Annotated in this window: 50 protein-coding genes and 2 tRNA genes (2 of these 52 running past the window's edge); 50 read left to right on the top strand and 2 right to left on the bottom strand. The window is 45.9% G+C overall.

All coding sequences use genetic code 11. From position 1 onward, the window contains the following. From J2T20_RS04505 to J2T20_RS04340, 34 genes are all read left to right on the top strand, one after another. On the top strand, positions 1–1,677 hold the 3' portion of the coding sequence (locus J2T20_RS04505; protein WP_307585995.1) for a peptide ABC transporter substrate-binding protein. It extends 27 nt beyond the left edge of the window; only the last 1,677 of its 1,704 coding nucleotides appear in the window; its start codon lies off the left edge, out of view; it ends in the stop codon at positions 1,675–1,677. Positions 1,678–1,903: 226 nt separating this feature from the next. Next, the gene (locus J2T20_RS04500) at positions 1,904–2,836 is read left to right on the top strand and encodes an ABC transporter permease (RefSeq protein ID WP_307585993.1); all 933 of its coding nucleotides are present in this window, start codon (positions 1,904–1,906) and stop codon (positions 2,834–2,836) included. A 3-nt stretch (positions 2,837–2,839) separates the two neighbouring features. After that, positions 2,840–3,784: an ABC transporter permease gene (locus tag J2T20_RS04495; protein WP_307585991.1), complete on the top strand. Its 945-nt coding sequence runs from the start codon at positions 2,840–2,842 to the stop codon at positions 3,782–3,784. A 15-nt stretch (positions 3,785–3,799) separates the two neighbouring features. Continuing rightward, positions 3,800–4,795 carry an ABC transporter ATP-binding protein gene (locus J2T20_RS04490; RefSeq protein ID WP_307585989.1) on the top strand — a complete coding sequence of 332 codons (996 nt, stop codon included), beginning with the start codon at positions 3,800–3,802 and terminating at the stop codon, positions 4,793–4,795. Next, a complete protein-coding gene (locus J2T20_RS04485; protein WP_307585987.1) occupies positions 4,792–5,715 on the top strand; it encodes an ABC transporter ATP-binding protein in 924 nt (307 codons plus the stop codon). The genes J2T20_RS04490 and J2T20_RS04485 overlap by 4 nt, the downstream gene beginning before the upstream one ends. Before the next feature lie 179 nt (positions 5,716–5,894). Then, positions 5,895–7,526 carry a bacillithiol biosynthesis cysteine-adding enzyme BshC gene (bshC, locus tag J2T20_RS04480; RefSeq protein ID WP_307585985.1) on the top strand — a complete coding sequence of 544 codons (1,632 nt, stop codon included), beginning with the start codon at positions 5,895–5,897 and terminating at the stop codon, positions 7,524–7,526. A gap of 306 nt (positions 7,527–7,832) precedes the next feature. Next, a complete protein-coding gene (locus tag J2T20_RS04475) occupies positions 7,833–9,104 on the top strand; it encodes an adenosylhomocysteinase (RefSeq protein ID WP_307585982.1) in 1,272 nt (423 codons plus the stop codon). A 205-nt stretch (positions 9,105–9,309) separates the two neighbouring features. Further along, on the top strand, positions 9,310–9,747 hold the full coding sequence (gene mraZ / locus J2T20_RS04470; RefSeq protein WP_307585980.1) for a division/cell wall cluster transcriptional repressor MraZ: 438 nt from the start codon (positions 9,310–9,312) through the stop codon (positions 9,745–9,747). A 38-nt stretch (positions 9,748–9,785) separates the two neighbouring features. Further along, positions 9,786–10,739 (top strand): 16S rRNA (cytosine(1402)-N(4))-methyltransferase RsmH, encoded by a 954-nt coding sequence (rsmH, locus tag J2T20_RS04465; RefSeq protein WP_307585979.1) that lies wholly within the window; start codon positions 9,786–9,788, stop codon positions 10,737–10,739. Positions 10,740–10,762: 23 nt separating this feature from the next. Then, complete coding sequence (locus J2T20_RS04460; RefSeq protein WP_307585977.1) at positions 10,763–11,152, top strand: hypothetical protein; 390 nt, start codon at positions 10,763–10,765, stop codon at positions 11,150–11,152. A 42-nt stretch (positions 11,153–11,194) separates the two neighbouring features. Continuing rightward, entirely contained in the window at positions 11,195–13,414 is a 2,220-nt protein-coding gene (locus J2T20_RS04455; RefSeq protein ID WP_307585975.1) for a penicillin-binding transpeptidase domain-containing protein, read from the top strand. 81 nt (positions 13,415–13,495) lie between these two features. Continuing rightward, entirely contained in the window at positions 13,496–15,421 is a 1,926-nt protein-coding gene (locus J2T20_RS04450) for a stage V sporulation protein D (protein ID WP_307586268.1), read from the top strand. 50 nt (positions 15,422–15,471) lie between these two features. Continuing rightward, positions 15,472–16,959, top strand: a complete 1,488-nt coding sequence (locus J2T20_RS04445) for a UDP-N-acetylmuramoyl-L-alanyl-D-glutamate--2,6-diaminopimelate ligase (RefSeq protein WP_307585973.1) — start codon at positions 15,472–15,474, stop codon at positions 16,957–16,959. Further along, positions 16,956–18,350, top strand: coding sequence for a UDP-N-acetylmuramoyl-tripeptide--D-alanyl-D-alanine ligase (locus tag J2T20_RS04440; protein WP_307585970.1), 1,395 nt, complete (start codon positions 16,956–16,958; stop codon positions 18,348–18,350). The genes J2T20_RS04445 and J2T20_RS04440 overlap by 4 nt, the downstream gene beginning before the upstream one ends. Before the next feature lie 30 nt (positions 18,351–18,380). Beyond that, positions 18,381–19,346: a phospho-N-acetylmuramoyl-pentapeptide-transferase gene (mraY, locus tag J2T20_RS04435; RefSeq protein ID WP_307585969.1), complete on the top strand. Its 966-nt coding sequence runs from the start codon at positions 18,381–18,383 to the stop codon at positions 19,344–19,346. Between the two features lie 4 nt (positions 19,347–19,350). After that, positions 19,351–20,772, top strand: coding sequence for a UDP-N-acetylmuramoyl-L-alanine--D-glutamate ligase (gene murD / locus J2T20_RS04430; RefSeq protein ID WP_307585968.1), 1,422 nt, complete (start codon positions 19,351–19,353; stop codon positions 20,770–20,772). A gap of 49 nt (positions 20,773–20,821) precedes the next feature. Further along, positions 20,822–21,919 carry a stage V sporulation protein E gene (spoVE, locus tag J2T20_RS04425; protein ID WP_307585967.1) on the top strand — a complete coding sequence of 366 codons (1,098 nt, stop codon included), beginning with the start codon at positions 20,822–20,824 and terminating at the stop codon, positions 21,917–21,919. Positions 21,920–21,923: 4 nt separating this feature from the next. Continuing rightward, positions 21,924–23,036: an undecaprenyldiphospho-muramoylpentapeptide beta-N-acetylglucosaminyltransferase gene (murG, locus tag J2T20_RS04420; RefSeq protein ID WP_307585966.1), complete on the top strand. Its 1,113-nt coding sequence runs from the start codon at positions 21,924–21,926 to the stop codon at positions 23,034–23,036. A gap of 221 nt (positions 23,037–23,257) precedes the next feature. Then, complete coding sequence (murA, locus tag J2T20_RS04415; RefSeq protein WP_307585964.1) at positions 23,258–24,538, top strand: UDP-N-acetylglucosamine 1-carboxyvinyltransferase; 1,281 nt, start codon at positions 23,258–23,260, stop codon at positions 24,536–24,538. A 125-nt stretch (positions 24,539–24,663) separates the two neighbouring features. Next, positions 24,664–25,419, top strand: a complete 756-nt coding sequence (locus J2T20_RS04410) for a cell division protein FtsQ/DivIB (protein WP_307585962.1) — start codon at positions 24,664–24,666, stop codon at positions 25,417–25,419. A 268-nt stretch (positions 25,420–25,687) separates the two neighbouring features. Then, complete coding sequence (gene ftsA / locus J2T20_RS04405) at positions 25,688–26,956, top strand: cell division protein FtsA (RefSeq protein WP_307585960.1); 1,269 nt, start codon at positions 25,688–25,690, stop codon at positions 26,954–26,956. Positions 26,957–27,017: 61 nt separating this feature from the next. Next, complete coding sequence (gene ftsZ, locus J2T20_RS04400; RefSeq protein WP_307585958.1) at positions 27,018–28,136, top strand: cell division protein FtsZ; 1,119 nt, start codon at positions 27,018–27,020, stop codon at positions 28,134–28,136. 247 nt (positions 28,137–28,383) lie between these two features. Continuing rightward, positions 28,384–29,328, top strand: a complete 945-nt coding sequence (spoIIGA, locus tag J2T20_RS04395) for a sigma-E processing peptidase SpoIIGA (protein ID WP_307586266.1) — start codon at positions 28,384–28,386, stop codon at positions 29,326–29,328. A gap of 315 nt (positions 29,329–29,643) precedes the next feature. Beyond that, entirely contained in the window at positions 29,644–30,366 is a 723-nt protein-coding gene (sigE, locus tag J2T20_RS04390; RefSeq protein ID WP_307585956.1) for an RNA polymerase sporulation sigma factor SigE, read from the top strand. A 78-nt stretch (positions 30,367–30,444) separates the two neighbouring features. After that, a complete protein-coding gene (gene sigG, locus J2T20_RS04385) occupies positions 30,445–31,227 on the top strand; it encodes an RNA polymerase sporulation sigma factor SigG (RefSeq protein WP_307585955.1) in 783 nt (260 codons plus the stop codon). 188 nt (positions 31,228–31,415) lie between these two features. Beyond that, positions 31,416–31,727, top strand: a complete 312-nt coding sequence (locus J2T20_RS04380) for a YlmC/YmxH family sporulation protein (protein ID WP_036659188.1) — start codon at positions 31,416–31,418, stop codon at positions 31,725–31,727. Positions 31,728–31,852: 125 nt separating this feature from the next. Next, positions 31,853–32,704: a peptidoglycan editing factor PgeF gene (gene pgeF / locus J2T20_RS04375; protein WP_307585953.1), complete on the top strand. Its 852-nt coding sequence runs from the start codon at positions 31,853–31,855 to the stop codon at positions 32,702–32,704. Positions 32,705–32,713: 9 nt separating this feature from the next. After that, positions 32,714–33,406 (top strand): YggS family pyridoxal phosphate-dependent enzyme, encoded by a 693-nt coding sequence (locus J2T20_RS04370; RefSeq protein WP_307586263.1) that lies wholly within the window; start codon positions 32,714–32,716, stop codon positions 33,404–33,406. Further along, the gene (locus tag J2T20_RS04365; RefSeq protein ID WP_307585951.1) at positions 33,406–33,855 is read left to right on the top strand and encodes a cell division protein SepF; all 450 of its coding nucleotides are present in this window, start codon (positions 33,406–33,408) and stop codon (positions 33,853–33,855) included. The genes J2T20_RS04370 and J2T20_RS04365 overlap by 1 nt, the downstream gene beginning before the upstream one ends. A gap of 7 nt (positions 33,856–33,862) precedes the next feature. Continuing rightward, positions 33,863–34,132, top strand: a complete 270-nt coding sequence (locus J2T20_RS04360) for a YggT family protein (protein WP_307585949.1) — start codon at positions 33,863–33,865, stop codon at positions 34,130–34,132. Positions 34,133–34,136: 4 nt separating this feature from the next. Beyond that, complete coding sequence (locus J2T20_RS04355; RefSeq protein ID WP_307585947.1) at positions 34,137–34,919, top strand: YlmH family RNA-binding protein; 783 nt, start codon at positions 34,137–34,139, stop codon at positions 34,917–34,919. Between the two features lie 158 nt (positions 34,920–35,077). Beyond that, positions 35,078–35,575 (top strand): DivIVA domain-containing protein, encoded by a 498-nt coding sequence (locus J2T20_RS04350; RefSeq protein ID WP_307585946.1) that lies wholly within the window; start codon positions 35,078–35,080, stop codon positions 35,573–35,575. A gap of 689 nt (positions 35,576–36,264) precedes the next feature. Then, entirely contained in the window at positions 36,265–39,357 is a 3,093-nt protein-coding gene (ileS, locus tag J2T20_RS04345) for an isoleucine--tRNA ligase (protein ID WP_307586261.1), read from the top strand. Positions 39,358–39,704: 347 nt separating this feature from the next. Next, complete coding sequence (locus J2T20_RS04340; protein WP_373457757.1) at positions 39,705–40,007, top strand: DUF5665 domain-containing protein; 303 nt, start codon at positions 39,705–39,707, stop codon at positions 40,005–40,007. A gap of 21 nt (positions 40,008–40,028) precedes the next feature. Here the strand turns inward: J2T20_RS04340 and J2T20_RS04335 are convergent, their stop codons facing one another. Continuing rightward, positions 40,029–40,760, bottom strand: coding sequence for a TraR/DksA C4-type zinc finger protein (locus tag J2T20_RS04335; protein ID WP_307585944.1), 732 nt, complete (start codon positions 40,758–40,760; stop codon positions 40,029–40,031). Between the two features lie 246 nt (positions 40,761–41,006). Here J2T20_RS04335 and lspA point away from each other — a divergent pair, with 246 nt between their 5' ends. The 16 genes from lspA to J2T20_RS04255 all read left to right on the top strand — a co-directional run bounded on the left by lspA (position 41,007) and on the right by J2T20_RS04255 (position 57,243). Beyond that, a complete protein-coding gene (gene lspA / locus J2T20_RS04330; protein ID WP_307586257.1) occupies positions 41,007–41,513 on the top strand; it encodes a signal peptidase II in 507 nt (168 codons plus the stop codon). Further along, a complete protein-coding gene (locus tag J2T20_RS04325) occupies positions 41,506–42,477 on the top strand; it encodes an RluA family pseudouridine synthase (protein WP_307585942.1) in 972 nt (323 codons plus the stop codon). The genes lspA and J2T20_RS04325 overlap by 8 nt, the downstream gene beginning before the upstream one ends. Positions 42,478–42,605: 128 nt before the next feature. Then, positions 42,606–43,859: an LL-diaminopimelate aminotransferase gene (locus J2T20_RS04320; RefSeq protein ID WP_307585940.1), complete on the top strand. Its 1,254-nt coding sequence runs from the start codon at positions 42,606–42,608 to the stop codon at positions 43,857–43,859. 577 nt (positions 43,860–44,436) lie between these two features. Then, a complete protein-coding gene (locus J2T20_RS04315; RefSeq protein ID WP_307585938.1) occupies positions 44,437–44,685 on the top strand; it encodes a hypothetical protein in 249 nt (82 codons plus the stop codon). A gap of 291 nt (positions 44,686–44,976) precedes the next feature. Next, positions 44,977–45,561: a bifunctional pyr operon transcriptional regulator/uracil phosphoribosyltransferase PyrR gene (pyrR, locus tag J2T20_RS04310; protein ID WP_307586254.1), complete on the top strand. Its 585-nt coding sequence runs from the start codon at positions 44,977–44,979 to the stop codon at positions 45,559–45,561. Between the two features lie 2 nt (positions 45,562–45,563). Then, on the top strand, positions 45,564–46,472 hold the full coding sequence (locus tag J2T20_RS04305) for an aspartate carbamoyltransferase catalytic subunit (protein ID WP_307585936.1): 909 nt from the start codon (positions 45,564–45,566) through the stop codon (positions 46,470–46,472). A 38-nt stretch (positions 46,473–46,510) separates the two neighbouring features. Beyond that, positions 46,511–47,845, top strand: a complete 1,335-nt coding sequence (locus J2T20_RS04300; protein ID WP_373457752.1) for a dihydroorotase — start codon at positions 46,511–46,513, stop codon at positions 47,843–47,845. Positions 47,846–47,889: 44 nt separating this feature from the next. After that, a complete protein-coding gene (gene carA / locus J2T20_RS04295) occupies positions 47,890–49,068 on the top strand; it encodes a glutamine-hydrolyzing carbamoyl-phosphate synthase small subunit (protein ID WP_307585931.1) in 1,179 nt (392 codons plus the stop codon). Between the two features lies 1 nt (position 49,069). After that, positions 49,070–52,291, top strand: coding sequence for a carbamoyl-phosphate synthase large subunit (carB, locus tag J2T20_RS04290; protein ID WP_307585929.1), 3,222 nt, complete (start codon positions 49,070–49,072; stop codon positions 52,289–52,291). A 126-nt stretch (positions 52,292–52,417) separates the two neighbouring features. Further along, on the top strand, positions 52,418–53,167 hold the full coding sequence (gene pyrF, locus J2T20_RS04285) for an orotidine-5'-phosphate decarboxylase (protein WP_307585927.1): 750 nt from the start codon (positions 52,418–52,420) through the stop codon (positions 53,165–53,167). Continuing rightward, complete coding sequence (pyrE, locus tag J2T20_RS04280; protein ID WP_307585925.1) at positions 53,164–53,805, top strand: orotate phosphoribosyltransferase; 642 nt, start codon at positions 53,164–53,166, stop codon at positions 53,803–53,805. The genes pyrF and pyrE overlap by 4 nt, the downstream gene beginning before the upstream one ends. A 260-nt stretch (positions 53,806–54,065) precedes the next feature. After that, on the top strand, positions 54,066–55,550 hold the full coding sequence (locus tag J2T20_RS04275; protein WP_307585923.1) for an ABC transporter substrate-binding protein: 1,485 nt from the start codon (positions 54,066–54,068) through the stop codon (positions 55,548–55,550). Between the two features lie 172 nt (positions 55,551–55,722). Further along, complete coding sequence (locus J2T20_RS04270) at positions 55,723–55,887, top strand: hypothetical protein (protein WP_019909365.1); 165 nt, start codon at positions 55,723–55,725, stop codon at positions 55,885–55,887. Between the two features lie 82 nt (positions 55,888–55,969). Next, positions 55,970–56,046: transfer RNA gene (locus J2T20_RS04265), tRNA-Met, on the top strand. 45 nt (positions 56,047–56,091) lie between these two features. After that, a tRNA-Ile gene (locus J2T20_RS04260) sits at positions 56,092–56,165 on the top strand. Positions 56,166–56,361: 196 nt separating this feature from the next. Beyond that, positions 56,362–57,243: a hypothetical protein gene (locus J2T20_RS04255; protein ID WP_307585918.1), complete on the top strand. Its 882-nt coding sequence runs from the start codon at positions 56,362–56,364 to the stop codon at positions 57,241–57,243. 151 nt (positions 57,244–57,394) lie between these two features. On the opposite strand, the gene J2T20_RS04250 is transcribed toward J2T20_RS04255, so the two are convergent. Then, positions 57,395–57,671 carry the 3' portion of an ImmA/IrrE family metallo-endopeptidase gene (locus J2T20_RS04250; RefSeq protein WP_307585916.1) on the bottom strand. The gene runs 272 nt beyond the window's last position, so 277 of the gene's 549 nt are visible here — the last part of the coding sequence; its start codon lies off the right edge, out of view — the gene reads right to left on this strand; the stop codon is at positions 57,395–57,397.

Here is a 57,671-nt window from a genome sequence, read left to right as displayed (position 1 = left end):
ATAATTGCACTAGTTCTTGTTATCGGCACAGTGCTTGCAGGCTGCGGAAATAACACAAACAGCGCAAACAATGGCAACAATGGTAACACAGCAAACACTGGCAACACCGCTGGGGATGAAAAACTGGCAGCTGACCAGACGCTTAGACTTAATATGACAGCTGACGTTCCAACGTTTGACCCAGGTCAAGCTCAAGACAGCCAGGCCCACGTTGCGTTGAAACTTATGTATGAAGGTTTGGTGCGTGTAGACAAAGATGGTAAAGAAGCTCCTGGTGTAGCAGAAAAATGGGAAGTTTCTGCAGATGGTTTGGTATACACCTTCCACTTGCGTGACAGCCAATGGAGTAACGGCGATCCTGTAACTGCAAATGACTTTGTGTTTGCATGGAAAAGAGTTCTTGATCCTGCAACAGTTCCAGCGCCACCTTATGCACAACAACTTTACTACTTGAAAAATGCTGAGCAATTTAACAAAGGCGAAATTAAAGATTTCTCCGAAGTAGGCGTTAAAGCACAAGACGACCATACTTTGGTAGTTACTCTTAAAAACCCTACAGCATATTTCTTGAACCTTATGGATTTTTACACTTTCTATCCAGTTCACAAATCAGTTGAAGGCAATGATAAATGGGCAACTGATACAAAAACGATGATTACAAATGGTCCTTTTAATCTGACAAGCTGGATTACTGGACAATCTTTAGAATATACAAAGAATGATACGTATTGGGATAAAGACAATATTAAGTTGACTAAGATTACCTCTACTATCGTTAATGAAGCATCAACAGAAGTACTTAGTTATAAGAATGGTGAGATTGATCGTGCCGGTGCACCAAATGGCGATATTCCACCAGACCAAGTTCCAGTACTAAAAACAGAACTGCCTGACGATTTCACTTTGAAACCAGTAGCAAGTATCTACTACTACGAGTTCAATACATTAGTAGAACCGTTTGACAACGCAAATATTCGTAAAGCATTCGCAATGTCAATTAGCCGTCAAGATATCGTTGACAAGGTAACATTGGCTTCGCAAACTCCTGCTTTTGGTTACATTCCACCAGGCATTAAAGGTTCGACAGATGCAGGTGACTATCGTTCTGAATATAAAGATGATTATTTTACAGAAGACTATGCTGAAGCTAAGAAACTCTTGGAACTCGGCATGAAAGAAAAAGGCTACACTACATTACCACCTGTTACCCTGATCTACAACACAAGCGAAGGTCATAAGAAAATAGCTCTAGCTATTGCTGACATGTGGAAAAACAATCTTGGTGTTGAAGTGAAAACTGAGAACCAAGAGTGGGGAGTGTTCATTGAGAATCGCCAAAATGGTGACTACCAAGTAGCACGTGCTGGATGGAACCCAGATTATAACGATCCAATGACATTCATGGATATGTGGAAAAAAGGCAATGGTAACAATGATATTAAACTCGACAATCCGGAGTATGACAAATTACTAGACGAAGCTTTTAGCGAAGTAGACAATGCTAAACGTATGGCTAACTTCCGTAAAGCTGAAGAAATTCTGGTAAAAGATCAAATGGGCATCATGCCTATCTACTACTACACTAACGTTTCTCTTGTGAAGCCTTACCTTAAAGGTGTAAGCGTAGGATACGACGGTGCTGTAGACTATTCCAAAGTATATTTGTTGGAGCACTAAACTAAGATAAGATTGTATCATGATGTGCAACACACTTAGGCACATATCATATAATCTAGGGATATATATGTGGTAAACCCATATATATCCCGTTTTTTTGTGCTTGAGTATTGTTGTTGAAAATATCAATTGATGCAATTTATTTAGAATAGACAAAAGATTCGATTTCTCCTAAAATCGAATTATGTCGTTTTTTTTATTTTATAAAGGAGGTGCTCAACTGGCGATGGTACGTTATATTTCCAATAAATTTTTCTACATGCTTGTATCACTTGTAATATTGATAACTGCGACTTTTTTCCTGATGAAAGCTATTCCTGGTGATCCATTTATGTCTGAGAAAAAAGTCCCGCCTGCAGTACAGGCTCGACTGTATCAGCAATATGGTTTGGATCAGCCTGTTTGGAAGCAGTATCTGAAGTATATGGGGAACATTGCACAAGGTGATTTAGGGATTTCCATGAAGCAGTTGAATCAAGATGTAAGTGGACTGATTGGCAAGACCTTTTCTGCTTCCCTGAAACTCGGTAGTATTGCTATTGTAGTATCTGTTATTATCGGTGTTCTGTTGGGTATGCTTGCCGCATTGTATCATCGAAAGCTGATAGATAATGTAGCGATGGTAATAGCTGTCTTAGGGATTGCGGTCCCGAGTTTCTTGGTAGCAGCACTACTACAATATATCTTTGCATATAAGTTTCATATGTTTCGAGTCATGGGCTTTACGGGTCCGCTAGACTATGTCCTGCCGGTGGCAGCACTTAGCTTTAAGCCGATTGCGTTTATCGCTCGTCTGACAAGATCAAGCATGTTGGAAGTTCTACATGCAGATTATATCAAGACTGCAAAAGCAAAGGGTTTGAACTGGGCAACGATAATGTTCCGCCATGTTATCCGTAATGGTATCATGCCTGTCGTTACTTATGTTGGACCTATGACTGCAGATATCGTTACAGGATCGGTGGTTATTGAGCAGATCTTTGGTATAGGTGGTATTGGTAAGCAATTCGTACAAGCTATCGGCGTACGTGATTATACGCTGATCATGGGTATTACGATTTTCTATGGAGTTCTGCTAATGCTTGCGCGTTTTACGACAGACATTCTGTATGTCTTTATCGATCCGCGAATCAAGCTGAGCGGAAGAAAGGAGGGCTAAGTCATGTCTGCAAATCAATCCATGTCTTCAAAAGCAGCACCGCTAAAGCCGGAAGATTTCAAGAAAATTGGCACGGACAAAAAAGAGGCGGAACTTATCCAACGTGAGAGTTTGTCCGCTTGGCGTGACTCAATGTACCGTCTGCGCAAGAATAAAATGGCTATGACGGCCTTTACTGCAATGGTTATTATAATGCTTGCAGCTATTTTTGGTCCGCATTTTTCCGATTTTAACTATTATTCAAATGATTTGATGAACACGAATCAGCCCCCTTCTGCCGCCCACTGGTTCGGAACAGATGACCTTGGTCGCGATATGTGGGTACGTACTTGGATGGGTGCGAGAATCTCTCTAATAGTTGGTTTCGCCGCGGCATTAATTGACTTGATCATTGGTGTCACTTATGGCGGGGTTATGGGTTACTTCGGTGGTCGTGTAGATTCGATCATGAATAAATTCTCGGAAATTTTGTACTCCATTCCTTATTTGCTAGTAACAATCTTGCTGCTTGTTGTATTAGAGCCAAGTATAGGTACTATCATTCTAGCCTTAACCATTACTGGCTGGATTAATATGTCGTGGATTGTCCGCGGTGAGATTATGCAGCTTAAAAATCGTGAATTCGTTTTGGCTTCCCGCTCCATGGGTGCAGGCTCAGGACGTTTGTTATTCCGTCATTTGCTTCCAAATGCAATTGGACCGATTATAGTTACAATTACGCTTTCCGTTCCAAGTGCTATCTTTGCAGAGGCTTTTCTAAGCTTCTTGGGTCTGGGTGTACAAGCACCCGTAGCTTCATTGGGCTCCATGGTTAATGATGCCAGAACAGGATGGATGAACTATCCTTGGCGTATGATTTTCCCAGCTTTGGCAATCAGTATAACGATGCTGGCCTTTAATATCTTTGGAGACGGTCTCCGGGATGCACTTGATCCTAAACTGAAATAACAGGAGGTGAGAATAATGGAACCGATTTTGCAAGTAAAAGATCTACATGTATCGTTCAAAGTTAAAGGTGGAGAAGTTAAGGCTGTGCGCGGCATGAACTTCGAAGTTAATAAAGGAGAAACAGTTGCAATCGTAGGGGAGTCGGGTAGTGGTAAGAGTGTCACCGCCCAGACCATTATGCAGCTCATTCCCTCACCTCCGTCCAAGATTGACAAGGGTGAGATTATTTTTCAAGGTAAAGACCTACTGAAGTTCAATTCCAAACAGATGGAAAAAATTCGTGGAAAAGATATTGGCATGATTTTTCAGGATCCGATGACTTCTCTGAACCCGACTATTAAGGTTGGTAAACAGATTACTGAAGTATTAATCAAACATCAGAAAATGTCAGCGGGCGAAGCGAGAAAGCAAGGGATTGAAATGCTTAAGCTTGTCGGCATCAAAAATGCTGATTCCCGCTTTAACCAATATCCACATGAATTCTCCGGGGGTATGCGCCAACGTGTAATGATTGCCATTGCCTTGGCTTGCCGTCCTGCCTTACTTATTGCTGATGAACCGACTACTGCGCTTGATGTAACGATTCAGGCACAGATTATGGATGTCATGAAAGACATTCAGCAAAGACTTGGAACTTCAATTATTCTGATTACCCATGATCTTGGCGTAGTCGCAGGCATTGCTGACCGTGTCGTTGTAATGTATGCCGGTGAGATTGTCGAATCAGGTACCAAAATGGAGATCTTTAAAAATCCACAGCATCCTTATACCAAAGGCTTGCTGCGGTCTATGCCTCGTCTCGACCAAAAGAAGAACGAACCGCTTATTCCGATTATTGGTACACCGCCTGACTTGATCAAGCCACCACTAGGCTGCCCGTTCGCTGCCCGTTGTGATGAAGCGATGAGTATTTGTGAGAGAATTGATCCGGATGCTACTCATTTCAGTAATACACACATGGCACGTTGTTGGGATCATCATCCTATGGCGAAGGAGGCCGTGCACTCATGAGCAGTAATAATCTAATTGAAGTTAAGGGCCTTAGAAAATATTTCAACGTAGGAAACAACAAGGTGCTTCGTGCCGTTGATAACCTTAACTTTTCTATTCGTCCGGGTGAAACACTTGGTATGGTAGGGGAGTCAGGCTGCGGTAAATCTACTGCTGGACGTACTATCCTTCGTTTATATGAACCAACGGCAGGAAGTGTCTTGTTTAACGGTACTGATATTAATAAGCTGTCCGCCGGTAAAATGAAGGCTATGCGCCGTGACATGCAGATGATCTTCCAGGATCCATATGCTTCATTGAATCCGCGCTTCACGGTTTCGGATGTTATCGGAGAAGCACTGGATATTCATAAGCTTGCAGGCAGCCGTCAAGAACGTAAAAAACGGATTGAAGATTTGCTGGATATGGTTGGACTTAATCCTGACCATGCCACTCGTTATCCCCATGAATTCTCCGGTGGACAACGGCAGCGGATTGGTATTGCCCGTGCATTGGCGGTTAATCCGAAGTTTATCGTATGCGACGAGCCGATTTCAGCACTTGACGTGTCCATTCAAGCACAGGTTGTCAATTTGTTGAAAGAACTGCAAGGTAGATTGGGTCTTACTTATCTGTTTATTGCTCATGATCTTTCTATGGTTAAGCACATCAGTGACCGTGTAGTAGTAATGTATTTAGGCCGAATGGTTGAAATTGCGGAGAGCGAAGAATTATATGCCAATCCGGTACATCCATACACTCAATCATTACTATCAGCCATTCCAATTCCTGATCCGGACATAGAAATGAACAAGAAACGGATCATCTTGCACGATGAACTCGGTACTCCGATTTACTCGGCTAACGAGAAAAGCAATGATAGTGATTTTGAATTAGTAGAAGTGTCTAAAGGACATTGGGTTACAAAACAATACGCTTAATTGGAAAATTCATATGATGGGGATTATTTGGAAGCCGATTAAGGTGCTAAATAATCCTCTTTCTTGTTTTTTTAGACGTCATATCTTTGACGCCGCCTTCTACATTGTATACAATCATATAGGGTTTAACCGATAGGTTAATACATACAACTGGTTTGAAAGAATAGGAGGCAAATGCAATGAATGTTATTCCTGTGCCACTCCCGGGAGGGCGTACGCTTGCCCGTGACTATATACAGTCTTACGAATCAGTAGATCATCTCTATGGAGGGGACTTCCGTAATGTAGAGAGCAGACGTCACCGGATGGAATGGCTGGATTGTACGGAGAATTCCCGTGCGGACCGAATTAAGGTTGCAGAGACTTTGCTTGCCTATAATACCAAGCACAATCCTCATGCAGCGGTAGCTGCATCTATAGCATTGCTCAAGCAGCCGGGAACGTTAGTTGTGACTGGAGGACAGCAAAGCGGTCTGTTCACGGGCCCACTTCTAGTGGTTTACAAGGCGATTACTACTATACTAGCTGCAAAAGAAGCCAGGGAAAACCTTGGCCGACCGGTAGTTCCAATTTTTTGGATTGCTGGCGAAGATCATGACTGGGATGAAGTTGATCATACCTATGTACTGAATCGTACGACAGAAATTTCTAAGATTAGAATGGAAGACCCGGAAGGTCCTCGTTCATCCGTTAGTGCTATAGATGTACATCAGGAAAACTGGACACAAGTTGTAGATAAATTGGATGCCATGCTTCAGGATAGTGAATTTAAAGCGCAAATTATGGAGTTTGTTCGGGACTCTTCAGCAGGGGCTGTCAGTATGACAGATGCCTTTGCCAGTCTTATGGGCTCCTTGTTTGGCAAGTTCGGTCTAATATTACTTGACTCTGCAGACACTGAACTGCGTAAGTTGGAACAACCTTTCTTTCAAGCACTAATCATGGAGAATGACCAATTGGAACAAGCTTATCTTCATTCAGCGGCAGATATTACTTCCAGTGGTTACGAGCTGCAGGCTGACGTAACCAAAGGTGCTGCAAATTTGTTCTATATCCACGAGGGTGCGCGTCTGCTGTTGCTTAAGAAAGACGGAGTATATACCGACCGTAAGAACCAAGTTTCCTTTTCACAGGAAGAATTGCTGGCGGTTCTTGAGGCTCACCCAGAGCGGTTTAGTAATAATGTGCTAACCCGGCCGCTAATGCAGGATTATATTTTACCAGTGTTAACAACCGTACTTGGACAAGGTGAAATGTCCTATTGGGCAATAACCAAGCAAGCCTTCGAAACGCTCGGCGGACAGATGCCACTGCTGCTTCCACGGATGTCTTTTACAGTTGTAGAAGGTACTTTGCACAAACACATGGATAAATACGGACTTTCTTTTGTCGATGTACTGGGTGGATTGCGTGATAAGAAGCAGCAATGGCTGAATGCGCAAGATGAGCTGGAGATCGAAAGACGTTTTGAAGAAGCTAAGGCTGCATTTACAGCTTTGTATGATCCTTTGATAGAACAGCTGGGAACGATTCAGGCGGGACTGCTCAAGCTGGGCAGCAGCAATAAAGATAAAATAGTAGATCAAATCTCCTTTTTGCAAGCTAAAGCGCGGGATGCGATGGAAAAACAAAATGAAGCAGCGCTTCGGCAATGGGAGCGCATTGAGTTGTCCCTTCTGCCGTTGGGTAAACTTCAGGAGAGAGTATACAATGTAATGTATTACTTAAACCGCTACGGACCGGCTTGGTTAGATGAACTGGCGGACCTTCCTCCGGACTTCAGCGGTACGCATCGTATTATATATATGTAAAACAAGGAAATTGGAAGAATTTACAGTGACTACGCTATTCCTTTTCAAGTAAGAGGTTGCGTGCCAACTATGCGGACTCAGATTCCTCTATTGGGCAGATTAGGTGTTTAAATAGGCCGAATCTTGCTCAATAAGGGATTCTTTGTCCGCAAAATGACAATTTGGGCGGATTTAGAGTAAATAAGGTCTGCTGTGTCCGCATAGCTTCACGTTTCGTCTTAAATCCTCAATAGTTCTCAACAAGTTGTTAAGCGGGACGGTTTGTACGAGTTATTTTATAGTAGTGAAAAATTAGGAGGTTCCATAATGAGTTCATTATCCAAGCAAAACAGCATCGTTACCGATATGGCGTTAGCCCCTGAAGGTCATTTGAAGATTGATTGGGTTAAACAGCATATGCCTGTACTTAACCGGATCCGTGAGCAGTTCGAAGCGGAGCAGCCGTTCAAAGGTTTGAAGGTATCAATTACCCTCCATTTGGAAGCTAAAACTGCTTATCTGGCAAAGGTTGTACAAGCCGGTGGTGCGGAAGTCACTATTACAGGTTCCAACCCGCTCTCTACGCAAGATGATGTATGTGCAGCGTTGGTGGAGGACGGAATTACCGTATTCGCGAAATACAATCCTTCGCCGGAAGAGTTCAAAGCGCTCAATATCAAGGCCCTGGAAAGTAAACCGGATTTGATTATCGACGACGGCGGTGATTTTGCTACCTTACTGCATTCTGAGCGTCCGGATCTTATGGTGAATATTCGCGGGGGTGCTGAAGAGACAACTACCGGAATTATTCGACTTAAGGCTTTGGAAAAGCAAGGAATTCTGAAATTCCCTATGGTTGCTGTGAATGATGCGTATTGCAAGCACTTGTTCGACAATCGTTATGGAACAGGTCAATCTGCATGGGATGGTATTATCCGCACAACGAATCTGATGGTAGCTGGAAAAACGGTAGTTGTGGTAGGTTACGGCTGGTGTGGCAAGGGTGTGGCTATGCGGGCAAAAGGACTGGGAGCCAACGTCATTGTTACCGAAGTGGATGCGATCAAGGCTGTGGAAGCGCACATGGACGGTTTTCATGTGATGCCGATTCTGGAAGCCGCCAAGCTGGGAGATTTCTTCATCACGGTTACGGGTAATCGTTACGTTATTCGCGGTGAGCATTTCGATGTGATGAAGGACGGCGCGATTCTTTGCAACGCGGGTCATTTTGACGTAGAGGTGAACAAGCCGGAGCTATCCGAGAGATCGGTATCTCAGCGAACTGTCCGCAAAAACATTGAGGAGTACCAACTTAAAGATGGTCGTAAGCTATACCTGCTGGCGGAAGGCAGACTTGTAAACTTGGGTGCAGCAGACGGACATCCGGCTGAAATCATGGATATGACCTTTGCTCTTCAAGCTTTATCTTTAAAATATGTGAATGACAATTATAAGAGCATCGGCGTTAAAGTTGAGAATGTCCCTTATGAACTGGATGAGCAGGTAGCGCGCTATAATCTAGAGAGTATTGGACTTGCTATTGATACCTTAACTCCAGAGCAAGTAGCTTATTTGGACAGTTGGGATTTAAACGCATAATTAGGTTTAATCATCTCCAAACGTTAAAAAGCCGTCTAGCCGGATATTTTTCTCCGGGCTAGCGGCTTTTTGCCTTCTATTTGTCAAAAGGTTAATTTTTCCTTCCTTAGGAAAAAGGTTTTTGATTTTTAATGGCGAATCTATTATGCTTAAGTGGTGAAAAGTGGGGCAAAGTGGGTAATTTGTGGTTAGGAGTGGGAAGCCGATGTTTATGGGGGAGTTTCAGCATAGCATTGACGACAAAGGCCGTATTATTATACCGGCTAAATTCCGTGATTTACTTGGAACCTCCTTTGTTGCGACCCGCGGCCTGGATTCCTGTATTTTTGTTTATCCTATGGATGAATGGGGAATCATGGAGCAAAAGCTTAAAAGCCTTTCACTGATGAAATCTGACGCCCGTGCGTTCAGCCGCTTTTTTTTCTCGGGAGCGACCGAATGCGTTTGGGATAAGCAGGGCAGGGTAAACCTGCCGGGTAATTTACGACAATATGCGAAGCTGGACAAAGACTGTGTCATTCTAGGCGTATCTAACCGGGTGGAGATCTGGAACAAGGAGCTATGGGAGCAGTATTTCGGTCAGTCAGAAGAATCCTTCAACGAGATTGCCGAGAAATTGGTTGATTTCAATTTTGATTTATAACAATACACATACCGAATACTTGTCTGGAGGGCTGCGGCTTGTTTCACCACATCACGGTACTTATGGAAGAAGCGACAGAAGGGCTACACATCAAGGAAGATGGCATTTACGTCGACTGTACATTAGGCGGAGCAGGGCATAGTTCGTTAATTGCCTCCAAGCTTAGCGATAAAGGAAGACTTATCTGTCTAGACCAGGATGATTGGGCTTTGGATAATGCAAAAGAAAAATTGGCTCCGTTTGGAGAAAAAATTGTTTTAGTCAGAACGAATTTTCGTGATCTGGAAAGTGTGCTTAAGGGATTATCTTTTGTTCCGAAGCTAGATGGTGTCCCTCAAGTGGATGGAATCCTGTTCGATCTCGGGGTATCGTCACCTCAATTCGATCAGGGGGATCGCGGGTTCAGCTACAATCACGATGCGCCGCTGGATATGCGGATGGATCAGACGGCGCTTTTAACGGCTGCTGATATTGTCAATACATGGTCTGAACAGGAAATTGCCCGAGTACTTTTCCAATACGGCGAAGAAAAATTCTCGCGGCGGATCGCCAAACGGATTATGGACAAAAGATCTGTTAGTCCTATTGAAACTACTGGAGAGCTGGCTGAAATCATTAAGGAAGCTATTCCCGCAGCTACGCGAAGAACAGGTGGACATCCTGCCAAACGCAGCTTTCAGGGCTTACGCATTGCTGTGAATGATGAACTTGGAGCTTTTGAAGAAGGATTACATGCTGCTGTACGATGTCTGGCACCCGAAGGAAGAGTATCGGTTATAACGTTCCATTCTTTGGAAGACCGGATATGTAAGCAGATCCTTAGCAGCTACCTAAAAAAATGCACATGTCCGCCTGACTTTCCGTTTTGCGTATGCGGCGGTGAAGGCACAGTTAAATTAATTAACCGTAAACCGCTAATGCCTAGTGACGAGGAGCTTGAACTTAATTCACGCGCCCGGTCAGCGAAGCTGCGCATCGCAGAAAAATTGTAAATGACAATAAAGGAGAGTCGGAAATGGCTTATACCCGCGGAAATTTGGCAATTCAACCCAAGAGAAAAGAAGAGGTAGACTCACTTTACCGCCAAAAGACGAAAGTAGTTACTAGACGCATGGTACTCCCACTGCGAGAGAAGCTGCTGTATATGCTGACTCTCACCATATTTGTTCTAGTGGCGGGAACGCTGATTTGGAGGTATCTCCACATTTACGATTTGAACAAGCAGGCGCAGCAATTAGATGAAGTCATATCCAAATCGAACAAGCAGATTGCTGTTTATCAGATGGAGAAGCAGAAGCTTGAACAACTGGTCCCGGAAAAAGCGAAAAGTTGGGGCTTCGGTGAGCCGAGTGAAGATATTTATGTGCCTAAAGCGGACCCATATCCGAGTGGGGACGATAATTAGTAATGTCTTTTTTTCGAAAAAAGTAGAGGTTGTGAGGTTGCTATGGTAAAGAGAATAAAACTTCGCACGCTTTTTATAGGGGGTTGTATTACCCTTTTTTTTCTTGTTTTATTAGGGAGAGTATTTTTCATCCAGATCTTAGAGGGTGACTTTTGGCAGAAAGAGGCCGCTACACAAAGGGCGCATACTTCTACTATCAAAGCGGTACGCGGAGTGATCTCAGATCGAAACGGCAGTATATTAGCCAGTGACGTTCCAGCATATACCGTTGTAGTCTCACCGGAAGTGATTCATCAGAATGGACTTGTGGACGAGGTCGTCACCAAACTTCATGAACTCCTAGGCAAGCCGGTAGGTGAGCTGCAAAAATTAGTAGAGGCGAAAGACGACAAAGGAAAATACCTCAAGAATCGCGAGATTCGGAATGAAGGCTGGAAGATTGATCAGGATCTTGCTGACAAGGTTCTGGCTTTTAGAGATGAGCTTGAAGATAAACATGATATCCAGGAAACGGGAATCGGACTTGTTAGAGAGCAGAAGCGTTATTATCCCAAGGATACTCTTGCTGCGCATATTCTGGGTTATACTGACCGGGATGGCAATGCAATGGCGGGTCTCGAAGCTTTTTATGATGACCGGCTTAAAGGAACTAATGGCCTTCTCAACTATCAGTCTGATGGTAAAGGGTACAAGCTGCCCAATGCTGAGGAAACCTATAAACCTGTTGTTAACGGCGATAATCTAAAGCTGACGATTGATAGTACGATTCAATATTATATTGAAAAGGCTATGAAGAAGGCCGTTGAACAGTATAAACCCACCAGTATGACGGTTATTGCAGCAGATCCGAACACGATGGAAATCCTCGGAATGGCCAACATGCCGACCTTTAATCCTAATGAATACTGGGATGAGGATCAAGCCGGATTCTACAATCACGCTATCAAGTCTACCTATGAGCCTGGCTCCACTTTTAAAATAGTGACTCTCGCAGGTACAGTAGAGGAAAAGCTATTCAATCCAGATGCCAAGTTTAAATCGGGCTCCATCAAGATTAAAGGTGTGAAAGCTCCGCTGCATGATATCAAAAAGGCCGGATGGGGTGAGATTAGCTTTCTGGAAGGGGTTAAGCGTTCAAGTAACGTGGCTTTTGTAAAGCTCGGATACGAGATGCTGGGCAAGGAAAAGCTGGTTCAATATATCACTGATTTTGGATTTGGGCAGAAGACGGGTATTGATATGCCCGGCGAAAGCAAAGGGTTTATTACCCCGAAATACGAGTCGGAGTACGCAACGCTGGCCTATGGGCACGGTAAGGTGGTTGTAACTCCACTGCAACAACTGGTGGCTGTTGCAGCAATCGCTAACGGCGGTAAGCTAATGACCCCGTATGTTCTCAAAGAAATCACGAACCCGAATACAGGTGAGAAAACGGTAACGAAACCAGAGGTTGTTAGACAGGTTATCTCTGAAGAAACCGCCAAGAAAACGGGTGAATATCTGGAGCAGGTTGTAGCGGACCAGGTTATAGGAACGGGACGTCACGCTTATATTGAGGGGTATCGTGTAGCCGGTAAAACAGGAACAGCGATCAAGGTCGAAGGCAAAAGTTATGTGGACTCCAAGGTGCTGGTCTCTTTTATCGGATTCGCCCCTGTGGATAATCCAAAGATAGCTGTCATTGTTATTATCGATGAGCCGCAGGAAGAAGTTGGCGGGGGTACGGCTGCAGCTCCTGTTTTTAAAGAAATCGTATCTCAAACCTTGCAATACATGGGTGTCCCCAAATTGGCCATTCAACCAGACAACGCTACTAAGCCTGTTACGGAAACCACAGCACCGGCGTTACGCAGCACACCTGAACTGACGGGCAAAACGACGAAGGAAGCCAGGGAGCTGTTGTTGGATCAAGGTTTTGACTTTGAGGTTGTCGGTAACGGTGCTTCTGTGGTTAGCCAGTATCCCAAAGCAGGAACCATGCTGAACTCGGGTCAACGCATTTATCTCCTGAGCCAGCTGGCTGATGGGAAATCCGTTCCGGATTTACGCGGAGAATCCTTGCGTGATGCGCTGGAAGTATTAACGCTCTTAAAGGTTGGTATCGGAGTAGAGGGCGAGGGGTATGTATCCGAGCAGAATGTAGTAACTAAGGATGGCAAAACCCGAGTATCGTTGAAGCTGAAGCCGCTGAATGAGTACGGAGAGGATATACCAATTGCTGATTCGGCAACTGATGATCTGGAGGCCGAGGGAGGCACCTAGGCTTGTTCTAACCCTTGTTTGTCCCGAATAGTCATGAGGTAAGAGATCATGTCTATTGTGGTGAAAGCGGGGGATGACGGAATGAAGGTTTCGAAGGTCGTGACTAGGCGGCGGATGCTATATACTCTGCTTAGCCTAGCGGTATTGTTCGTAGCGCTGGTTGTGCGTCTTGCTTATGTTCAACTGTCTGAAGGTAACGAGCTCTCTGCCAAGGCAGAGGATTCCTGGCGTCGTAATATTCCGTTTACCGCCAAACGGGGTGAGATTCTGGACCGGGAGGGTATTGCTCTCTCCTACAACATCAGCTCGCCTACGATCATAGCAATTCCGGTTCAGGTGAAGGAAAAGAAAAAAACAGCACAGCAATTAGCTCCTTTGCTAGGAATGACAGAGGATAAGCTTACAGCCTTGCTGTCCAAACGGGAATCAACGGTAAAGCTGCAGCCCGGCGGACGCAAAATTACGATGGAGCTTGCCGGCAAAATTCGTGATTTGCAGCTGCCGGGCATCGTTGTCGCTGAGGACAATAAGCGTTACTACCCTTATGGTGATCTTGCAGCACATATCCTTGGTTTTACTGGCATCGATAATCAAGGGATTACAGGGGTTGAACAGGTATATGACAAACTGCTTCAGGGAATAGAAGGGAATATTTCCTATTTGTCTGATGCCGGAGGTCGATTAATGCCGGGCTCATCCGAGAAGTATTCTGCACCCCAGGAAGGGTTAAGCTTGCAGTTGACCATTGATAAGCAAATTCAGTCGATCATGGAACGCGAGCTTGATCAAGCTATGGTCAAATATCAGGCCCAGGGAAGCTGGGCAATTGCTATGAACCCCAAAAATGGCGAGATTCTAGCCATGGCCAGCCGACCCGGATATGAGCCGGGAAAGTATAAGGAATACGATTCAGAAACCTATAATCGAAATTTACCGATCTGGATGACTTATGAACCGGGTTCAACATTCAAAATTATCACTTTGGCTGCTGCACTGCAGGAGGGAAAGGTGGATCTGCAGAATGACCATTTCTATGATCCCGGTTTTATTGAGGTCGGAGGCGCAAGGCTGCGCTGCTGGAAAAAGGGGGGGCATGGAAGTGAAACCTTCATGCAGGTGGTTGAGAATTCTTGTAATCCCGGATTTGTAGCCTTGGGACAACGTGTAGGCAAAGAAACACTGTTCCAATATATTCGTGATTTTGGTTTTGGAACCAAGACGGGCATAGACCTGAATGGTGAATCCAATGGGATTTTGTTCAAACCGGCTCAGGTTGGTCCGGTAGAGCTTGCCACCACAGCCTTCGGCCAAGGCGTTTCAGTCACACCGATTCAGCAGATAGCAGCGGTTTCGGCTGCAATCAATGGAGGTAACCTGTATAAACCACACGTAGCTAAGGCCTGGATCAATCCGGAGACCGGGAAAACGGTATCTGTGGTGAGCCCGGAGCTAGTCAAGCAGGTTATTTCAGCGGAGACTTCTAAGAAGGTCAGAGAAGCGCTCGAAAGTGTTGTTGCCAAGGGCACTGGTAGACCGGCCTTTATAGATGGCTATCGCGTGGGCGGCAAGACTGGGACCGCACAGAAGGTGATTAACGGTCACTACTCTTCTACTGAACATATCGTTTCTTTTATCGGATTTGCTCCTGCCGATGATCCGCAAATTGTTGTATACACTGCGGTTGATAATCCAAAAGGAATTCAATTCGGCGGAGTTGTGGCAGCTCCGATTGTCCAGAATATCCTGGAAGATTCTCTGCACTATATGAAGGTGCCGGAGCGTAGTGATCAGCTTCCCAAAACTTATAAACTAGGCGAAGTGCCGATCGTTACCGTTCCTGATCTTACCGGAGCCTCGGTGCAGGATATTTACGAAGATTTGAATATGAACTTTTCACTGGCGCGTTCCGGATCCGGCAGCGTGGTCATTAATCAGGCTCCTAAGGCAGGAACGAGAGTTGAACAAGGATCCACTATAAGAATCTATATGGGCTCACCCAGTGAATAATTTATAAAATATAGGATTACCTAACCGAAAATGTAGAGTGAGGGATTGAAATGAAAGTTAACGAATTGTCTTCTTGTCTTGCAGCTTCACGTCTTTATGGAGATGGCGATATTGAGATTTCGGATATCCAGACGGATTCACGGCTTGTAAAGTCTGGTGATCTCTTCATTTGTCTGCCCGGTCACACCGTTGACGGACACGAATATGCACCTCAGGCCGCGGTAAAGGGAGCCGTTGCCATTGTCTGTGAGCGAGAGCTCGATATTGCCTTGCCGCAAATTATTGTAGATGACAGCCGGTTTGCGATGTCCGTAATGTCGAATGCATTTTTTGGATCACCTAGCAGCAGAATGAGAATGATTGGTGTTACAGGTACAAACGGCAAGACAACAACCACGTATCTGATTGAGCGGATCATGCAAGATCAGAACATGAAGACTGGACTGATCGGAACGATCCAAATGCGTTATGACGGTCAGAGCTATCCGATGTCTGGTACTACTCCTGAATCCTTGGAATTGCAGCGTTCCCTGCAGGATATGGCATCCAAAGGTGTTCAGTGCTGCATTATGGAAGTTTCATCTCATGCATTGGAGCAAGGTCGGGTAAAGGGTACCGATTTCCGTACAGCTGTGTTCACCAATTTGACTCAGGATCATTTGGATTATCATCATACAATGGAGGAGTATCGCTCTGTAAAAGGGTTATTCTTTTCTAGGCTTGGAAATGTTATCTCTCCGTGGAAGGAAGAACGTAAATATGCTGTACTGAACGCAGACGATGCTGCGAGTACCTTTTTTGCCGCTTTGACTGCTGCAGAGGTAATTACATACGGCATTGATAGCGAGGCTAACGTACGAGCTTCTCAAATATCGATTACGGCAAAAGGAACTTTTTTCCATGTAGATACGTTTAAAGGTGAGACTGACATTTCATTGCGCATGGTTGGGAAATTTAATGTCTATAATGCGTTAGCAGCTATCACGGCAGCGCTTCTTGAGGATATTCCTTTGACAGACATCAAAACCAGCCTTGAGGCTGTAGAAGGAGTGAACGGGCGAGTAGAGTCTGTGGATGCCGGCCAAGATTTCGCGGTAATTGTGGATTATGCCCATACTCCGGATGGTTTGGAGAATGTATTGCGTACGGTACAAGAGTTTGCTACGGGAAAAGTATTAACCGTATTTGGCTGCGGTGGTGATAGAGATCGTACCAAACGGCCTCTTATGGGCAAAATAGCTGCTAAATACAGCGATCATGTACTTGTGACTTCCGATAATCCGCGCACAGAGGACCCTCAGTTGATTTTGAAAGATATTGAAGCAGGTTTAACGGAGGACGGTATATCATCGGACAGATATGAATTGATTGCTGACCGCCGTGAAGCGATTAGAAAAGCTATTGAAATGTCAAGCCCCGGCGATGTAGTATTGATTGCGGGGAAAGGTCATGAGACCTACCAATTAATTGGCGGAGTCGTTCATGATTTCGATGACCGTGTCGTCGCCAAAGAAGTTATAAGGGGTCGAAACTATTGATTATAAGAACGCTGGATCATATCGCAATGATGTGCGAGGGAGAATTGCTTGCTCCTGAAGCCGTAGATATACAGATAAATGGGGTTGTTACCGACTCCCGCAAAATCACACCGGACTGCCTCTTTATTCCCCTATCAGGTGAAAACTTCGAGGGTCATCAATTCGGAGCCGCTGCACTTGCGGCAGGAGCCGCGGGTCTATTATGGCAACGCGATAAGGGGCCTGCTCCTGAGGGGGCAGTGATTGCAGTAGAAGATACTCTTCGAGCATTGCAATTGCTGTCTTCAGCCTATTTGAATCAAATTGGGCCTCAAGTGGTTGCCATTACAGGAAGTAACGGCAAGACCACGACGAAGGATATCGTTACCTCACTGCTGGAGACTCAGTTCAAGGTTCACAAGACACAAGGGAATTTCAATAATCATATCGGACTGCCCCTGACCCTCTTATCGATGAGTGAGGACACTGAAATTGCAGTTCTTGAGATGGGGATGAGCTCCCGTGGTGAAATTGCTTTACTCACAGCGTTGGGAAGACCGGATATCGCAATCATTACCAACGTTGGAGAATCACATTTGCTGCAGCTTGGTTCTCGTAAGGAGATTGCCCGTGCGAAGTTGGAAATCACCGGAGGACTAAAGGCAGGTGGACTGCTAGTGTATAATGGCGATGAACCGCTGCTTGCTGAGGTATTAACTGAGGGAAGCATATCTGCCCCCGATGAGATGAAGACCTTCCGCTTCGGTCTTCATACGGATAATGATGATTATCCGACGGGAATTATGACTCATACCGGCGGCATGACATTTACTACACATTGTTATGGTGACCGTGCATTTACCTTGCCTCTTCCCGGTAGGCATAACGTTATCAACAGCCTTTCCGCATTGGCTATAGCCCATCATTTTGGAATCAGTGAAGAGAATATTGAAGCAGGTCTTCGTAATCTTAAGCTAACGGGAATGCGTGTTGAAGTGGTAACAACCCCCTCTGGGATTACGTTATTGAACGATGCTTATAACGCCAGTCCTACATCGATGAAAGCGGCTATTGATGTGCTTCAGTCGATGAAAGGTAGCGGCTTGAAAATTGCAGTGCTCGGGGACATGCTCGAACTAGGTCCTGATGAAACGACGTTTCACGCGGAGATCGGTTCCTATCTCGATCCTGAAAAAACAGATCTTCTCTTTACTTATGGACGTTTGTCCGAGCACTTAGCGCAGGCTGCTGAGAAGAATTTTGGCAGTGAGCGGGTTTTTTCTTTTACCGATAAAACAGAACTTACTAATCTTCTTATAACCAAAAGCAATCCAAAGGATATCTTGCTGTTCAAGGCATCCAGAGGTATGCGTATGGAGGAAGTTCTCCAGAGCCTGATTGCTCATGATTAATACAACAAATTTATTGGAGGGGGTGAACCCATGGATTATCAACTTTTGCTGTTAACTATCGCTGTGTCCTTTATCCTTGCGGTCATTGCCGCTCCGCTATTCATTCCTTTGCTCCGCAGAATGAAGTTCGGACAGCAGGTACGCGATGACGGACCCCAAACCCATTTGAAGAAAGCGGGAACGCCAACGATGGGCGGTATCGTGATTATCGTGGCTTTCACATTGTCGTATTTGAAATTTTCTGTCGTAAATACGGACTTTTATGTACTGTTGGTAGCTACGTTGGGTTACGGTTTAATTGGATTTTTGGATGATTATATCAAAATAGTGTTCAAACGCTCGCTTGGCCTTACGCCTCGCCAGAAATTATTTGGTCAATTATTAGTAGGAGCTATACTATGTGCACTTCTGATTTCTGCCGGGCATAATACAGCGATCAATATCCCGGGTACTTCATTCAGCTTTGACTGGTCAGGATGGTTCTATTATCCGTTCATCGTAATTATGTTGATGGCCATAACGAATGCAGTCAATTTTACTGATGGGCTAGACGGATTATTGTCAGGTGTGAGTGCTATTGCCTTGGCTGCCTTTGCGGTAGTTGCGATGCAGGCGACTTCGATAGCAGCGGGAGTATGCGCGGCTGCCATGATCGGAGCAGTTCTGGGTTTTCTCGTATTTAACGCTTATCCTGCCAAGGTATTCATGGGTGATACCGGCTCGTTCGGTATTGGCGGTGCCATAGGTGCTATTGCTATTGTGACTAAGAGCGAGCTGCTTTTTCTGGTCATAGGCGGTGTCTTTGTGGTTGAAATGCTGTCCGTTGTTCTGCAGGTGGTCTCCTTTAAGACCCGTGGCAAGCGCATATTTAAAATGAGCCCGATTCACCACCACTTTGAGCTTAGCGGTTGGTCCGAATGGCGGGTCGTTATTTCTTTCTGGGCCGTCAGCCTGGTGCTGGCCGGTTTGGGACTATATATTAGCAAGGGGTTGTAGTGAAATGAAACATCCAGATATGTATCGCGGCCAGGAGGTCGTCGTTCTCGGACTTGCCAAGAGCGGCGTACAGGTTGCGAAGGTGCTGCATGAGCGTGGTGCGATAGTCACAGTCAATGATAAAAAGGAAAGAGACCAAAGTCCCGAAGCATCCGAATTGGAGGCTTTGGGAATTTCTGTTATATGCGGGGGTCATCCGGAGGGGCTGATTCATGGGGGGGTAGCTCTTATTGTTAAAAACCCGGGTATCCCTTATTCCGTACCCCCTGTTCAACAAGCCATCCAGCTAGGTATTGAAATAGTGACGGAGGTAGAGGTGGCTTACCGCCTCTGTGTAGCCCCAATGATCGGCATTACCGGTTCCAACGGGAAGACGACTACGACGACCTGGGTAGGTCATATGCTTGATGCTGCGGGAATGAATCCCATTGTAGCCGGGAATATAGGAACACCGCTTTGTCAGGCCGCACAGGAGGCTACCGAGGCGAACTGGATGGTAGTCGAGCTAAGCAGCTTTCAACTGAAGGGAACGGAGACTTTCCGGCCTAAGGTCGGCTGCTTGTTGAATATTGCCGAGACGCATTTAGATTATCATGGCAGTATGGAGGATTATATCGAATCTAAGGTAAAGCTGTTTGCGAATCAACTAGAGAGTGATACAGCGGTCCTAAACTGGGATGACCCTTTTTGCCGCGAGCTTGTTCCTTATTTAAAAGGGAGTCTTCTCCCCTTCTCAATGACTGAAGAGCTGGTCGAAGGTGTCTATGTCAGTCCTGCTTTTATACCGGATCATGAGGACAACTTGAAGCGTACAATTATCTATAGGGATGCTGATGGACAGAAGATCTTAATCGCGGATGTGGATTCTATTGGGCTCCCAGGACGCTTCAATATTGAAAATGCACTTGCTGCCTGCGCTATTGCTATTGCAGCCGGGGCTGATCCTAATAAGCTTGCTGATGTTTTATCCTCCTTTCGTGGCGTTGAACACCGGCTGGAGTATGTAATGATTAAAGGCGGCGCCACCTATTACAACAATTCTAAGGCGACGAATTCCAAAGCAACAACTATGGCTTTAACCTCCTTTCGTAAGCCAGTTGTATTAATTGCAGGTGGCTTGGACCGTGGTTCTGACTATATGGAGCTGCTGCCTGTCCTAAGCGGCAGAGTCAAAGCCCTGGTGGCTCTGGGAGAAACAAAGGACAAGCTGGCAAGTGTAGCCGAAATGGCAGGATTAAAGCACATTGTAACCGTCGATAATGGGGATAGCGCCGCCGCCGTGCTGCAAGCTGCCGTTCGGGAGGCTTCCGCTTTAGCGGAAGAAGGAGATGTTGTTCTCCTGTCTCCCGCATGTGCCAGTTGGGACATGTTTACATCCTATGAGGAGCGCGGGCGTATTTTTAAAGAGGCGGTGCATAACCTTTAAGTAGGGGGGCGGATAAGCCCCTACTACGGATGCAAGAGGTGTGCTCCTGATGAATAAATCTCGTCCTGCGCCGGATCTTTGGCTGCTGATTCCTATTCTATCTTTGCTGGCTATAGGTATGGTGATGGTTTACAGCGCCGGATCCGTTCTGGGCTTTCGCAATTATGGAGATTCATTTTATTTTGTTAAAAGGCAGCTTCTGTTCGCTGGGCTCGGATTGGTTGCTATGCTTATCACAACCAATACGGATTATCGTGTGTGGAAGGGCTTCGCCAAAACAGGGCTGATCCTATGTTTTATCCTGTTGATCCTGGTTCTTATTCCGGGTATTGGCGTGGTCCGTGGGGGTGCCCGCAGTTGGCTCGGGATCAGTTCCTTCGGGATTCAGCCATCTGAGTTCATGAAAATGGGGATGATTCTGTTCCTGGCCAATTGGTTGGGCCAAGAGGATTATGATATCTCCTCCTTCACACGCGGACTCCTGCCGCCGCTCGCACTGATCGGTTCGGCATTTGGTCTGATTATGCTTCAGCCTGATTTGGGTACAGGCACGGTCATGATGGGGGCAGCCTTGATGATGGTCTATACGGCGGGAGCAAAAATCAAGCATTTACTGTCATTGGGTGTTGCTGGAGTTGCCGGCTTTATCGTATTGATCGCTACCGCACCCTACCGACTACAGCGGATAACAGCCTTTCTTGATCCATGGTCTGACCCGCTAGGTGCAGGTTATCAGATTATTCAGTCGCTGTATGCTATCGGTCCAGGTGGTCTGGGCGGGCTTGGACTTGGAATGAGCCGTCAGAAGTACAGCTATGTTCCCGAGCCGCAGACTGATTTTATTTTTTCGATACTGGCCGAGGAGCTGGGTTTTATCGGGGGGCTGGCGGTGTTGGCTCTGTTTCTAATCATCGTCTGGCGCGGAATGAAAGTAGCTATGAGTCTACCAGACCGCTTTGGGAGCTACTTAGCCGTAGGCATCGTTTGTATGGTGGCAGTTCAGGTTGTTATCAACATCGGTGTGGTTATCGGCATGATGCCTGTAACGGGCATTACACTCCCTCTCATTAGCTATGGCGGCTCATCACTGACACTGATGCTAACTGCACTTGGAATTTTATTGAACTTATCCCGTTATGTGAGGTGAAAATATGCGTATCGTATTAAGCGGCGGAGGCACGGGGGGACATATTTATCCTGCGGTCGCAGTAGCAAGACAACTGGAAGCCGAGGAGAAGCATACAGAAATTTTGTACATCGGTGGAACCAGAGGTCTTGAGAGTAAGCTGGTCCCCCAAGAAAAGATTCCTTTTAAAGCTATCGACATTACTGGTTTTAGACGTAAATTGTCCTTGGACAATGTAAAGACGATTGTTCGTTTTCTAAAAGGCGTCAAATCCTCAAAAGAAATGCTGAGGGAGTTTAAACCCGATGTAGTTATTGGAACCGGGGGTTATGTATGCGGTCCGGTTGTATATGCGGCTTCCAAGCTGGGAATTCCTACCTTGATTCATGAACAGAATGCCATACCGGGATTGACTAATAAGTTTTTAAGCCGATATGCCGATACAGTAGCTGTAAGTTTTGCAGGAACGGAGTCCTCCTTCCCGGGAAGTAAACGAGTGATCTACACGGGGAATCCGCGTGCAACTACAGTCACCAAAGCCAACCCTCAACGGGGTTATGCTTCCCTAGGGATCTCTGAAGGCAGCACCGTGGTTCTGGTAGTAGGCGGAAGCCGGGGCGCCAAAGCGATTAATAATGCCATGATTGAAATGGCTCCTTTTGTGGGTAAGGGTAATGGAGTTCATTATGTATATGTTACTGGAGAGCCGTATTTTGAAGAGACCCGTAAGGTATTGCGTCAAAAATTGGGCGGATTACCCAATGGGCTGCATGTACTTCCTTATATCCATAATATGCCGGAGGTTCTGGCCTGCACTTCTTTGATCGTAAATCGAGCGGGGGCATCATTTCTCGCTGAGATTACAGCACTAGGGATACCTTCCATATTAATTCCTTCCCCTAACGTAACGAATAACCACCAGGAAGCCAATGCGAGACAGCTGGAAGGCGAGGGTGCCGCAGTTGTTATATTGGAAAAGGATCTATCGGGGAAGGCTTTACACGGCGCTATTCAAAGCATTATTGGTGATGAAAACCTGCGTCAAAGGATGTCTCAAAGCTCACTTCGGCTCGGGAAGCGGGATTCTGCCGGCGTGATTACGAATGAACTTCGAAGGCTTATCAGCAATAAAAAGTAGCTTCCCATGTAGAGGGTACTTTTATGGGTAGTTCATAATAGGCTATGGCTGTCACACACCCGAGGGTTTTGACATAGGATAATCCTATAATCGTGACAATCACCCAGAGCACTTCTGGTATTGAATGGGCTGAACAGGCGGCATTTCCTTATGGACCCCGGCCCTGCTCCTGATACCGTAAGTGTATGTGGTGGGTGAGCGGTAAACTCGGGGGTGATACATTGGACAAATTGGTGATTGAGGGTGGAAACCCCTTGTCAGGCACCATTCGCATCCATGGAGCAAAAAATGCGGCGTTGCCGATTTTAGCGGCAAGCCTGCTGGCCGAAGGAGTTCACTCACTGCACAACGTGCCGAAGCTGCTGGATATCCAGACCATGCTGGAAATCTTGGAACGACTGGGCTGCAGAGGGGTGCATGAGGAGGAGACAGTGACGATTGATACGTCGCTCGTGAGTACATCCCATGTTCCTGAGGATCTAATGCGACAGATGAGATCTTCTATCTTTTTGATGGGACCTCTGTTATCCAGATTTGGCGAGGTAACGATTTACCAGCCCGGTGGCTGTGCGATCGGAGAACGCAAAATCGATCTTCATCTACAGGGCTTGCTGGCGTTGGGTGCAGAGGTTGTAGAAAGCAACGGCCGAGTATTCTGTAGGGCTGAACGACTGACAGGCAATGATATTCATCTAGACTATCCTAGTGTAGGCGCGACAGAGAATATTATGATGGCAGCTGCCAAAGCAGATGGGACCACAACGATAACTGGTGCCGCTAGAGAACCCGAGATTCAGGACCTGCAGAATTTTTTGAACAAAATGGGAGCCCATATCATGGGGGCAGGGACGGACACTATTACCATTCAAGGGGTGGAAAAGCTATACCCTTGTATCTATGAGGTTATTCCTGACCGGATTGTGGCCGGCACTGTGATGATTGCGGCGGCAGCTACCCGAGGTTCCGTTACTTTAACAAGAACAAACGCCGGACACTTATCTTCACTGATTCATGTGCTGAGGCGTGCCGGTGTTCAAATCACAGTGTGCAATGATATAATTAATATCAGCTGTCTGGGGCGGCCAAAGGCCGTAGAGAGAGTTATAACCTCTCCATACCCTTCGTTTCCTACCGATTTACAGTCTCAGATTATGGTTTTGCTATCGCTTGCCGATGGTTTTAGTGTGATTAAGGAGACGGTATTCGAAGGACGATTCAAGCATGTGGAGGAGATGGCCCGTATGGGTGCGGATATTTCCATAGATTTGAATCGTGCGTTTATTCGCGGCGTGCAAAGACTGTATGGTGCCACCGTAGAGGCTACGGATTTGCGTGCCGGAGCAGCACTTGTCATCGCTGGACTCGCCGCCCAAGGTACAACGGTAGTGGAGCAAGCGCATCATATCGATCGGGGTTATGATGGTATCGAGAAGCTGTTTCAGAAGTTGGGCGCCCGTATTACTCGCAAAGTACCTGCACCGGGTCCCTTTGAAAAAATATAAAATTAAAGTTTATTCCGATTCTGTCCGAATAAGTATTGTGGAGCCGTTTCTTACTGGCTAATTAATGATCCTGTCTTCTTACTGAATCCAAGGAGGAGACAGGGCCTTCTTACGGAGATATGAGAATGTCAAATACGCGTCTTCCTCTTCTAAAAGAGGACAAGCCCAAGAAAAAAAAGAGCCGTAAGCTAACGGTTATATTACTGCTACTCTTCATTGCGCTGTTAGCGGTGATCTTTTTCCGCTCGTCTGTCAGCCGCATTACGGAGATTACCTTTGAAGGCAGTAAATACTCTACGTCAAAGGAGCTGCTTACCCAAAGCGGACTCAAAGTTGGAGGGCAGTTTTTTGCGGTCTCCAAGGAATCGGTAAAAAAGTCGATGATGGAATTAAAGACCATCCAGACAGCTACGGTGGTGAGGGATTTTCCAGGACTGATAAAGGTTCATATAGAAGAATTCCCCGCCGTCGCTTACGAATTGGATCGTCAGGGAAGCTTGAAGGCTATTTTGTCCAGCGGTGCCGCAGTGCCTATTAATGAGACCGGTATTACAGTGGAGAAGCCTATATTGACCAACTGGAATGCCTCGGACCCTTATAAGACGAAGCTGTGCCAGGCCCTGGGCAATATTCCCAACGAGTTAACGAGTGATATATCAGAAATTGTACCTTCACCTACACTTTCGTTTCCTGATCGAATCAAGATGTATACCCGTTCTCACTTTGAGGTCATTACAGCTATTTCATTGCTTAAAGGTAAAATTGAATATTTGAACCAGGTGATCGAGACGGAGCAGCCAGGCCTAATTAAAATGCTAGAAGCGGATTCATATGTTCCATTCTATACTGAAAATGATGATATTGAAGACATACAAGAGTAAATAGTCCCTACTAATACGGGCAAAAAAATGCTACAATCGGTTTTATGGGCAATAAATTCACACCCCTTTTTTCCATGCGATTAGTTCATTATTAAATACTAACGAGAAACAGTTAACACTAGAAGATTAAGCAACATTCTTCCAGTTAAAAAATTTGTTGAAAAAAGAGGGAAAGCATTCCGTATGTTGAATATGTACAAAGACGTTTCCCGTTTCAGGGAAAGAAATCATCTATTTATTATGATAAAAACAGGAGGTGCCATAGGACTTGAGCAACAATGACATCATTGTTAGTTTGGACATCGGTACATCCAAAGTTCGTGCAATTATTGGGGAAGTTACCAATGGAACCTTTAATATTATTGGCGTTGGATCTGCTAATTCCGAAGGAATACGTAAAGGCGCGATTGTAGATATCGATCAAACTGTACAGTCTATCAAGAGTGCTGTAGAACATGCAGAGCAGATGGTCGGTATTCAAATATCCGAGGTCTATGTGGGCATTTCCGGCAATCACATCGGTCTTCAATCCAGCCACGGTGTTGTGGCCGTTCAGAATGAGGATCGTGAAATTGGCCAAGAGGATATCGAGCGCGTCATTAAGGCTGCGGAAGTGATCGCATTGCCGCCAGAACGCGAAGTTATCGATGTTGTAGCTAAGCAATATATTGTCGATGGTCTTGAAGGTATTCAAGACCCGCGGGGCATGATTGGTGTTCGCCTGGAAGTTGAGGCTACAATCATTACCGGTGCTAAGACGCCAATACATAACCTATTACGCTGTGTTGAGAAATCAGGATTAAAGGTTAAGGATCTTGTACTGATGTCTCTTGGAGCAGGCGGGTTGGCGCTTTCCAAAGATGAAAAATCAATGGGCGCTGTCCTCGTGGATATAGGTGCAGGTTCAACAACGATTGCTGTATATCAAGAAGGTTCCCTAACTGCAACCTCTACGATTCCGATCGGAGGAGAATTTGTTACCAATGATATTGCTTACGGACTTCGGACATTAACCGATCAGGCAGAGAAGGTTAAGCTGAAGTATGGCTGTTCCTGGATCGATGATGCGGCTTCTGACGTTACCTTCAAGGTAGTTCGAATCGGCAGTAACGTCGAGAAGGAGTTCAATCAAGAGGATTTGGCGGCAATTATTGAACCTCGTGTTCAAGAAATTTTCCATCTGATTTCTCAAGAAGTGAAGCGGCTTGGTTACACGGACCTTCCCGGAGGGTATATATTAACGGGTGGTACTGTCTCCATGCCAGGAGTACTAAAGGCTGCTCAGTCGGAGCTGTCCTCATCCGTTCGTATTGCTGTTCCAGATTATATCGGTGTCCGGGACCCTGGTTTTACCGGTGGGGTCGGCATTCTGCATAACGTGGTCCGCAGTTTCCGTGGACGAGGTAACGTTGTCAGTGGCAATAGCAATAAGAAGCCGGTTAATCGGAGCAAACAAAACTCTGCACCAAGTCAGGGAGCTGTCCGGAAGCCGGGATTGGTAGATCGTATAAAGGATATTTTCAGTGATTTCATATAAGTGAAAGTCCAGATAGACTTGGACTGGCCATCCAAGCACATTGAGGGGGAGATGGAATAATATGTTAGAATTCGATTTTGAAATGGAGAGCTTGGCGCAAATTAAAGTCATCGGCGTCGGCGGCGGAGGAAGTAATGCCGTCAACCGGATGATTGAGAACGGCGTTCAGGGCGTAGAGTTCATTACGGTAAATACAGATGCCCAAGCGCTGCATATGGCCAAATCGGAGCATAAGCTGCAAATAGGGGATAAACTAACCCGTGGATTGGGTGCAGGAGCTAATCCTGAGGTTGGTAAGAAGGCGGCTGAAGAATCCCGTGATTTAATTTCGAATACCCTTAAAGGTGCAGATATGGTTTTTGTAACAGCCGGTATGGGTGGCGGAACAGGAACAGGTGCAGCACCGGTCATCGCTGAAATTGCTAGAGAATGCGGGGCACTGACGGTAGGTGTTGTAACTCGTCCGTTTACTTTTGAAGGTAGAAAGCGTTCCAACCAGGCTGAACTGGGTATTGAGGCATTGAAAGAGAAAGTAGATACATTAATCGTAATCCCCAACGACCGTTTGCTGGAGATTGTAGATAAGAAGACTCCAATGCTGGAAGCATTCCGTGAAGCGGACAATGTACTGCGTCAAGCCGTACAAGGTATTTCAGATCTGATTGCAGTTCCTGGTCTAATCAACCTTGACTTTGCGGATGTGAAGACCATCATGACAGAGCGGGGTTCCGCGCTGATGGGAATCGGTATTGCAGCCGGTGAGAACCGTGCTTCTGAAGCTGCCCGTAAAGCAATTATGAGCCCGCTATTGGAAACCTCCATAGAAGGCGCGCGCGGTGTTATTATGAATATTACAGGCGGCTCCAATCTCTCCCTGTACGAAGTGAACGAAGCTGCCGAAATTGTTACCTCTGCTTCCGACCCTGACGTGAACATGATCTTTGGTGCGATTATCGAGGAATCAATGAAGGATGAAATTAAGGTAACTGTTATTGCAACCGGCTTTGACCATAAACCGTCTCCGTCCGCTGCACAGGTACGTCGTCCGGCGAATGCTCCGAATGAGCCTGCCGCTGCCGATAAGAATGCAAACCTTCGTCCATTCGGCAATCAGACCAGTGCTGATCAGCTCGATATCCCGACCTTCCTGCGTAACCGTACACGCGGCAATAATGATTAATAATTAATAGTTAAGCTAGACTATTAGTCTATAAAGCACCGTGAATTTCTTAGTATTTACTAAGGGATCACGGTGCTTTTTTTTGTGAATATAAAAAACTACCGAAAACTCGACAAAAAAACCGCTGGAATGCCCCTAGGTTTAGACAGACTTTGAATACGAGACTTTCTATACTAATCATATCGTCCAAAAAAGAAAGTTTACTCTATGCTTCGGGTTACACTTCCGCTTTAGGCAGGTGAATGTCCTGGTAGTTTATATTGACTTGATATTTGCCGCCAATCTACTGATCGACGGAATTCTGTTGTGGCTTACCGGTTGGATGTTAAAGCTTAGGATGCCTTGGTGGCGCTTATGCCTTTCGGCTCTGGTTGGTGCGCTCTACGTAGTAATGATGTTTGTACCGGATTTGTCCTTCCTTTACACCTTCGTGATCAAATTTGGTCTATCGGTGTTTATGCTATGGATTGCATTCGGCTTTGTTAGCTTGCAAAGCTACCTCCGAACTATGGGAGCGTTTTATATGATTAACTTTGCAGCAGCAGGCGGGATTCTGGGCATTCACTATTTGCTGCAAAGCTCGGGTGATATTTGGAATGGAATCATGTTCACTGCTGCAGGAGGTTATGCTTACCGGATAAAAATTGGCTTTTGGTTTATTCTCGCAATCCTGCCTCTAGTTCTGATCTGCTTCAAAATGGTGAATTCCTCCCGTGTAAAGAGGGAGAGGCTTGAGACTTACATCGGAGAGGTGGAAGTAGAAATCGGCGGGGTGAGTGTGGTTTGCTCCGGGCTACTCGATACTGGGAATCGGCTATATGATCCTTTAACTCGTATACCTGTAATGGTAATGGAGGCTTCTCTATGGGATGGACATCTTCCGGCTACTTGGAAAGGTAGGCTGACTCAGGACGGGGCGGACAGACTGTTGCTAGAAACGGACGGGCAGTCCTTTGCATGGCAGGACAGGTTACGGCTTGTGCCTTACCGTGGCGTTAACCGCGGAGCTTCATTTATGCTTGCATTGAAGCCCGACCTTGTAACGATAAAGCTAGGTGAAGATACCTTTTATAGCAAAAGAGTGCTAATTGGGCTGGATGGCGGAACTCTATCAGGAGATGGAGCATACCGGGCTATAATCCATCCTGATTTAACCCAAACGGAGAGTAAAGATGCGGTGATGACGTCATGATCTATATAAGCTGAACAAAAGAAAATAACAAAAAGCGAAAAGGAACGAAAGGGAAATTTGGAACTGTAGGAGCGAGAGCGACCGCCCGAAAGCTTTCCGTAGGAAAGCTAGCTTCGAAAGCATAAGCTGTATCCGGATTTCAACCGCTAAAAGCGGGTTAAATCAAAGAAAGTCTTACTACAACAGCGGCCGGAAGTCCAAATCTTCACGGTAGTGACGCCTGAGCCTTAAGTTAATATCTTAAGTTCATCTTATATAGCAAGAATATACTTCGGCATGAACTTAAGCGAACCAGCACTTCTTGAAGGAGGAACAATGATGGTCAAATGGAAAATTGCAATGCAATTGCAATATTACCGAATGCTTTTCCTGCTGGGTTTGAAAAGCCAGGAAATTTATTATATTGGCGGGAGTGAGGCCTTACCTCCCCCTTTGACGCGTGAAGAAGAGGAGTACCTGCTGCAGCGGCTATCAAGCGGTGATGCAGCGGTTCGGGCGATGCTGATTGAACGTAATTTGCGGCTTGTGGTTTACATTGCCCGTAAATTTGAGAATACGGGAATTAATATTGAGGATCTGGTTTCCATAGGAGCTATAGGTCTGATAAAGGCTGTTAATACCTTCGATCCTGAGAAAAAAATCAAGCTGGCCACCTACGCCTCCCGCTGTATCGAGAACGAGATTTTAATGTACCTGCGGCGTAACAGCAAGACGCGAAGTGAAGTTTCTTTTGATGAACCGCTAAATATTGATTGGGACGGCAATGAATTATTGCTCTCGGATGTACTGGGTACGGAGAATGATACGATCTATCGAAATATTGAGGAACAGGTGGATCGAAAACTGCTGCAAAAGGCGCTGGAAAAGCTGAGCGAACGGGAACGATTAATTATGGAGCTTCGTTTCGGACTGCGCGGCGGGGAAGAAAAAACACAAAAGGATGTAGCAGATCTGCTTGGAATTTCCCAATCCTACATCTCAAGACTGGAGAAAAGAATAATCAAGCGGCTGCGCAAGGAGTTCAACAAGATGGTGTAAAGAGAAATCGGCAAGGAATAAAATGGCCCCCCCGGGAGATAATGTACAGTAATGTTTCTCCTTGGGAGGTAAATCATCATGACCCGAAATAAAGTCGAGATTTGCGGTGTGGACACATCCAAACTACCCGTTCTGACGAATGTGGAAATGCGGTTGTTATTCACTTCACTGCAGCAGCAGGGCGAACGATCCGCCCGAGAGAAATTGGTTAATGGCAACCTGAGACTTGTACTAAGCGTAATCCAACGATTTAACAATCGCGGTGAGTTCGTAGACGATTTGTTTCAGGTAGGTTGCATCGGGCTGATGAAAGCCATCGATAATTTTGATCTGGGGCAGAATGTTAAATTCTCCACATATGCAGTGCCGATGATCATAGGTGAAATTCGCCGTTATTTACGTGATAATAACCCGATTCGAGTCTCCAGGTCACTTCGGGATATTGCCTATAAGGCCCTTCAAGTGCGTGACAGCCTTACGAATCAGAATTCACGGGAACCGACATTGTTAGAAATATCAGAGGCCCTGGGCGTGCCTAAGGAAGATGTCGTTTTTGCTCTGGATGCGATTCAGGATCCGGTTTCCCTATTTGAGCCGATTTATCATGACGGCGGAGATCCGATCTATGTAATGGATCAAATTAGCGATGATAAGAATAAGGATGTCTCCTGGATCGAAGAAATTGCTTTGAGGGAAGCTATGCGTAAGCTGGGGCAAAGGGAAAAAAGAATTCTCTCCATGCGATTTTTCGAAGGGAAAACCCAAATGGAGGTTGCCGATGAGATCGGTATTTCCCAGGCACAGGTCTCACGTCTTGAGAAGTCAGCCATTCAGCAGATGCAGAAGTATGTGAAATCTTAAGAACATTCCAAAGTGATAAACCCTAAGGTGATCCCCTAAAAAGGATCGCCTTTTCTTGTTCAAAATGTTATTTCTGAATTGAGGTAAAAATGACATGTTGCCAAGCTTTATCATCATATATTTATTAATACGTCTGAAGATACAGAGGTGGCGAAGTGAGTCAGGAATCCTTAGCGGCAGGCAAAAAAATGAAAATATCCGATTTTCAGACTAAAGACGTCATTAACATTGTAGATGGTAAACGTCTGGGACAGATCAGCGACCTGGAACTGGATTTAAGAAAGGGCGTCATTGAGGCCATTGTGGTGCCTGGTTATACCCGATTTATGGGACTGTTTGGCGGCGGGTCAGACCTCATTATTCCTTGGAGAAACATTGTTAAAATCGGCTCCGATGTGGTGCTGGTGAAAATGGAAGAGCTGCGGAATCCATATCAGGAGGAGCAGCGGGAGACGGTTTATCTCGAACGTGTTGATCGTAACGAAAGGCGCACTTATTAGCCTGTGCGCCTTTTTTTGCATGATTAACCCTTCTTCAAGCTTACGGGTTGCCAGCAGAGGGTAATATTTAATAAAGGATTTAGGGCCGAGTTCTTCTTGTGGTACACTGAATCAGAGGTGAGAATATGGAACCGTTTGTGTTGGAGAATGGGTCACCGCGCCTGTTCCGTCTAAAACCATGGCATCAGGAGCATGCAGTGATAACTGCCGGATTTACAAGCAGGCAGGGAGGGGCCGGCAAGGCGCCTTATGAAAGTCTCAATTGTGCTTTTCATGTGGGTGATGATCCGCAGGATGTTATAAGCAACCGTAGAACTCTTGCTGAGAGCCTCGGCTTCCAACTGAAAGACTGGACTTGCGGGGAACAGACTCATGGAGTAAATATTGCTGTAGTCGATCACAAGGATCGCGGGCGTGGAAGCCGGGACAGAACCTCGGCCTTTTCAGATACGGATGGGTTGATCACCAATGTACCAGGTGTGATGCTGACTTCTTTTTATGCAGATTGTGTACCGTTATACTTCTATGACCCGGTTCGTGCGGCAGTAGGGTTGGCTCATGCAGGCTGGAAAGGCACTGTGGCGGAAATCGCTGCTGTAATGGTGAGGAAAATGAGCGAGGCATACGGAAGCTGTGCGGAGGATATTTTAGCGTCAATAGGACCTTCAATCGGAGATTGCTGTTATGAAGTCAATGATCAGGTCATGAAGCACGTTCACCTGCTGGAGGATTCCTCGGGTGGGAAAGCTCCTTTTTCGGGAAGTGTATATAGACAATCCGGAGCAAATGGTGACAAAAGCATGCTTAACTTGAAAGAATTGAACCAACGCATTATGATAAAAGCAGGAATATTGCCGACTCATATCGAATGTACCACTTGGTGTACAAGCTGTAATCCTGATTTATTTTTTTCCTATCGTAAGGAAAACGGTGTTACAGGAAGAATGACGAGCTGGATCGGAATAAAGGAGAGTTGAATTTTGGCCTTGACGTTGCAGGAGAGAATAGCCGGAGTTAATGAGCGCATACAGCAAGCCTGTAAGGCAAGTGGCCGGAATCCAAGTGATGTCCATGTGATTGCGGTTACGAAATATGTATCTTTGAATATGGTTGCCTCTGTACTTGAAGCCTCTATGGAGCATATCGGTGAAAGCCGCTGGCAGGATGCTGAGAGCAAATGGGAAGCACTCGGAGATCAAGGGATTTGGCATTTTATCGGGCATTTACAGACTAACAAGGTCAGGGACGTTATCGGCAAATTTCAATATATACATTCTTTGGACCGGCTCTCTCTGGCGCAGGAGCTGCAAAGGAAAGCAAAGACGGCAGGGATTGACGTTAACGTGTTTCTTCAAGTAAACATTTCGGGCGAAGACAGCAAATATGGTCTGACACCGGAAGAAGTTCCTGACTTTTTGCGGAGTATCTCAGATTTGGACCATGTAAAAGTAATTGGGCTTATGACAATGGCTCCTTTTGAGGAAGATCCAGAGCTTACCCGTCCTGTATTTCGGGGTTTACGTGAGTTAAGAGATGAATTGAATCAACAAGCACTAACACCTCAGCCGATACTTGAACTGTCTATGGGAATGTCAAATGATTTTGAAGTGGCTATAGAAGAAGGATCCACCTGGGTTCGCCTGGGCACGGTATTAGTAGGCCATGAGGAGGGATCGTGATGGGTGTGATGAACCGGTTTATGAACTTTTTGGGTTTACAGGAGGAAGAAGAAATTATAGAACGGGAACAAATTTCTTCCCGTGATGAGGAAGATTTTGAACCTGTGCCTGTAGAAACCCGCAAAAACCAACGTGCTGGCAATGTAGTCAGTATTCATTCGCAAAAAAATGTGAAGGTTGTACTGTATGAGCCCCGTTCGTATGATGAGGCTCAGGAAATTGCCGACCATCTCCGTTCGCACCGGACGGTTGTCATCAATTTGCAGCGTGTACGCAATGACCAAGCGATGAAAATTATTGATTTTATTAGTGGTACCGTATATGCCCTTGGTGGAGGAATCTCCAAAATTGGGGGCAATATATTTATGTGCACACCGGATACAGTTGAAATTCAGGGCTCCATTACTGAAATCCTGGGTGACGAACAAGATTATAATAGAATGAGGTGAACGGGTTTTGACCCAAATCGAGTCGATTATTGATATACTGTTCAATATTTATTTCTTCATGATTATTTTTTATGTGCTGATGTCCTGGTTGCCTAATGTGCGTGATAGTTTTATCGGGGAGCTGTTAAGCAAGCTGGTAGAACCGTATTTGGCACCTTTTCGCAAAATTATACCTCCCCTTTTCGGAACACTTGATATTTCGCCTTTCATCGCATTAATTGTGCTGGAGTTTGCTGCAGGCGGATTAAAGTCAATTCTGAGATACTTTATAGGCTAATAGGATGAAGAATGAAGTCTATGGCCACTTTCACCCGGATGAACGGCAATTTGTGGACAGGGCCTGGGAATGGGTTAGCCATGCTGGTGAGTATCATGAGGTCAAGCTGACCGACTTTTTAGATCCGCGGCAGGGCTATATTCTGCAAAGCCTGGTTAACCGTCATCCCGACGTTATCGTCAGATGGGAAGGCGGAGATCAGGATGCGGAGCGGCGGCGGGCGATCATCGCACCAGATTATCGTGATTTGAATGCTGAGGATATGCAGATGAAGGTGCTGGCGATTACTCCTATCGAACAAAAGTTTCAGGCTTTGGAACATAGCGACTATATGGGCTCCATTCTAGGGCTTGGCATCAAAAGAAGTAAAATTGGCGATATTCGTGTGGTCGAGAACGGTTGCCATGCCGTCGTCACATCGGATATCGCTGATTATCTGGCTATCCACTTGAATGGAGTCCATCGGGTATCTGTGAGTACGGAGATATTGCCGCTTTCTGCCCTCCGCAGTATGGAAGTCAAGCTTGAAATGATGGACTTTACGGTTGCCTCTTTACGGTTAGATGGTATTGCTGCAGATGTATGCCGCCTGAGCCGGAGCAAAATTCTTGTCCCGATTAAGGGTGGGCGAGTACGGGTGAATTGGAAGGTGGAAGAAGACCCTTCCTTTGCACTTAAGGAAGGCGATATGGTTTCTGTACAAGGCTTTGGTCGATTCAAGGTAATGGAGATAGGCGGGTTGACCAAAAAGGGACGATATCATGTTCAGGTTGGTAAATTTGTATAGTCACCTTGCAGGAATTCGAGTTTAATTGTCGAAATTCATTATCTCAAGGCAGCAAACATTTCAGCAGCCGGACGCCGATAATTGTATAGAGGCAGGCTTGGGGATGCTCTGATTGATAGTGCATGAAGAGGTCCGAAATTCTAGGAGGTGCATACAGCATGCCATTAACACCGCTCGATATACATAACAAGGAATTCGCCCGGCGATTCCGAGGTTATGATGAGGATGAGGTCAACGAATTTTTGGATCAGGTGATCAAGGATTACGAAATCGTCATCCGTGAGAATAAGGAGCTGCACAATCAGCTTTTATCTATTCAAGAGCGTTTAGATCATTTTGTGCATATTGAAGAAACACTTTCCAAGACGATCATTGTTGCTCAAGAAGCGGCCGATGAGGTGAAAAGCAATGCGAAGAAGGAGTCTCAGCTTATCATCAAGGAATCGGAGAAAAATGCCGACCGGATTATAAATGAGGCACTGTCCAAATCCCGGAAGGTTTCGATAGAAACGGAGGAGCTGCGTAAGCAAGCTTCTATCTACCGGACTCGTTTTCGGACACTTCTTGAAGCTCAGCTGGAGCTTCTCTCCCAGGATGATTGGGATGCATTGGACAGCCGCGGTGAAATTCGTGAGGTCCGTGAAGGCGTTATCTAGCCTTTGAGGCTGCATCGTATACAATCGTGATTTATCCCATGTTGAGCTATGAAATGGAGTTTAATTGCACTTTGTGCAACTAAACTCCATTTTTTCATAGGAGAAACTCATATAAGTGTACTTTCTACAACTATTTGGCACTTATTAGACAAAACAAGCTGCTTCTCAGTCATTTAGGTGTATTTAGTGCAACTAAATCATTACAAACCAGGGATAACCAATAGATAGCTGTATGGAATACAACTATTTAAGCCTCCTTTGCAAGTTGGGGGCGTAATCCCACTAATTGCCTCTAATATTGACATTTGGAGTCAAAGAGGCTATAACTAGAACATATCTGTACAATGTTCATATGTATTCGATGAAGGGACCAGTACGTCAAGGTTACGTTCCCCAGAGAGTCGGTGATTGCTGAGAGCCGATGTTCAGACCCTGAAGGAAGATCTTCCCCTAGAAGCCTAGCTGAAGCGTTCATTCGTGCGTAAGCCAAGCCGTCTGCCGGACGTTACACCGGATCCGTGCTAGATCTTTAGGCGCGGAACTGAGATCGTGCTGATTGCTGTTTCCTGTATGGAAACACCGTAAGCACTGAATTAGGGTGGTATCGCGAGCATCGTCTCGCCCCTTTGGGGGTGGAGAGATGCTCTTTTTTGTTTTCAGTGAAATATTATTTGAAAGGATTGACCACCATGCAAAAGGTAGATATCAAGGAAAAAGCGCGGGCAAGAGATGTCCGTATATTGAAGAAATGGAGCGACGAGAATACATTCCGCAGATCGATGGAGAACCGTGAGGGACGTCCGAACTATGTATTCTATGAGGGACCCCCAACCGCTAATGGTGCTCCGCATATCGGGCACGTGCTCGGACGGGTAATCAAGGATTTCATCGGACGATACCAGACAATGAAGGGGTACCGTGTTATTCGTAAAGCGGGCTGGGATACACATGGTCTCCCGGTAGAGTTGGGTGTTGAGAAACAGCTGGGTATTTCAGGCAAGCAACAAATTGAAGAGTATGGCGTCGAGAAATTTATCCAAAAGTGTAAAGCCAGCGTATTTGGTTACGAGAAGCAGTGGCGTGAATTTACGGAAGCTATTGGTTACTGGACAGATTTGGATAACCCATACGTAACTTTGGAGAATACCTATATCGAGAGCGTGTGGAACATCTTGGCTACCGTTCATGAGAAGGGCCTTTTGTACCGCGGCCACCGTGTAAGTCCTTATTGCCCGAGCTGTCAGACTACCCTTAGCTCGCATGAAGTAGCGCAAGGCTACAAAACGGTTAAGGATCTCAGTGCAACGGCAAAGTTCAAACTGAATGACAGCGGAGACTATGTTCTAGCTTGGACTACCACTCCATGGACACTTCCTGCGCATATGGCTTTGGCAATGAACCCCGATATGGATTATGTGCGGGTGCAACAGGAAGATGGCGTGTATATCCTGGCCAAGAATCTGGTGGAAGAGGTCGTGAAAGGCGAGCATACGCTCCTTTCTACTCATAAAGGTTCTGAGTTTATCGGCAAAACCTATGCCCCTCCTTTCGGATATATCCAAGCTGAGAAGAGCAATGTCATCGTAGGTGCTTCCTTTGTAACTGATGCCAGCGGTACAGGGATTGTACATATGGCTCCGGCGCATGGAGAGGATGACTATAAGTCTTGCCGCGAGAACGGCATCAGCTTCGTCAACGTTGTGGATACCTCAGGTAAATACACGGACATCGTGACTGATTTTGCTGGACGTTTTGTGAAGGATTGCGATTTGGATATCATTAAGATGCTTTCGGAAAAAGGCCTGCTGTATGGTAAAGAGAAATATGAGCATAGTTACCCGTTCTGCTGGCGTTGTGATACACCGCTTCTGTACTACGCAACAGACAGTTGGTTCATCAATACGACAGCGATCAAGGATCAGCTTATCGCTAACAACAACAGTGTGAATTGGTACCCTGGACACGTTCGTGAAGGTCGCTTCGGCAAATTCCTGGATGAGCTGGTAGACTGGAATATCAGCCGTAACCGTTACTGGGGAACTCCGCTGAATGTATGGGTTTGCCAAGATACAGGTAAGGAATTTGCACCCCACAGTATTGCTGAATTGAGAGCAATGGCTACTACTGACGTACCAGAGGATATTGAACTTCATAAGCCATATGTGGATAACATCCAGCTGCGCAGCCCATTCAGCGAAGGCGGAGTGATGGTACGAACTTCAGAGGTTATTGACGTGTGGTTCGACAGCGGCTCGATGCCTTTTGCGCAAAGCCACTATCCGTTTGAGAATGAGGATAAGCTAAATGATCAATATCCGGCCGATATGATCTGCGAAGGAATTGACCAGACACGCGGCTGGTTCTACAGCTTGCTTGCCGTTTCAACTTTGTTCAAGGGCGTAGCTCCTTACAAAGCTGTTATTGCGACCGGACATATCCTGGATGAGAATGGTCAAAAAATGTCCAAATCCAAGGGCAATGTTATTGACCCGTGGGAAATCATGAATGAATACGGTACGGATGCATTCCGTTGGGCAATTTTGTCCGATAGTGCACCATGGAATAATAAACGTTTCTCCCGCAGTTTGGTGGGCGAGACGAAATCCAAGGTTGTAGATACCCTTGTCAACACACATGCCTTTTTGACGCTTTATGCCGGCATTGATGGTTATGATCCGGCTGAGCATCCGTTTAAGGTGTCGGAGCATAAGCTGGACCGTTGGATTCTGTCCCGTCTGAACAGCTTGATTCTTGTGGTCGAAAAAGGGTTAGCAGTAAATGACTTCGTGAACTCATCCAAAGCCATCGAGAATTTCGTGGATGAGCTGAGTAACTGGTATATCCGCCGTTCGCGTGACCGTTTCTGGGGAAGCGGACTGAGCGAGGATAAGCTCGATGCTTACCGTACTCTTACACGAGTATTATTGACTACTGCTACATTGATGGCTCCGTTCACACCTATGCTGTCTGAGGACATCTTCACTAACCTGGGTGGCGGAGAGAGTGTACACTTGGCCGATTATCCGGTCGCAGACGAAAGCCTGATTGACAAGAACCTGGAGCAGGATATGGAAAGTGCGAGAGCGATTGTGGAGCTGGCGCGTAATGTCCGCAACGAAACAGGCATTAAGACACGCCAGCCGTTGTCAGAGCTTATCGTTTCCTTGGATCACACCTTCGACGCTGCAGGCTACGGGGATATCGTTAAGGACGAAATCAACATCAAGAACTTAGTACTGGAGACCAGTGATAGCGGGTTCGTCGATTTCACACTGAAGTTGAACCTTAAAGTAGCCGGTAAAAAATACGGTAAAAACGTTGGGTTTATCCAAAGCTTCCTTAAAGGACTGGATAGCGACTCCACCCGTAAAACCGTACAGGATGGCGTTATCACAATCGCTACACCGGAAGGTGAAGAACTGCAAATTACGGCTGAGGAATTGCTTGTAGAGAAGCAGGCCAAGCCAGGATTTGCTTCGGCATCCGGTTATGGAATTACGGTAGCTCTTAACACCGAGATTACACCTGCTCTTGAACAAGAGGGATGGGTACGCGAAATCGTACGGGCTGTGCAGGATTATCGTAAACGTCTGGATCTGCCGATTGATAAACGAATTGCCTTGACGTTAAATGTAGACGATGAGCTGAAGGCGGCAGTAACTGCTTTTGAGGACGTATTACGTGATAATGTACTTGTTACCACTATTGAATTTGGCGGGGACTATACTTTCGAGACTGTGGATGCCAGCGGCAAATCGATAGGTATTTATATCAACGCATAAATTTGCATTACTTGTCTGGAAACGGCATATACTAGCGGCACAAGTATAAACAGAGGTGTTTTCTGTTTATGCGGGAAATATAGCCTCTTTATATTTCGGCGCAAAATAACGAGCTCCGTGCTTCAGGAGAGTACCTTGAACTCCTGAGCCGGGCTCGTTTACTTTGTGGCGCTACAGGGGCGGGGAAGGGGCCGTATGCCGTGGCTGGTCGGAATGGAAATAGTGATAGCCCAGGAGCGAAGAGTAGAATTTCTGTAAAAACCTCTGGAGAAGCCGTGAAACCCGAGAAAGAACAGGGAATCTTAATACCCGAAACCGGGATTAAGGATCAATCTGATCTGGGAAATATACCTCTCGAGGAGAAAATAAATACATTGTACCGTCTTACAAACGGGTTCGCGCAGCAGATGGAGAAATCACGGATCGCAGAGTATACGGAACTGCTAAATTCCCCCTGGCGCCTGATTTGGCTGAATATATTTTCAGGAGCTGCTCGCGGTTTGGGGATTGCGCTGGGCTTTACCTTTTTTGCGGCAACCATCATTTATGTTCTTCAGGTACTGGGGGCACTGAATCTGCCGATCATTGGTGATTATATTGCGGATATTGTTCGTATTGTTCAGCACCAACTGGAACTTAAGACTTTTTAATGGAAGAAGGAGCAGCATAGGCTACTCCTGTTCTTCTATTTTATTGGGTTCCAGAAGGAAACTGCCTTCTCCACTCTCCAAGTAATGCTCATAACTAGGACCACGGATAATGGTGACATTATTCCCAGTAATATCAGTGGCGACAAAGTTCTCCCAAGGCTCTACCCAGCCATTAGGTTCACCGGGCTCAATTTCCATTTCATTATAAGAATCAATGTTGTTTCCTTCAGCCATGGCGGGAGAATCCGAGTTCCCCCAGCTTTCAACAATTTGCCAGGCGTCTTCACCGTCGAAACCATTATAATCGTCTCGGTCGTCAAGGCTGGAACGTCCAAAGGGACGCATAAGAAACTCTTCTTCTACCGGACGTTGGATAGGCTTCTCTTGACGAGGATTATGCTCTTTAGAGTAGCATGTATAGGGTACTGCGACCAAACGTTCATATGGAATGGGTTGACCGCTCACAAGACAAATTCCATAAGTCCCCTCATCCATGGAAGCTAGCGCCAATTTAATATCCACTAACTCATGTTCATCTCTTTCCAAGAGTGAAATGTCCATAGAACGATGATAAAGGTCTGTAGCGACGTCTCCGGGATGGTTGTCGATTTCCGAAAGCTCGCCTGACGAATAACGCATAGAGTTATCAAGGTCGTAATGATCGTTCTCCTTAATTCTGTTCTCGATATCTTTTTGCATCTCTTCAAGGTTCGCCCGAAGCTCTGAGAGCTGCTCTGAGGTTAGATGATTCATAATGAGACAGGCCCCTTTCTGTGGATATATATGAATTAGCGGGTTCAAAATTTAAGTTCCGGTTTAGCTCTTCGTTAGGTTGACCATATAAAGGTTATTTTAGCTATGGAAAATAGTATCGAAATTACCCATTCATGGAGCGGCCCCCAATAGACGTGTTCTTAAGGGCTGTGCTACAATATACGAGTCTTTATACAGTATTTGACCGCAAAATGCGGGAAAAATAAGAACGGAGTGACAACTTCTGTGGTGTACTATCTGATTGCTGTTATTGTCTTTTTGATTGACCAGGGAACGAAGTATCTAATTGCTACACGATTGGAGCTTCAGGAACAAATATCGGTCATCGGCAACTTCTTTTTAATTACCTCTCATCGTAATCGCGGCGCGGCTTTTGGGATTCTAGAAGGCCAAAGATGGTTATTCTTCCTGGTTACTTTTGTTGTAGTTATTGGAATTGTTTGGTACTTGAATAAGGCTAGAAAGACACAAAAACTGCTGCCTACTGCACTTGGCTTAGTACTGGGTGGAGCGTTCGGCAACTTTTTGGATCGGCTTCTTTCGGGAGAGGTTGTTGATTTTCTGCAATTTAATTTCGGAAGTTATACGTTCCCTATTTTTAATGTGGCAGATTCCAGTATTGTCATAGGTGTTGCACTTATTATTTTGGATTCACTGCGTGATTTAAAGGGCGGCGGAGAAGAAGTTCTCGACGTTAAGGAAATAGAGGAAGTCAAAGAAGGGAATGAATAATTTGGACAAAGACGTCAATCATCCTAAGGCATCTGACTACGAAGAAGAGAAGGACGTCACGGAGTGGACCGTAACTGCAGAGCATGCCCGCGAGCGGGTCGATAAATATATAACAGAGTCTTGGGAGGGCAATATTTCACGATCCCAGGTACAGCTATGGATCAATGATGGACATGTTAATGTCAATGGGGCTCCGGTCAAGGCCAATCATAAGCTTTTGGAAGGGGAAGTAGTTACAGTTGTGGTTCCAGAAACGGAAGTTACGGATCTGGTAGCTGAGAATATTCCGCTCGAAGTTGTATACGAAGACAGTGATGTGATTGTTATTAATAAAAAGCGCGGCATGGTCGTGCATCCGGCTGTAGGTCATCCTTCAGGCACTTTAGTGAATGCTTTGATGTATCACTGCAAGGATCTTTCGGGAATTAACGGAGAGATTCGTCCGGGGATTGTGCATAGAATTGATAAAGATACTTCCGGGCTCATCATGGCCGCCAAAAATGACGCCAGTCATGCCTCCCTCTCTGCCCAGCTTAAGGAGCATAGTGTAACACGCCGATATATTGCGATTGTTCAGGGTAATATTACTCATGACAAAGGCACAGTGGACGCACCTATCGGCAGGGATCCTCATGATCGTAAGCTGTATGTGGTTACACAGAAGAACAGTAAAAAATCCGTGACCCATTTTACGGTAATTGAACGCTTTGGAGATTGTACTTTGGTTGAGCTGCAATTGGAGACGGGACGTACCCATCAAATCCGTGTACATATGAAGTTTATCGGACATCCGCTCGCTGGAGATCCGATATATGGGCGCAGCAAAGGGACAACTATGACGGGTCAGGCCCTGCATGCAGCCGTCCTCGGATTTGTACATCCTTCTTCAGGAGAATATATGGAATTCAGTGCGCCGTTACCTGCTGACATGGAAGATCTGTTGTTCACCCTGCGCAGCAGATAAGTACAAATGAATTGAGTATTAATCCATGGTTTTGAAGCAAGCTTTACGTCATATTTAAAAATATCAGAAAGTATAGGTGCAGGTCATCCTATGCTTTCTATTATTATCCGGGAGATGAGACGACAATTATGAGTATTGAACAATATCAGGAAACATTTATTCAGACTAATTTTGCGGACCGCATCGGTGGCGCTAACTATGGCAAAGACACAGCAATCTACAAATTCGAGAAAATCAAACGCGCTAAAGCATCCGCGAAGAAGGATTTTCCCGATATTGAGCTGATCGACCTCGGTGTGGGCGAACCCGATGAAATGGCGGACGAAGGCATCGTTGCCAAGCTGGCAGAAGAAGCATTGAAGGAAGAAAACCGGGGATATGCAGATAACGGGATTCCTGAATTTAAGACAGCGGCTGCTGAGTATTTGCGGGAAGTATTCCGTGTAGAGGGCATCGATCCTGAGACAGAGGTTGTGCATTCTATCGGCTCCAAGCCTGCACTGGCTATGCTGCCATCCTGCTTCATCAATCCAGGGGACATCACCATTATGACAGTGCCTGGTTACCCTGTGTTGGGTACGCACACCAAGTATCTGGGTGGACAAGTGTATACAGTGGAACTGAAGAAGGAGAATAATTTCCTTCCTGACCTGAATGCCATTCCAGAAGAGGTTGCCCGTAAGGCGAAGCTAATTTATCTAAACTATCCGAACAATCCAACGGGTGCCAGTGCGACTCCTGAATTTTTCGCTGAAGTTGTAGCTTGGGCTAAAAAATATGATGTAGTAGTCATCCACGATGCTCCTTATGCTGCTTTAACCTATGATGGCATGAAGCCGCTTAGCTTCTTGTCTGTACCGGGAGCGAAGGATGTTGGTGTAGAACTTCATTCCCTTTCTAAATCCTACAATATGACAGGTTGGAGAATTGGTTTTGTTGCTGGGAATCCACTTGTTGTTAAAGCGTTCAGCGATATTAAAGATAACAATGATTCCGGTCAATTTATCGCTATTCAGAAAGCGGCTGCTTACGGCCTTTCGCATCCTGAGATTACTGAAGCAATCGCTGCCAAGTATTCCCGCCGTCATAACCTGCTCGTGGATGCTTTGAACAGCCTCGGATTTAAGGCAGAGAAACCAAAGGGTTCTTTCTTCCTTTACGTAGAAGCTCCAAAAGGTGTTAAGGGCGGACGTCGTTTTGAATCCGGTGAAGACTTCTCGCAGTTCCTGATTCGTGAGAAATTGATTTCCAGTGTCCCTTGGGATGATGCCGGATCTTTCGTACGTTTCTCGGTTACCTTTATCGCTAAAGGTGAAGAGGAAGAAAAACGCGTAATCTCTGAAATTCAGAGACGGTTGAGTGACGTTGAGTTTGAATTTTAATGTATTGAATTTTAATTAACTGAATGAATAAGTAAAGCCTACCGTTGCCGGTAGGCTTTTTTGCTTTTTTTTGTTGTGTGAAACGCCTGAAATCCTGCACAAACACCCATGACGCTAAGGCGTCACCCCCTAAAATGAAAATCCTACGTTATTTTCGTATAAAAGTACAACAATCCAGCTCCACAGCCACCATATCTACTCAAATTCCTACACTTTATACAACAATCTAGCTCTACAGCCACTATATCCGCCTAAATTCCTGCACTTTATACAACAATCCAGCTCCACAGCCACCATATCTACTCAAATTCCTGCACTTTATACAACAATCCAGCTCCAGAGCCACCGTATCTACTCAAATTCCTGCACTTTATACAACAATCCAGCTCCAGAGCCACCGTATCTACTCAAATTCCTGCACTTTATACTACAATACCGCTCCCGGGGCATGGTTTGTGCCCGAGATCCTGCATAAAGTACAACAATACCGCTCCTGTCTTGGCCAGAATGTAGTAAAAGAAATATGGTATGATGAAAAATATGTAAAAAGTATTTGTCATTTGGAGGAGTGATTCGAATGAATACGAAATCCAAAGATCCATATAAAATTCATGAAACCGAGCGGAAGGTGGAAGTACCAATTGATTCCAATTCCGGCTACAAAGATGAACAAATCAGGTTATTTCAGCAAATTGAGTCCGGTGGTCCTCCTGAGAAAATTGATTTAAACAGTCTGCCTGAACCTCTAAAATTTGTAGGCTATGCCATTGTATTTGGAATTCCCGTACTGATCCTGATCTTAATCGTTGTCAGCTTCATAAAATGACATTGTTCGCAGAAGTGGGTTATCAGAGTTGACACACGTTACGAGTTCTGTCATACTTCTTTTAAATGAATAGCGCCTTTAATTCAGTCCCGTGAGGCTGGCAAGGTAACGTGAATCGAGGTTCGCGACTCTTAGAAGGGTATCCGTATGTGTACGGATAAGCTTTTTATGCGCGCGGCCACGCCATCTTTCTTAATTCTGCGGATTTCACTCCTTGCCTACCTTGGGCAAGGAGTTTTTTGTTTTCCGGGAACTGTGGACAAGGCTTACAAGCAGGAGGATGACGAGATTATGGTTACTGAGAAAAATGTCATTATGGATGAAACAGCAATTCGTCGGGCGCTGTCGCGTATCGCACATGAAATTTTAGAGAAGAACAAAGGTATTGAAAACTGCTTGCTGATCGGTATTCGTACACGCGGGGTGTATCTGGCACAAAGGATAGCCGAAAGGATCAAGGAGATTGAAGGTGTGGACATACCCTACGGTGAGCTGGATATCACGCATTACCGGGATGACCGAGAAGAGGGTGGCAAGGGGCTGGATGAATTTAAGGACCAGAACCCCGCTAAGAGCATTCTGACTATCACGTCCGGCAGTACGGGGATCCACGATAAAAAGGTGATTTTGTTCGACGATGTACTTTACACCGGTCGTACGATTCGGGCGGCGATGGATGCTCTGATGGATTGCGGACGGCCTAGAATGATCCAATTGGCAGTATTGGCTGACCGAGGACATCGGGAGCTTCCGATCCGCCCTGATTATATCGGTAAAAATGTTCCAACCTCCAAACATGAGCAAATTGAAGTAGCCTTGACCGAATATGACGGCAAGGACGAAGTATATATTATTTCGAACCGGGAGGAACGATAACAATGATGACGGCAACCATGGTGAAGGAACGCAGTCTGCTGGGTTTGAAGGAACTGAATCAGTCAGAGATTGTTCAACTGCTGAATAGAACAGCATATTGGGATAAGCAGGCTGAGAAATTAACACCAGTGCTGGAATCGAAATTTGTGTCGAACATGTTTTTTGAGAATAGCACACGAACCCGGTTCTCGTTCGAAATGGCAGAAAAACGCCTTGGAGCGCAGGTTCTGAACTTTACGTCTGCAGCCTCCAGTGTAGAAAAAGGCGAGTCCATATACGACACTGTGCGAACTTTGGAATCTATGGGTATTGATGCCGGAGTAATACGGTTGAAGCCTGCAGGAGTGTTACAGCAATTAGCTGAGAAGGTATCCATTCCGCTTATCAATGCGGGAGACGGAAATAACGAGCATCCGACACAGGCGCTGCTGGATATGTACACAATGACTAAAACCTTTGGAGAGCTAAAAGGGCTGAAGGTATCTATAATCGGAGACATTATGCATAGTCGGGTGGCCCGCTCCAACCTGTGGGGACTTACGAAGATGGGGGCACAAGTGCAGTTCTGTGCGCCGGAGAATATGAAAGCACCAGAATTAATGCCCTATGCTCCATACGTTTCTATAGAAGAAGCTCTGAAAGCTGATGTGGTCATGATGCTCCGCGTACAGCTTGAACGCCACGCAGTAGGGATATTGCAATCCGCTGATGAATACCGCAGGCAGTTTGGACTCACGGAGGAACGGGCCGCTAAGCTGGGGGCAGGTACAATCATTATGCATCCTGCTCCGGTCAATCGTAATGTAGAAATTGATGATTCCGTGGTAGAAAGCAGTAAATCAAGGATTTTTCCACAGATGGCAAACGGGGTGCCCGTTCGGATGGCGGTTATAGAAAGAGCGGTACTCTAAAAAATCCGACATAAAGGTATTAATAAATATACACAAAGATGAATTTTTATTATATAATAACGAGAGGCCTACCGCGGCCAAAAGGAGTTTTGAATGTGATTATCAAGAACGCCAGCATGATTAACAAGGATGGCAATCTGGAACTAAAACATATTGTACTTCAGGACGGAGTTATCTCTGCTGTATTGGACGGCAAACAAGAAGCTGGCGAGGCTGCAGAAATAATCGATGCCAAAGGAAAGCTTTTGATTCCAGGGTTGATCGACATGCACGTACATCTTCGCGAACCTGGTTTTGAGCACAAGGAGACAGTGGAAACAGGAAGCCGTTCGGCAGCCAAGGGTGGATTTACCACGATCGCCTGTATGCCTAATACACGGCCTGTAACAGACACACCTGAGATTGTGCAATTTGTAAAAGACAAAGCCCGTGAAGCAGGTCTGGTAAAGGTGCTTCCTTATGCAGCAATCACCAAGAATGAGTTGGGCCGAGAGTTAACGGATTTTGCAGCATTGAAGGAAGCCGGGGCAATCGGGTTTACGGATGATGGCGTAGGTGTACAAAATGCACAAATGATGAAGGATGCCATGAATATCGCAGCAGCACTGGATATGCCGGTTATTGCACATTGTGAGGATAATTCGCTGGTTGAAGGTGCTTGTGTAAATGAAGGGAAGTTCGCGACCCGACATGGTTTGAAGGGCATCCCGAATGAATCCGAAGCGATTCACGTTGGACGTGATATTTTGCTGGCCGAGGCGACAGGGGTTCACTACCACGTATGTCATGTCAGCACAGAACAATCCGTTCGATTGATCAGACAAGCTAAGCAAATCGGAATAAAAGTAACTGCTGAGGTTTGCCCGCACCATCTTCTACTTTCTGAAGAAGACATTCCGGGTATGGACGCCAATTGGAAAATGAACCCGCCCTTGCGGTCCCGGCGCGATGTCGAAGCCTGTATCGAAGGGCTACTGGACGGCACCTTGGATATGATTGTTACCGACCATGCCCCGCATAGCGAGGAAGAGAAAGCAAAAGGAATGCAGCTTGCACCTTTCGGTATCGTTGGCTTCGAGACGGCCTTCCCGCTGCTGTATACAGCTTTTGTGGAATCTGGTAAATGGGATCTGTCCCTGCTGGTACAAAGAATGACTGCCGATCCGGCCCGGGTATTCCGCTTGAATACAGGTGTTCTGGATATCGGAGCTCCTGCGGATTTGACACTAATTGATCTGGAGCAGGAGTTGGAAGTAGATCCTGGAACCTTCGCAAGCAAGGGACGCAACACTCCTTTTGCAGGGTGGAAGCTTAAAGGTTGGCCAGTGATGACTTGGGTAGAAGGCAAAGAAGTTTGGAATGCAAATAACTAACTAACAGACATTAATTATAGAAACAACAAGAAGGAGTGAAGGGAATGCAAGCGAGATTGCTGCTTCAGGACGGAACACTGTTTACAGGTACCGCATTTGGCGCTGAGGGCGAAAAGACAGGCGAGGTTGTGTTTAATACAGGGATTACAGGTTACCAGGAGGTGCTGTCGGATCCTTCCTACTGTGGTCAAATCGTTACAATGACATACCCTCTGATTGGAAATTACGGCATTACCCGGGATGATTTTGAATCTGTACGCCCTTTTGTACATGGCTTCGTAGTGCGTCGTCACGAGACAGTCCCAAGTAACTGGAGAGCTGAATACAGTGTTGACGACCTGTTGAAGGAATACGACATTCCCGGGATCAGTGAGATTGACACGCGGATGCTGACACGCATCATTCGTCATTACGGCACCATGAAGGCTATCCTAACTACCTCTAACAAGCGTGTGGAAGAACTGATGGAAATGATGGGCGATACCACCATTGAGGAGCTGCGCAACCAGGTAGCTCGCACGTCTACCACCACTGCATACAGCAGTCCTGGAAGTAAAGAACGGATCGTACTTGTGGATTACGGTGCAAAAACGGGCATTCTGCGTGAATTGAACAGCCGCGGTTGTGATGTTGTAGTCGTACCTCATGATGTAACCGCGGATGAGATTCGCCGCCTGAACCCGGATGGCATTCAGCTTTCGAATGGCCCTGGGGACCCTAAAGATGTTCCTTATGCTGTTAAGACCATTTCCGAGCTGCTCGGTGAGTATCCGATCTTTGGCATCTGCCTAGGACATCAGCTGTTTGCGCTGGCTTGCGGTGCAGATACGGAGAAGCTGAAGTTTGGTCACCGCGGTGGGAACCATCCAGTAAAAGAACTGGAAAGCGGACGTTGCTTCATCACCTCACAAAACCATGGTTTTACCGTGAATGAGAATTCTGTATTAAATACGGATCTAGAAGTTACGCATATCAATAACAATGATAAGACTGTCGAAGGACTCAAACATACCCGCTACCCTGCTTTTTCGGTGCAGTATCATCCGGAAGCGGCGCCGGGCCCGCATGACAGCAGTTACTTGTTCGACCGCTTCTTGCAAATGATTGCTGACCACAAAGCTAACACTCCTGTAAGCTCCCGTCAGGCACAACTTGCAGCGAACGCCAGAATCACGGCGCCGAAACCAACACCACAGCTCGAAGCCGTGAAAGGAGCTCTATAACATGCCAAAGAACGATAAGCTCAAGAAGATACTCGTAATCGGATCCGGCCCAATTGTCATTGGGCAGGCTGCTGAATTTGACTATGCAGGGACTCAGGCTTGCCAAGCGCTGAAAGAAGAAGGCGTCGAGGTCGTTCTGATTAACAGTAACCCAGCGACCATTATGACGGATACTAACATGGCTGATAAAGTGTATATCGAGCCGATTACCCTAGAATTTGTAACTGCCATTATCCGTCAAGAGCGCCCGGATGGATTGCTTCCAACGTTAGGCGGACAGACCGGCCTGAATATGGCCGTAGAATTGGCCCGCGCAGGTGTACTCGAGAAGGAGAACGTTAAACTGCTGGGTACGCAGCTTGAATCCATTGAGAAGGCAGAAGATCGCGATTTGTTCCGTGATCTGATGCGTGAACTGGATCAGCCTGTACCGGAAAGCTCCATTATCACCACCTTGGAGGAAGCTCTTGAATTCGCATCAGGAATCGGCTATCCGTTGATTGTGCGTCCGGCTTATACCTTGGGCGGAACAGGCGGCGGGATTTGCGACAATGAAGAAGAACTTCGTGAGACAGTCAAAGCGGGTATTCGTTATAGCCCGATCGGTCAATGTCTGGTAGAGAAGAGTATTGCAGGCATGAAGGAAGTTGAATACGAGGTTATGCGTGATGCGAACGACAACTGTATCGTTGTCTGCAACATGGAGAACTTTGATCCAGTTGGAGTGCATACGGGAGACAGTATCGTTGTGGCACCGAGCCAAACCCTCTCTGACCGTGAGTACCAAATGCTGCGCAGTGCTTCACTCAAAATTATTCGTGCGCTTAATATTGAAGGCGGTTGTAACGTACAATTCGCGCTTGATCCGCAAAGCTATCAATACTATGTCATTGAAGTTAACCCTCGTGTAAGCCGTTCATCGGCTTTGGCTTCGAAGGCTACAGGCTATCCGATTGCGAAAATGGCAGCCAAAATCGCGCTGGGCTATACTTTGGATGAAATCGTTAATCCGGTTACCGGACAGACATATGCCTGCTTTGAACCAACACTTGACTATATCGTAAGTAAAATTCCACGCTGGCCTTTTGATAAGTTCATCTATGCGAACCGGAAGCTTGGCACGCAAATGAAGGCGACCGGTGAGGTTATGGCTATAGGCCGTACTTTTGAAGAGTCGATTCATAAAGCCATCCGTTCCTTGGAAATTGGTGTTCACCGTTTCTACCTGCCGGGTACGGATGCTCTGGAGGAGAGTGTCCTCCGTGAACGCTTGGCAAAAGCGGATGATGAGCGCCTATTCCTGATCGCAGAAGCGTTCCGCCGCGGTTATGGATTACAAGAAGTTCAGGATATCACGAACATTGATTGGTGGTTCCTCTCCAAGATCGAAGGGTTGATCCAATTTGAAGATGTCATTCGCGGTGAAGTAAGTTTATCCCCGGAGACATTGTACCAAGCTAAGCGTAAAGGCTTTACGGATCGGGCTATTGCAGAAATTCGAGCACAAGCATATCCTGACGGTGAACAAACCAAAGAATCCGAGGTTCGGGTATTCCGCCTGAAGCAAGGATTGACACCTGTCTTCAAAATGGTAGATACCTGTGCGGCTGAATTTGAGGCCTCCACACCGTATTACTACTCAACCTATGAGACGGAGAACGAAGTCATCCATTCCGACAAGCAAAAAGTCATCGTACTCGGCTCCGGCCCAATACGGATCGGTCAAGGGATTGAGTTTGACTACTCTACTGTGCATGCAGTATGGGCAATTCAAAAGGCAGGTTATGAAGCCGTAATTATTAACAACAATCCCGAGACGGTATCAACAGACTTCAACACTTCGGACCGCTTGTATTTTGAACCGCTTTTCTTTGAGGATGTAATGAACGTGATTGCCCAAGAGAATCCAATCGGAGTTATCGTGCAGTTCGGCGGACAGACGGCCATTAACCTTGCTGCACCGCTCAGTGCAGCCGGCGTTAATATCCTTGGAACCAGTCTGGAAAGTATCGATGAAGCTGAGAACCGTAAGAAGTTCGAAGCGCTGCTGTCCCGTCTTGATGTGGCACAGCCTAAAGGCAAGACGGTTGATTCCATAGATGATGCTGTACAGACTGCACAAGACCTTGGTTATCCTGTACTGGTACGTCCTTCCTATGTACTGGGCGGACGCGCGATGGAAATTGTCTACAATGACACGGAACTGCTCAGCTATATGAAAGAAGCGGTAAAGGTCAATCCGGAACATCCGGTATTGATTGACCGTTATATGCTTGGTAAAGAGGTTGAAGTTGACGCGATTTGCGATGGTGAGACGGTTGTTATTCCGGGTATCATGGAGCACGTAGAACGCGCTGGTGTCCACTCCGGTGACTCCATAGCCGTATATCCTCCGCAATATTTGGATGAAGGCCTCAAGCAGAAGATCGCGGACATTACGATCAAGATTGCCAAGGAACTGAAGACCATTGGTCTAGTAAACATTCAATTCGTAATTTATCAAAATGAAGTGTATGTAATCGAAGTAAATCCACGCTCCTCGCGTACGGTTCCGTTCCTGAGTAAGGTGACAGGAATTCCAATGGCTCACTTGGCTACAAAGATCATTCTCGGGAGCAAGCTGAAGGACGATGGTTATGTAGAAGGTCTATGGCCTGAAAGCGACTATGTTTCGGTAAAAGTACCGGTGTTCTCTTTTGCCAAGCTACGTAGAGTAGAACCTACTCTGGGACCTGAAATGAAGTCGACCGGTGAAGTTATGGGTCGTGATAAATTGTACGCCAAAGCTTTGTATAAGGGCTTGATCGGAGCGGGGATGAAGATTCCTTCTACAGGAGCAATCATCGTAACCGTAGCGGATAAAGACAAGGCTGAAGCCGTTGAGCTTATGAAAGGCTTCCACGCGATGGGCTACAAGATCATTGCAACCGGTGGAACAGCAACTGCACTCGAAGAAGCAGGTCTGAACGTAATGAACGTTAACAAGCTTGATGAAGGAGAACCAACCATTCTCGACCTTATCCGGGGTGGTAAAGCTAACTTCGTCTTTAACACACTGACCAAGGGCAAAACACCGGAGCGCGACGGATTCCGTATCCGCCGTGAAGCGGTAGAGAACGGTGTCGTATGTATGACATCCCTGGATACAGTAACGGCGCTCCTGATTATGCTTCAGACGATTAACTTCTCATCAGAATCTATGCCTGCTTTTGTAGGACAATAATTTAACCACAACAAGTCATAGGTGAACGAAAAGACAGGAACGGTTTGCGACTATTCGCAGACCGTTCCGCTATGCCTAGGGTCTAATAGAAAAGTGCGGCGCTGTCGCACCGGATAGGAGTGCTGTATGGTACAAGAGCTTACCTTGGAACAAAAAGCTATGGCGAAGCGAATTATGATTCCTTTGGATTATCCTAATGCTGAACAGGCGAGTGTGTTGATTAACAAGCTGGAGGGAATTCCCTGCTATATGAAGGTGGGGATGCAGCTTTTTTATGCGGCTGGCCCCGAATTTATTAAAGATTTGAAGCGCCGCGGTTATTCCGTATTTGTAGATCTGAAAATGCATGATATCCCCAATACGGTTAAAGGTGGCGCAGAAAGCCTGACTCAGCTTGGAGCGGATATGTTCAATGTCCATGCCTCCGGCGGTTCAGCCATGATGGCAGCGGCTCGCACTGGAGCAGCAGCGGCGGTAAGCATCAATCCTTCGCTAAGCATGCCGCTGATTATCGCAGTCACACAGCTAACCAGCACTAGCCAGGAGGTCATGAACAGCGAGATCGGTATATCTGGCAATGTTACGGACACTGTCGTTCGATACGCCAAACTGGCGGCCGAAGCTGGACTGGACGGTGTTGTGGCATCACCCCAGGAATCCGCTGCAATCGCTGCTGCCTGTGGCCCAGCTTTCTGTACAGTTACACCGGGGATACGACCGGCAGGGTCATCCGTGGACGACCAATCCCGTGTGATGACACCGGGACAAGCTATACGGCAGGGCAGCCATTACCTAGTGATAGGACGACCTATTACAGGAGCGGAAGATCCATACCAAGCCGCACTAAATATCATTGAGGAGATGACACAGGCATGAGCTCATTATTGAATAAAAGTGAACAAATCGCTGCCTATTTACTGAATATCGGAGCGGTAGCACTGCGCCCCCAGGAGCCATTTACATGGACTTCGGGTATCAAATCCCCTATCTATTGTGATAATCGCCTGACCTTGTCCTACCCTGAGGTCCGCAATTATATTGCGGATGCTTTTGCAGAACTCATTACAAGTCAGTATCCAGATGCTGAGGTGATTGCGGGTACGGCAACAGCTGGTATTCCTCATGCCGCATGGGTCGCACAGAAGTTGAATCTGCCAATGGCTTACATTCGTGATAAGGCTAAGGGACATGGAAAGCAAAACCAAATTGAAGGTCTAATAACATCCGGACAAAAGGTTATAGTAATCGAGGATCTGATCTCAACCGGCGGCAGCTCGATTAAAGCAGCGCAGGCTGTGCAAGAAGCTGGAGGTAATCCCTTGGCTGTTCTGGCTATCTTCAGCTATGAGCTAGATCGTGCTACTGATGCTTTTTCGGCCGCAGGTGTCCCTCTGCACAGTTTATCTAACTACAATACTTTGATTGATGTAGCGCTAACCCAGGGCAAGATTGCCGAAAATGATGTAGAATTGCTTCGCTCCTGGAGAAAAGATCCGGCGGCATTTGGTGTGTAAGGAATCCCTTTCATTCTGATCTCCTAATATAGCAGTCCATTGAATGACCCTCGCCTTATGGTGCAGGGTCTTTCTTGCGACTGGGAGATATATTATAAATCCTAATCTCAAATACTGGAAATAACATGACCAAATCGTAGTTTAACTTTAAACGGCCTGTAACTTACCCTCCAATGAAAACCTTTATAATCCAAATTAAGGAGTCGCTTTGTAACCTTTTTATAGGACATGGAACGATTATTTTTCGGGAGGGTAAATTTATGAATACAAGTAAAAGAAAACGTACGCCAGGGCGTCTTCTGAGCCTTGGCATCTGTACGGTGCTTCTGCTGCCGCTGGCTTCTGAGGGATGGAATACGGCGTGGGCTGAACCGCTGAAGGCTCCACAGGAGCAACGTGTGCTGCGTATCGGCAGTCTCTGGAGCGGAGAGGATGACACATATTTCCGCCAGCAATTCACCGATATGTATGAACTGCAGCATCCTGAAATCAAGCTGGAACTCGTATCTGCAATTGATGCAAGTGAGCTTCGATTCAGCAGTGCTTTTCCGCAGCCAAACACGGATAATCTGGGGAGTATTCGCGGGATTATGGGCGGGGAACATCCGGTGGATGTAATCATTGGAGAAAGCCAGCTATTGAAAAGTCTTGCTGAGAACAATCTTGTGTTACCTTTGCAGCCTCTTATTGACCGGGATCACTATGATATAAGTACGATGGCTCCTACTATGCTAAATGGAATCCGTGAGCTTGGAGGGGGGAATTTGTTTGCGCTGGCGCCAACTTTTTCCTCAAGTGCACTCTACTATAACAAAAAGATTTTTGATGCCGCTAAAGTGGCTTATCCCACTAATGGGATGACATGGGATGAAATGTTCGCTCTTGCTGCCAAGGTTACGAAGGTTTCTAAAAAGAGTGAGAGCCGTGTTTACGGGTTCTCAATGAATCGTTACCTGGCTGATCCATTCTGGGATTTGCAGACCTATGTCTCTCCCCTTAAGCTTTCCCAGTACGACAACAAGGGTGAGAAAATGACCGTAAACAATGCCCAGTGGAGTAAAGCATGGACTACTTATAGCGGTTTGGTTAAAAAGCAAACGGTGCCTGGACTGGATAGTCAGGAATTTATGTGGACTGATGGCAAGCCCTATAGCCCGATTCAAGGAGACTTGTTCCTTACGAGTAAAGCTGCGATGGTTGTCGGAGAATACGGTTATATTAATGAGTTGACTTCCGTCCACCGGAATGCCTCCAAAATTAAAAATTACAAGCCTGTGGACTGGGGCGTGGTGACGGTTCCAACCTATGCGGAGAAACCGGATGTTGCCGTAGGAACTTGGCTTGGCACCATGATGGCAATCGGAATTACAGCTACTAATCCAGAGGATGCTTGGGATTTTATTAAATTTGTGAACAGCAAGGAAGTTGCTAAAATCAAAGCACATAACCGCTATGAACTGACTTCACGTAAGGAATATATTACTTCTCAGGATCCGAATATAAACTTAGAGGCATTTTATACTCTAAAGCCGCTACCCCCTAATGATCTGAAAATGGATAGCTTGCTCACCCAAAAGCCGGCAATTAGTCAGGTTAGCGATGCGGGACGACAGTTATTTATTGAAGTCTTCGAGGGAAAAAGATCCGTTCCAAATGCGTTAAAAGCATGGGAGAAGCAGGGAAATGCCATGCTGCTGCAGCTGATTACAAATCCCCAGATGTCCTTCGATTTGGAGAACGGTTAGCTTCAGAAGAGTGCGGTAAGAAATGACTAAGAAGCATATGATACGAAGGGGTGTTCCTTGAAAGTCATGGAAATGGCCTGTAGGACACCTTTTTAGGGTTATTTTATAAAAAGTGGGCATGCTAAGTTCAGAGCAGGGGTAATTCATTCCCAAAAAAGGAGAAGAGGGCAGCATGAACTGGATATACTTCGCCAAGCTGTTCAGAACCAGATTTCAAGCAGGATGTCTGGCAAAACGGTTGGAGCAAGATGGCTGGATTTATGGTTATCATGACCCGCGCTTTGTAGAAATTTATCGCTCGCGTAAAGGTCGCTACGGTGTTCGTTTCCTTCCTTGAGAAGTTTTATTAATCCCTACTTGACTTATCACCCCTATATAATGTATATTATTTATTGTCGCTGTTTGAATATGATTACTGACGCGGGGTGGAGCAGCCCGGTAGCTCGTCGGGCTCATAACCCGAAGGCCGCAGGTTCAAATCCTGCCCCCGCAACCAATTTATTTACAAGCAGCAATTATATATGACGGATATTTTTCATCCGGGCCCTTAGCTCAGTTGGTTAGAGCGGTCGGCTCATAACCGATTGGTCGGGGGTTCGAGTCCCTCAGGGCCCACTTATTAAAAACCCTTACTTTGTAAGGGTTTTTTGCTGTTTAAAGGCGGATTTAATAGTAAGATGCTAGCGTAATGGCGGCGAATAGATTAGCTCCCCACCCTGAGCGCATCCTGAGTCTGCATTTACCTATAGTTCCAAACGGAATATACTAACTATGGATGTTAAATTTTATAGTAATAAGTGAGGGGAATTCGTTGGAGAAGAATATACTAGACTTTCATTCATCGGAGCGGAATATCATTTTACTCGGTGACTTTAGTGAAACGGAAATTGTGGAAAAAGGCTCAAAATTGAAGGCTCATAGTCATGCAAAAGATGTGGGGACTGCCGTAGGTATCAAAGTAGCGGGTAGAATTGCTAGTAAATTAGTCCTTCCTATAATAAATCCGATAGGGGCTGCCATAGTTAATGGAGCTGCTGACATAGCTAGTATGGCAAGTATAAGTAGTTTGCTAAAAAACACTACTGCTGAATTTACATATCTAAAGGTTCCCTATTCTCAGGCACATGATTTTTTGAAATGGAAGGGTTCCTTAGTGCCCCAAAAAGATGCCTATTATATCAAAAACCCGCATGATGATCGTGTTTATTTTCCAGCCGATAAATTTCATACTTTGGCATTTGAAGAGAAGTATAACGAGGCGATTAGATTGCTTATGGCTCTTAAGCCGAAAAATCTTACAGTAGAATATAGAGAAGGGTATGCCCGGGAACTTAACGCCAAAGTGAAGGGTAAGAAGGAAGTTATAAATGCAGAGGCTGATCTTAAAGTAAATCAAGTCAAAGGGAATGAGGTGCTGTTCAGCGCTGAATTTGAAAAGCCGAATTTCTTCTCCAGAGCAAAGAAACCCTCTGATCTTATATGGTATCCTTCCGAGGAAAAATGGCATAGCCTAGTTGACGGTGTGATAAATCATGGATTAAAAAAGGTTGAAATGGATATTAGTTATAATGATGATTTTGGGGTTACCGCAAATTTACAAGCCTCTATAGCAAAAGCAATTGGAGGAAAGATAGAGTCGAAGTATACCGTATTTAGACAAACGCTATGGAAGGTTAGTGCGACTTTTTGGTAAACGAATAAATCTCTTAAAGGCAATCCAGTATCTTCTTCGGAAACGATAGAGGAATTGACCAACATGGATATGTATCTTTCTGTGGGCTGCTCCGAAGTCATGCTAAATGACTCTGGAAGCAGCCTATTTGGGTTGATCACTTACTTCATAATTAATCGGATCGGGGAGAGCAGAGTGTGGGTACCTTTTCTCCCTGAGCCCCCATCACAGCCAATAATTGCCCTTGAAAAATACGCCTTTGAATTTGGTCTATACGCTGCATAGCCAGCTCTCGGGGTACTTCAAATTCGGTTGTGATGAAGCTGATGGCTTCGCTTCTTAATTCTGGCAATGATCTTCTTGAGATCATGGAATATGGCATAGCGGCATAAAGGATAAATCGATCCGCTTCATCTTGTTGTGCTTGGGTATAATGCTCGGGCATTACA

The sequence above is a fragment of the Paenibacillus wynnii genome (genome assembly GCF_030812855.1).
GTDB lineage: Bacteria > Bacillota > Bacilli > Paenibacillales > Paenibacillaceae > Paenibacillus_AQ > Paenibacillus_AQ wynnii_A.
The sequence above is the reverse complement of the archived record's forward strand: the minus strand, read 5'-3'. Positions and strand labels throughout refer to the sequence as shown.

What these genes read in the sequence shown, in the direction of transcription:
- sigE (WP_307585956.1), top strand. Translation starts at nt 29,644, where the DNA reads ATGATGGTCAAATGGAAAATTGCAATGCAATTGCAATATTACCGAATG.
- mraZ (WP_307585980.1), top strand. Translation starts at nt 9,310, where the DNA reads ATGTTTATGGGGGAGTTTCAGCATAGCATTGACGACAAAGGCCGTATT.
- J2T20_RS04380 (WP_036659188.1), top strand. Translation starts at nt 31,416, where the DNA reads ATGAAAATATCCGATTTTCAGACTAAAGACGTCATTAACATTGTAGAT.
- J2T20_RS04445 (WP_307585973.1), top strand. Translation starts at nt 15,472, where the DNA reads ATGAAAGTTAACGAATTGTCTTCTTGTCTTGCAGCTTCACGTCTTTAT.
- J2T20_RS04305 (WP_307585936.1), top strand. Translation starts at nt 45,564, where the DNA reads ATGATGACGGCAACCATGGTGAAGGAACGCAGTCTGCTGGGTTTGAAG.
- J2T20_RS04355 (WP_307585947.1), top strand. Translation starts at nt 34,137, where the DNA reads ATGAAGAATGAAGTCTATGGCCACTTTCACCCGGATGAACGGCAATTT.
- J2T20_RS04325 (WP_307585942.1), top strand. Translation starts at nt 41,506, where the DNA reads ATGAATAATTTGGACAAAGACGTCAATCATCCTAAGGCATCTGACTAC.
- carB (WP_307585929.1), top strand. Translation starts at nt 49,070, where the DNA reads ATGCCAAAGAACGATAAGCTCAAGAAGATACTCGTAATCGGATCCGGC.
- J2T20_RS04455 (WP_307585975.1), top strand. Translation starts at nt 11,195, where the DNA reads ATGGTAAAGAGAATAAAACTTCGCACGCTTTTTATAGGGGGTTGTATT.
- J2T20_RS04410 (WP_307585962.1), top strand. Translation starts at nt 24,664, where the DNA reads ATGTCAAATACGCGTCTTCCTCTTCTAAAAGAGGACAAGCCCAAGAAA.
- J2T20_RS04275 (WP_307585923.1), top strand. Translation starts at nt 54,066, where the DNA reads ATGAATACAAGTAAAAGAAAACGTACGCCAGGGCGTCTTCTGAGCCTT.
- J2T20_RS04450 (WP_307586268.1), top strand. Translation starts at nt 13,496, where the DNA reads ATGAAGGTTTCGAAGGTCGTGACTAGGCGGCGGATGCTATATACTCTG.
- pyrE (WP_307585925.1), top strand. Translation starts at nt 53,164, where the DNA reads ATGAGCTCATTATTGAATAAAAGTGAACAAATCGCTGCCTATTTACTG.
- J2T20_RS04300 (WP_373457752.1), top strand. Translation starts at nt 46,511, where the DNA reads ATGAATTTTTATTATATAATAACGAGAGGCCTACCGCGGCCAAAAGGA.
- J2T20_RS04335 (WP_307585944.1), bottom strand. Translation starts at nt 40,760, where the DNA reads ATGAATCATCTAACCTCAGAGCAGCTCTCAGAGCTTCGGGCGAACCTT.
- J2T20_RS04315 (WP_307585938.1), top strand. Translation starts at nt 44,437, where the DNA reads ATGAATACGAAATCCAAAGATCCATATAAAATTCATGAAACCGAGCGG.
- mraY (WP_307585969.1), top strand. Translation starts at nt 18,381, where the DNA reads ATGGATTATCAACTTTTGCTGTTAACTATCGCTGTGTCCTTTATCCTT.
- pyrR (WP_307586254.1), top strand. Translation starts at nt 44,977, where the DNA reads ATGGTTACTGAGAAAAATGTCATTATGGATGAAACAGCAATTCGTCGG.
- J2T20_RS04500 (WP_307585993.1), top strand. Translation starts at nt 1,904, where the DNA reads ATGGTACGTTATATTTCCAATAAATTTTTCTACATGCTTGTATCACTT.
- J2T20_RS04490 (WP_307585989.1), top strand. Translation starts at nt 3,800, where the DNA reads ATGGAACCGATTTTGCAAGTAAAAGATCTACATGTATCGTTCAAAGTT.
- J2T20_RS04320 (WP_307585940.1), top strand. Translation starts at nt 42,606, where the DNA reads ATGAGTATTGAACAATATCAGGAAACATTTATTCAGACTAATTTTGCG.
- spoVE (WP_307585967.1), top strand. Translation starts at nt 20,822, where the DNA reads ATGAATAAATCTCGTCCTGCGCCGGATCTTTGGCTGCTGATTCCTATT.
- carA (WP_307585931.1), top strand. Translation starts at nt 47,890, where the DNA reads ATGCAAGCGAGATTGCTGCTTCAGGACGGAACACTGTTTACAGGTACC.
- murD (WP_307585968.1), top strand. Translation starts at nt 19,351, where the DNA reads ATGAAACATCCAGATATGTATCGCGGCCAGGAGGTCGTCGTTCTCGGA.
- pgeF (WP_307585953.1), top strand. Translation starts at nt 31,853, where the DNA reads ATGGAACCGTTTGTGTTGGAGAATGGGTCACCGCGCCTGTTCCGTCTA.
- J2T20_RS04350 (WP_307585946.1), top strand. Translation starts at nt 35,078, where the DNA reads ATGCCATTAACACCGCTCGATATACATAACAAGGAATTCGCCCGGCGA.
- J2T20_RS04365 (WP_307585951.1), top strand. Translation starts at nt 33,406, where the DNA reads ATGGGTGTGATGAACCGGTTTATGAACTTTTTGGGTTTACAGGAGGAA.
- ftsZ (WP_307585958.1), top strand. Translation starts at nt 27,018, where the DNA reads ATGTTAGAATTCGATTTTGAAATGGAGAGCTTGGCGCAAATTAAAGTC.
- J2T20_RS04495 (WP_307585991.1), top strand. Translation starts at nt 2,840, where the DNA reads ATGTCTGCAAATCAATCCATGTCTTCAAAAGCAGCACCGCTAAAGCCG.
- bshC (WP_307585985.1), top strand. Translation starts at nt 5,895, where the DNA reads ATGAATGTTATTCCTGTGCCACTCCCGGGAGGGCGTACGCTTGCCCGT.
- murG (WP_307585966.1), top strand. Translation starts at nt 21,924, where the DNA reads ATGCGTATCGTATTAAGCGGCGGAGGCACGGGGGGACATATTTATCCT.
- J2T20_RS04270 (WP_019909365.1), top strand. Translation starts at nt 55,723, where the DNA reads ATGAACTGGATATACTTCGCCAAGCTGTTCAGAACCAGATTTCAAGCA.
- pyrF (WP_307585927.1), top strand. Translation starts at nt 52,418, where the DNA reads ATGGTACAAGAGCTTACCTTGGAACAAAAAGCTATGGCGAAGCGAATT.
- J2T20_RS04475 (WP_307585982.1), top strand. Translation starts at nt 7,833, where the DNA reads ATGAGTTCATTATCCAAGCAAAACAGCATCGTTACCGATATGGCGTTA.
- sigG (WP_307585955.1), top strand. Translation starts at nt 30,445, where the DNA reads ATGACCCGAAATAAAGTCGAGATTTGCGGTGTGGACACATCCAAACTA.
- ileS (WP_307586261.1), top strand. Translation starts at nt 36,265, where the DNA reads ATGCAAAAGGTAGATATCAAGGAAAAAGCGCGGGCAAGAGATGTCCGT.
- J2T20_RS04460 (WP_307585977.1), top strand. Translation starts at nt 10,763, where the DNA reads ATGGCTTATACCCGCGGAAATTTGGCAATTCAACCCAAGAGAAAAGAA.
- J2T20_RS04485 (WP_307585987.1), top strand. Translation starts at nt 4,792, where the DNA reads ATGAGCAGTAATAATCTAATTGAAGTTAAGGGCCTTAGAAAATATTTC.